Consider the following 41435-nt stretch of genomic DNA (forward strand, 5'->3'; position numbering starts at 1 on the left):
AACTGCAGCGCGGTCGCCGTACCGAGTGCCGAGGCGCTGCCGCCGCCCTGGTGCTGGGTCAGGTCCAGTACCAGCCAGTCCTGGGCGGTGCGCTGCAGCCAGGTGCCGGTGTTGGAGACGATGCCACCGGCTGCGAACATGCGGTAGTTACGAACCTTGAGTGACCGGAACATCCCGGTCTTAGGTTCTTCAGGCTCTATATCTTGCTGAGTTTCTCCAGGATCGGCGCCGCCTGCCTGAGGACCGACCTCTCCTCCGGCGTGAGTTCCTTCAACCGCTGTGTCAGCCACGCCTCCTTGCGGAGCCGCTCCTCCTTCAGCAGCTTCAGGGCGGCCTCGGTCACGGTCACGGTCACCTGCCGCCGGTCGGTCGGGTGCGGCGTACGGGCGACCAGGCCGCGCTCCTCTAGCCCGGCGATCACGCGCGTCATCGAAGGCGGTTGCACCTTCTCGAGTTCGGCCAGTTCGCCGGGGGTTATTCCGGAGTGCCGTTCCACCGCGGCGAGCGTCGCGAACTGCGTGGGAGTCAGCGAGTGAGCCGCCGCCTGTCGTCGTAGGCGCCTGGTCAGCCTTGCCATCGACACGCGCAGGGCTGAAGCCAGGCCTGCGTCGCTGCGCAGGTCCATCTTGGGCTGGGTTTTGGTTAGCATGAGTCATTACCTTTGCTAACTATAGGCGAAGGCAAGATATTTCCCCACATCGGCCGTGTCTCACATTGGTACCCGAAGCCGCCCCCCGGACGCGGACGGCCCCGGACGGACGGCTCAGACTCCCAGGATGGCCCGGATCGGCCCCATCGCGAAGTAGATCAGGAACAGAATCGTGACGCCCCACAGCAGCGGGTGGATCTCCCGCACCTTGCCCCGGATGATCTTGATCAGGACGTAGCTGACGAAGCCGGCGCCGATGCCGTTCGAGACCGAGTACGTGAACGGCATGACCACGATGGTGAGGAACGCCGGGATGGCGACCTCGTAGTCGTTCCAGTCTATGTCGCGGATCTGGGTCATCATCAGGAAACCGACGACGACCAGGGCGGGCGCCGCGGCCTCGTACGGGACGACCGTGACGAGCGGCGCGAAGAAGATCGCGATCAGGAACAGCACGCCGGTCACCACGCTGGCCAGGCCGGTGCGCGCGCCCTCGCCGACACCGGCGGCCGACTCGATGTAGGTGGTGTTCGAGGAGACGGAACCCGCGCCGCCGGCCGCCGCGCCGATCGAGTCGACGAGCAGGATCTCCCTGGTACGCGGCAGCATCCCGTCCTCGCCCACCAGATTCGCCTGGCGGCCGACGCCCACCATGGTGCCCATCGTGTCGAAGAAGTCCGTGATCAGCAGCGTGAAGATCAGCAGAATGACCAGCAGCACCGAGACCCGGCTGAAGGCGCCGAACGGGTCGAACTCCGTGAACAGGACCAGCGGGTTGTGGAAGTCGATGGTCAGGTCGCGCAGGGTGGGCACGTTCAGCTGCCAGCCGTCGGGGTTCTGGGCCGAGAACGGGCCGGCCTTGGCGATCAGCTCCACGATGACCGCCAGCACGGTGGTGCCGACGATGCCGATCAGGATCGCGCCCTTGACCTTCCGCGCCACCAGCGCCGCCGTGACGAGCAGGCCCACCACGAACACGAAGATCGGCCAGGAGGTCAGGTTGCCCCCGATGCCCATCTCCAGCGGCGGGCCGGCGGGCACGCGGCGCACGAAGCCGGCGTCCACGAAGCCGATCAACGCGATGAACAGCCCGATCCCCACGCTGATGGCGGTCTTGAGCTGGGCCGGGATGGCCCGGAACACCGCCACCCTGAGCCCGGTCAGCACCAGGATGCCGATGATGACGCCTTCGAGGAAGACCAGGCCCATGGCCTCCTCCCAGCTCATCACGCTGGCGATGTTGAAGGTGACGAAGGCGTTCAGGCCGAGGCCGGCGGCCATCGCGAAGGGCACCCGGCCGATGACGCCCATGAGGATCGTCAGCACGCCGGCCACGAAAGCCGTGCCGGCCGCGACGAGCGCCACGTGCGGCGTGGTGCCGTCCCCGATGACCTGATGCTCCACGTCCGTGCCGTTGGCGATGATGATCGGGTTCAGCACCACGATGTAGGCCATGGTGAAGAACGTGGCCAACCCGCCCCGGATCTCGCGGGAGAGGGTCGAACCCCTGGCGGATATCGCAAAGAAACGATCTACGGCATTTGATGCGTTATTCACGACGCGAAGATTGACAGCCGCGATGAGCTGCGAAAAGAGCCGAAATGAGATCGAGACCCGATTGCAAGCTAGGCTGGACACGTGAAGCAGCAGTGGCACCCCGACCCTGAGCCGATCAAGACCAACGACACGGCCGCCGTCGCCGTGGGGACCGCGTTGTGGGCGGTCGCCCTGGTGGTTTTGCTGATCTTTCGCCCCGCCCCGGAAAATTCATGGTGGATCTGGACCTGCCTGACGGGGGTCGGGTTCGGCCTCTTCGGCATCTGGCTCGTACGCCGCCCCAGGCGCGGCTGATCCCGCCCACCGCTCCGGGCACGTTCGACCGGCATCCGAGCTGACATTCGTCATCTCCCGGCGTTCCCCGAAGTCACCTGGAAGTAGTGTTTCCGCCCACTACATCGGCATATGCCCACCGAACCATGCTTATCCGCATGAAGAAGCCTTTGATGATCTTGCTGGTGAGTGCGGCGGCCCTCACGGCCTGCAGCGCCGGTCCCACCACCACGAACAGCGGCACCCCTGCGCCCGCCGCCAAGAGCACCGGGAACGTCGCGTGGAGCCCGTGCACGGATCTGATCGGCCCGGACGGCAAGCCGCTGACCCCCGGCCCAGGGGTCGAGTGCGGCAGGATCAAGGTCCCCCTCGACCACGCCAAGCCCGGCGGCGAGCAGATCGACCTCGCGCTGATCCGGGTCAAGGCCACCGGTGACCGGCTCGGCTCGCTGGTGTTCAACTTCGGCGGCCCCGGCGGGTCCGGCGTGGACACGATGGCGCTGGCCGCCCAGACGTTCGCAAGCTTGGGCAAACGCTATGACCTGGTCAGCTTCGACCCGCGCGGCGTCGATCGCAGCTCCGGCGTCAAGTGCGGCGGCGAGCTCGACAAACTCCTCGCCGCAGGCACCGAGGCCGACGGCGACCGGCTCTCCAAGGAGTTCGCGCAGGCGTGCGAGCGGGACTCGGGCAAGATCCTGCCGTACGTCGGCACCGTACAGGCCGCCAAGGACCTCGACCTGCTCAGGGCCGCGCTCGGGGACGAGCGGCTCAACTATTTCGGCCTCTCGTACGGCACCCATCTCGGCAGCGTGTACGCCACCCAGTTCCCCAAGAAGGTCGGCCGCTTCGTACTGGACGCGGCCCTCGACCCGACCGTCACGTTCGAGGAGCGGGCCGTGACGCAGGCGGAGGGGTTCGCCCAGGCGTTCGAGGCGTTCGCCGCGGACTGCGTGGCGAAGAGCTGCGAGCTCGGCGGTGACCCGGCCGCCGTGCGGCGGACGGTCGAGACCCTGCTGAACGGCCTGAAGACCAAGCCGATCAAGGTGGGCGACCGGGAGCTCACGTACGGGCTGGCGCAGCTGGCCGTCATCACCCCGCTCTACGCCAAGGCGACGTGGCCGGTGCTGGAGCAGGCGGCCGCGGCGGCCGTCAAGGGCGAGGGCACCGCGCTGCTCGGCCTCGCCGACCTCTACACCGGCCGCAGGCCCGACGGGACGTACTCGACGATGATGACGAGCCTGCAGGCCATCAACTGCGCCGACAACGCCGAGCGGCCCACCGTCGCGGAGACGGCCCGGTTGTCCGACCGGATCCGCAAGATCTTCCCGATCCTGGCGGTCGAGGGCTCGGGCACCGCGTGCGCCCACTGGCCCGTGCCGGGGGACGACGCCGCCAAGCGCGTCGACGCCACCGGCTCCGCGCCGATCGTGGTCATCGGCGGCAAGGGCGACCCCGCCACCCCGTACGAGTGGGCCCCTGAGCTCGTCGCCCAGCTCAAGACCGGCGTGCTGGTGACCTATGAGGGCGAGGGGCACGGGGCCTACCTCAGCGGCAACGCCTGCGTGATGAGCACGGTGGACGCCTACCTGCTGAACGGCAAGGTACCGGCCGCCGGCACCACCTGCGCCGCCTGACAGCCCTCCGACGGAGCCCGCCGTCGGCGGCCGCCGTGGGAGACCGCCGTGGGAGGCCGCCGTGGGAGGCCGCCGTGGGAGACCGCCGTGGGAGGCCGCCGTGGGAGGCCGCCGTGGGAGGCCGCCGTGGGAGGCCGCCGCTCCCGTCAGGACAGGTCGGCCTCCGCCAGCAGGAGCGGTACGGCCTCGGGGTCCCGCAGGAGAGCGGCCACCGCGAGGCGGTCGTTCCACTGACCCGTCGCCCAGGCCAGCCCGCGGGCCAGGCCGTCGACCCCGGTGCAGTGCACGGCGCCCTCGAAATAACGCCAGGCGCACTCCACCCCGTCCACCAGCAGCTTCTCGTGCGCCACATACGTCTCGGGCGCGGTGGGCAGCAGGGAGCGCACCTCGACGGGCACCTTCCGCACCTCTCCCTGCGAGGTGACCTCGCCCGAGGTGAGCTCACCGGCCAGCGGCAGGTCCAGCAGCTCCGACAGCGACTCCGCCAGGTCGTAAGAGGCCAGCACCAGGGGCCGGTCGGTGACCAGTTGCAGCAGGTCGGGGGCCTCGACCACCACCGCGTCCTCGGCCGCGGCCACCACGATGGAGCCCCGCAGCACCGCCCGCACCCTGGACGGCGGCGCCACCCGGGAGGGGTCGACGGCGGCCAGGGCGATCCACAGGGCGCGCAGCTGCGCCCGGTCCACCTGGATCGACTCGTCGGCCAGCAGGTCGAGCAGCTCTTCCGGGCCTCCGTGCGAGGCCAGCAGCTCGGTCAGGGTCGTGCGGACGCCCAGCATCGACAGGGCCGCCTCGTCCAGGCCCGCCGGAGCGTCCTCATAGAGCCCCTGGAGCAGCGGGTCGGCGCCCGGCAGCCGCAGCTCCGTCGGCTTGCGCCCGCCCAGCACCGGATGGTTGGCCAGCCACCAGGCCGTGTAGGAGGGCACCTCCGTCCCCTGCACCCGCAACGGATGCAGGGCGGCACGCAGCGGGGGCCGGGTCAGCAGCGCCAGCGCCGCGGGCCAGTCGGCCACCAGCTCCAAATCCCGCACCGCCGCGAACTCCGCCACCAGCGGCGGCACGTCGAGCTCCGGCAGCAGGTCGAGCACGTGATCGAGCCACTCCTCCTCGCCGTCGAGGTCGTGGTCGCAGTCGTCGGGGTCGAGCAGCACGTCGGACTCGTGCACCACCGCGAACCCGTCGAGCACCCCCGCCGCCGCCAGCACCCGGGAGCCGTAGGCCGCCTCCAGCTCCGAGGCGGCCACCCCGAGGTGCGTGCCGGACTCCAGCAGCCCCGCCAGCGCGCCGTCGGCCAGCATGAGCTCCCCGGCCGGGTAGAGCTCGCCATCGGTGCCGCGCAGCGCCAGGTCGGCCAGCCACGGCGCCTCGCCGGGCGCCAGCCCGGCCGCCCCCACCAGCGACAGCACGGCTCTCGCCACCGGCTCGGGGTCGGGGCTGTCGAGCGACTGCGCGACGGCGGCCTTGGTCAGCGGATCTTCGAGGATCGTACGGGGCGTGGCCTCGGCGGCGCCCAGCCGCAGCAGCGCGGGATGGGCCGCCTCCGGGTGCACGATGCGCAGCCCCAGGGGCGTGAGGTCCAGGTCGGCGCCGCCATCGGTCAGGATGAGCGTGCCGCGTGGCCCCCGCACCAGCCGGCCATCGGTCAGCGGCACCGGCAGGGCGCCCAGGGCCTCGGGGTCGTCGGCGGGCAGCACCTCGTAGAGCGAGCGCCACCACGACGGCTCGCGCGCCTCCACGGCCTCGCCGGACAGCAGGTCGACCACGTCGGACAGCTCGACCCTGCGCACCCCCAGGGCGGCCATGGCCGGGTGCCGTGGCGGCCACCCGGCCGGCAGCAGCCCGGGCACGAAGTCGGCGACGGCCGCGAGCAGCTCCGCCGAACCGGCGGACACCACGGCGGCCTCCCGGCCCGCGACCACCCAGCCGTCGCCCTCGGGCTCGCGGGCGGGGTGCTCGACCTGCCACTCCGCGTCGGGTTCGTAGACCTCGGAGTCGGCGAACGACGGCGTCTGCACGGCCGGCGCGGGCGCGGACAGCGCCGGCAGCAGCGGCGTGCCGGGCAGCCGGGCCAGCACGGCGCGGCGGATCCGGGCGTCGAGCTCGCCCTTGCCCATGAGGGAGGGCACGAGGTCCAGCAGCTTGGGCGTGCGCGGCAGCTCCCGCAGCAGCCGGACGTAGGCGTCGGCCGCCCGCTCCACCAGGAAGTCGGTCAGCGGCCCCGTGGCCACATGGCGCCGGTCGGTGGCCATCGGGAACGACGCGATCAGCAGCGCGGGCAGGTCGAGCGGCTCGTCGCTGGGCGTGGGCGCGTGCACGACGGACGGCACGGTGCGGGGCAACGCCACCGGCTCCCCGACCCCGGTGACGCCCGCGGTGGATCCGGACACGGGGACGCCCGCGGCGGGTCCGGAGACGGGGACGGCCCAGCGCACGGACCAGTAGGGGCGGGCGCGCTCCTCGGTGGGCCGGTCGGCGAAGAGACCGCCCACCTCCTCGGCGGTGAACTCGCCGGAATCCGACACCACGTGCCAGCCATCGGCCACCACGGTGCGGGTCACGCCATCGAGCTCGATCTCGATGGCCTCCAGCGCGGGCATGCCGAGCAGCAGCGCGGGGCTGGTGTCGGCCAGCATCCGCCGGACCGCGTCGAGGGCGGCGCCGTCACGCAGCGGGAGGCGTACGAGTGTGTCGAATCCCTCGGGGACGTCGAGCGGCGGCCCGTCGAACGGCAGGCGCAGCAGCGGCACGTGCCCGGCGCGGCCGGCGAGCTCGCCCGCCAGCTCCGGGACCCCGGCCACCGCGGCCGTGGTCTCGGCGCGCGACCACCGGACCGAGCCGCTGCCGCGAGAGCCGATGGCAGGCTCGTCACAGACCGAGACCACCGCCGCGAACCCGACACCGAACCGGCCCGCCGCGCCGGCCTCGTCACGCTTGCCGGAGACACGCAACGTCGACAGGCCCTCCACGCCGGTGGCGTCCAGGGGAGCACCCGTGTTGGCGGCCGTCAGCACGTCGCCCCGTAGGGTCAACCGCAACACGCCCGGCACGCCCGCGCGCAGCGCCGCGTCGGCGGCGTTTTGCGCGAGCTCGACGATCAACCGGTCGCGGTAGCCGCCGAGCGCGAAGTCCTCCTCGGCGTTGGCGTCCTCGCGGAACCTGGCGGGGGAAGCCGTCCACGCTGCGAGCACGGCGGCTCGCATCCGGTCACAGCCAAAGGTTGCGGTCATCGATCACGATCCTGGTCGAGGGTTGGGGGGCCACCGTAGGTTAGCGGCCTGCACCGACACTCGGGCTCAGGAATGGCCAAGCTCCTCGGTGGCGGATTCGTCGACCGAGCCCGCCTCCTCCTCGATCAGGTCGTAACCGAGATCGTCGAGGATCGGTATGGCCTGCTCACCGGGTGGCGGCAGGGCCGCGGCCTCCGAATGGGCGCCGCAGCCGTGGTCGGCGGCGACGACCTTGCCGTCGTCGGGCGCGTATTCGTTGGCGCAGACCCCGAAGGACAGTCGCAGCTCACCTGACAGCAACCAGTAGAAGCCGCAGGTGGAGCACTGCGCGGGCGCGGCGTGTGCGATCGGCGTGTGCGGCCCGTGCTCGCCCGAGTGCCAGCGCCTGGCAGCCCGGTCCCTGCCGGTGGCCGAGAGCACACGGGCTCGACCCAGGCCGTACTCGAAAACCATCTGGTGGTCTGCGTCGTCGTCGATCTCGGTGAAACCGGGCGCGAGCCTGTCGTCGTCCTCCGCGGCCGGAAGCAGATCGCCCACGCCCAGGTCACCGGGGCGCAGCCGCTCGCTCCACGGCAGCCAGTCGGGCGCCAGCAGCGCTCCCGCGCCGGGCAGCAGGACGGCCTCGCTCACCGTCACCTTCTTGGCGCGCGAGGCGCGCGTCACGGTGACGGCCCAGCGCCAGCCCCGGTAGGCCCGGTCCAGGCAGGCGAAGTAGTGGGTGACGATCCGGTCGCCCTCGCTCTCGTAGCCGAGGTGCTCGCCGGGCTCGCCCGGGGACGCGAGCTCCTCGGCCGCGGCCCGCGCCAGATCGACCGCGGCGACACAGGCCTGATCGGGAGCGGCGACACGGGCCCTGGTGCGGCTCATCGGGGCGGCTCCGCCGAAAGGTGCTGTTCGCTCACACTTCATTCTCCCCCATGAGGGGACGTGGACGGGCCCACAACCGGGGATCCACATCTGAGATCGCGGACTAATTGGGTAAGACTGGTGGACGTGGGGGGAGGCTGGGGCCGAGCACGTGATGTCACGCGGCGCGTAGGGCGCGGGGTCGCCGACGCGGGCCGTGCGACCGCGCGTGCCGGGAGGGCCACGGCGAGCGGCACCGTACGGGCGAGCAGGGCCACCGCCAGAGGTGCGCAAAAAGTCGGTAAAGCGACGCGCCGGCTCACCTACGCCAACGGCGCGGACCGCACCGGGCTCGGCCGCCTGATCGAGCTGTCGGCGGGCAACAGCGCGAGCGACGCCCTGGTCACGGTGGCGCTGGCGAGCACGGTGTTCTTCGGGGTGCCCGTCGGCGAGGCCCGCGGGTCGGTGGCCCTCTACCTGGTCATCACGATGTTGCCGTTCGCGCTGCTGGCGCCGTTCGTGGGGCCGATACTCGACCGGTTCAGGTCGGGGCGGCGTTACGTGATGGCGGGCACGCTGTTCGGGCGGGGGCTGCTGTGCTTCGCGATGGCCGCCGCCGTGGGGCCCGGTGACCTGCCGACCTTGTTCATCGGGGCCCTGGGCGTGCTGGTGCTGTCGAAGGCGTACAACGTGTCGCGGGCGGCGATCATGCCGAGCGTGCTGCCCGCCGACATCGGGCTGGTGTCCGCCAACGCGCGGGTGGCGCTGTTCACGCTGGTCTCGGCCGGGATCGCGGTGCCGGTCGGCGCGGGATTGACCGCGTGGCTGGGCAGCGCGGTGGCGCTGCGCGTCGCGATGGTGGCCTTCCTGCTGCTCGGCGTCGCCGCGGTACGCCTGCCACGGCACGTCGACTCCCCCGACCTGGAGGAGGAGGGCGCGGCCCCGCGCTGGCGCACCTTGTTCAAGGTGGGGCCCGCGGTCGCCGAGGCCGTCTGGGCCAACGTGGCCGTCCGGGTCTTCTCCGGGTTCCTGCTGTTCTTCCTGCTGTTCCTGGTGCAGGACCAGGCGGTGCCGTGGCTGGCGGCGCGGGACCCGTTCTTCGACGTTCCCAAGACGATCGCACTGCTCGCGGGGGCGGCCGGGCTGGGCGGCCTGGCGGGCGCCGTCGTCGCCAACTGGACCCGTAACCACGCGCCGCAGCTCATCGTGCTGCTCACGCTGGCCATGGCCGCTGTGACCACCATCGTGACCGCGATCTTCTTCGGCGTGTGGGCCGCGCTGGCGATCTCGCTGATCACGGCCTTCGCGCAGGAGCTGGGCAAGCTGGCGCTGGACGCGATCGTGCAGCGGGAGATCGGTGAGGAGGTGCGCTCGTCCACGTTCGGCGTGGTCGAGGCGATGCTCCAGCTCGCCTGGGTGTTCGGCGGCCTGGTGGGGCTGGTGCTCTCGCTGACGCGGAGCGGCACGGCCGGGCTGGTCACGCTGGCGGTGCTGCTGACCGTCGCGCTCGTCTGGCTGCTGTTCACCAGGAGAAAGCGCATACGCGCGGCCGACGCCAGGTTGCGTGGGCACCGGGCCGAGCACGCCGACCAGCACCAGCGGCCGGACACGCTCGACCCCACCAAACCCCTGACCAACCCCAACGGCTGAGCTCCCACCGGGCGGGCCTGAAGCCGTGACCCGCTCCGCGGTGAAGCGGCCGGTTGGTCACTTGACCTGGGCACGCACGGGGGCGGGGCGCCGCAGGGCGCCCCGCCATCCGCTCGTGGATCCGGACGTGCTCTAGACGTCGAGGTCGTCGGCGACGGCCCTCAGCACCTGCGCGATCTTCTTGGCGTGCGCCGCGTCCGGGTGCTTGCCCCGCTGGTAGGAGGTCGAGACGTCGTCGAGCAGCTTGATCAGGTCTTCGACGATGACCACCATCTCGTCGGGCTTCTTCCGCTTGGCCTTGGGCTTCGGCTTGGCCAGGGTGGGCGGCTGCTCCAGGATCCGGACCGAGAGCGCCTGCTGGCCCCTGCGCCCCTCCGCCACGCCGAACTCGACCTTCTGGCCGGGTTTGAGCGGGCCTGCGCCTGTGGGCAGCGCGGAGGAATGCACGAAGACCTCACCGCCGTCGTCGCGGGTGAGGAAGCCGAATCCCTTGTCGGCGTCGTACCACTTGACCTTGCCACTCGGCACAGGAGGACCTCGTTCGAACTGTCGAAATAAGGACGGATGGATGTAGGTTATGCCCCGCGAAGCGCCAGGGCGACCAGGTAAATTCCGGGCATTTACCGAAGTTCATCATGCTTGCGCCAACCGGCGAACCAGTCCGCGAATTCGGTCAGGTCGCCCAACGCCACATCTGCTCCGTGATCACGCAGCTCTCTCACCGTGTAGGGGCCCGTTGCGACGGTCACGCTCACGGCGCCGCCCGCACGTGCCGCCTCGATGTCCGCGACATGGTCACCAACATAAGCTGCCGCGCCGAAGCGCGCGAGTGCCGATCCCTTGGCGGAGCCGAAAACGGAACCGACGACCTCGTCCACGGCGAGCCCGAGCGCCTCGACGGTGCCGGCGGCGTCGCGTGCGTTCTTGCCCGTGACCACGATGACACGGCCATCACGGGCGCGTACGGCCTCGATCGCATCGTGGGCGCCCGCCATGGCGGTGTGAACCGGAACGCCCATTTCCGGATATATCTCCCTATACAGATCAGCGGCTGCGGCGACCTCCTCGGCGGGAAGCCAGTTGGCCAGCTCGACCTCCAGCGGCGGCCCGAGCCGGCTGACGATCTTGGCGCTGTCCATGGCCACTCCCAAACGCAGGGACAGCTCCTCGTAAACAGCCGCGATACCGAGTCTCGTGTCCGCCAATGTCATGTCGAGGTCGAATCCCACGTTGTTTGCCACACATAGAGGATGCCAAACCCTGCCCTACCCCGCGTAACGGCCCTTGTTCCGCGGCCATAGTAATGGGAAGAAAGGAATTACTTATCGGAGAGGAGCGAGCGTGAGCGAGACCCCCAAACCTCCGCAGACCGGAGATCGGCTCGTCGCGTCCTCCGCCCCGCCCCGCCCCCACCGTCCCGCCCGGCCGGGCGGGACGGTGGTGACGCCCTGGCACCGGCTCGTGGGCGGCGTGGCCTACGTGGTGCGGGTCGCCGCCAGGGTGGCCGCGCTGTCGATGCTGCTGTACGCGGTCTTCACGGTGTTCAGGGCCAACCCGGCGAACGTCTGGTACCAGTTCGTCGAGTCGCTGGCCTCCTCGCTGTCCCTGGGCCTGGCCAACCTGTTCCAGCTCGCCGATCCCAGGTGGACGACGCTGGTCAACTACGGCCTGGCCGCGATCGTCTGGCTCGTCATCGGCTCCGCGCTGTCGGGCCTCATCCGCCGCGCCGCGCCCTGAGCGGGCCGCGTACAAGGAGCCCGCCGCGTGCGACGCGACGTACCACCAGGTGCGGATCCGGGTCACAGCACCGACTACGCTCCTTACGGAGGTATCAGGATAGACATGACCAGATCGACCCGTGAGCGGATCATCGATGAGGCCCTGCGGCTGTTCGCCGAACGGGGCTACTCCGCCACCTCCGTGGCCGAGATCGAGGCCGCCTCAGGGCTCTCTCCCGGCGCGGGCGGACTCTACCGGCACTTCAAGTCCAAGTACGAGGTGCTCGCCGCGGCGATCAACGAGCACGCCAGCCGGACGCGGACCCAGGTGGCCGAGTGCCTGGCCGGGCTCAACGGCATGGAGTCCGCGGTGGACCTGGAGGACCGCCTGACCCACCTGTGCCTTGCCGGGCTGGCCAAGATGGGCGAGGAGTCCGAGCTGACCCGGGTGTTCTTCCGCGACCTGAGCCAGTTCCCCGAGCTGGTCGCCGTGGTACGCGAGGGCCTGCTGCAGCCCATGTTCGACGCGATCGTCACCTGGTTCCAGGTCCAGCCCGAATACCGCGATGCCAAGATCGACTGGACGGGCGTCTCCGCGGTGCTCGGGGGCGCGGTGGTGCACTACCGGCTCTTCCAGGAGACCGTGGGCGACGTGCCGGGGCACGTGGCGAAGGAGCAGTTCGTGGCCGGTTGGGTGCGCCTGGCGGTCGGCCTCCTCTCCGGCCCGGCCCCCGTCGGCCGGGCGGCCGGATCCCCGTCCTACCCGGTCCAGACGCCCGTCAGCTGACCGGCCCGTCCGCGTCGAGCAGCCGGTAGGCCAGCCACACGACGCCCAGCCCCGTCCCGATCATGAACATCGTGCCGCTGACGGCGTAGAACTGGGTCAGGAACGCCTCCAACCCCGGCTGCGCCCCCATCCGCAGGCCACCGATGAGCACCCCGCCCACCGTGTAGCCGAGCAGCGGCGCGCCGGCTCCGACGGCCTTGTCCCGCACGTTCCACGTCTCGCTGAGCAGCACGATCGCGGCGCCCGCCGCCCACACCACCAGCGGGACCGGGAAGATCGCCAGCAGCGGCAGGTCGAACGGCACCAGCAGCGCCGCGACCACCAGCATCACCATCGCGGAGGTGTCGCGCGGGTGCTCCTTGACCACGGTCCTGGCATCCCTGCCACCGGTGGCCATCGGGTTGGCGCTGGACATGGCCGCCCGGCGCAACCCCACGAACGGCAGCCCCCGGCCGGCCCCGCGGTCGAGCCGCTCCTGCGCGATCTTGCGGTACGCCCGCACGCCCGGCGGCCCGTCCCGGTCGTCGACGATCGCCGGGAACCGCAGCGTGGAGGCCCCGCCACCCGTGGACCCGCTCGCCCGCCCACCCGCCGAGGGGTCGCTTCCCGTGCTGGCTCCGGTGTCTGCCAGCCGCCGCACCTCGCGCTCCACCAGCGCCACCGGATCGCCGAACCTGGCCAGCACCTTCGACACATCCCGGGCGTTCTGGCTGCCCCGGCGCTCGGCCTCGATCCTGGCCCGCAGCCGCTTGACGAAGTCGAGCCGCTGGTCGGCCCGGAGCACGCCGTGGGCCGCGTCGGCCGCCTTGGAGACGTAGTTCAGCACGAGCTGGTCCGCGCGCTCTATCACGTCTAGCAATGCTGCCTCAATGAGGTGGGACATACCATGGCATCGATGGAGTTCACGGAGTGGATCAGGGGGCGCACCGACGAACAGCTACGGGCGCTCGTCTCCGCGCGGCCCGAGCTGATCACTCCGGTGCCCGCGCATCTGGAAGGCCTGGCGTCACGGGCGGGCAGCCCGTCGGCGATCGGCAGGGTGCTCGACCGGCTCGACCGTTTCACCCTCGCCGTGGTCGAGACGCTGGCCGTCCGGGCGGGGCCGACGCCGAAGGAGGAGCTGCGCGACCTCATCGCCGCCGCGATGCGGGACGACGACCGCCCCCGCCTCCCGGCCGCCGCCAACGGCAACGCCGCCTCAAACCGCAACACCGACAACGGCACCGCCTCAAACCGCCAAGCCAAGAACGGCGCCGCCTCGTCTCGTCGCGACGCCGACCACGATGCCGCCCGCTCCCGCCCCGGCGATCCCGAGCCCGCGCTGTCGGCGGCGCTCGACCGGTTGCGCGAGCTGGCGCTGGTCTACGGGCCCGACGAGGGGCTCGACCTCGGCCCGGGCGTGCGCAAGGTGATCGAGGACCCGGCCGGGCTCGGGCCCAGGGCCGTGGACGTGTTCCGGCACCATCCGCCCGAGCAGCTCGACGAGATGGCCGACGACATCACCCCCGGCACCGAGGGGTCGGGCAAGGAGCGGCTGGCGGCGGTGCTGGCCGCGCCCGCCGCGCTCGTCGAGTCCGTCTCGCCGGAGGCCAGGGGCGCGCTCGACCAGCTCGCCTGGGGCCCGCCCACCGGCCGCGTGCCGAACGCCAGGCGCGAAGTACGCATGGCCTCGGCTCGTTCCCCCATCGAGGAACTGCTCGCCCGCGGCCTGCTGGCGGCCACCGGCGAGGAGAGCGTGACGTTGCCCCGCGAGGTCGGCCTCTACCTGCGCGGCGGCCGGGTCCACCGCAACCTGCCTGCCGTGCCGCCGCCGCTCTCGGGGTCCACCCGGGATCGCGAGCTGGCCGATCGTACGGCGGCCGGGCAGGCGTTCTCGTTCGTCAGGTCGGTCGAGGAGCTGTGCGAGCGGTGGAGCATCGAGCCGCCGGGCGTGCTGCGTACCGGCGGGCTGGGCGTGCGCGACCTCAAACGCACGGCGGGCGAGCTGGACCTGCCCGAGTGGGTGGCGGCGCTGGTCGTCGAGGTGGCGCACGCGGCCGGGCTGATCGCGGCGGGCGGCGGCGTGGACGGCGAGTGGCTGCCGACCTCCGGCTACGACCTGTGGCGGGTCAGGGGCACCGCCGACCGGTGGGTGACGCTGGCGGCCACGTGGCTGCAGATGGACCGGGTGCCGGGGCTGGTCGGCGAGCGGGACGAACGGGACAGGCCGCTCAACGCCCTGCACACCGATCTGCGCCGGGCCTCCGCGGCCGGCGTGCGCGCGGCCACGCTGGGCGTGCTGGCCGCCGCGCCGGGCATGGCGCCGACCCGCGACTCCGTGCTCGAACGGCTGGCATGGGAGCAGCCGCGCCGCCGGGGGCCGCTGCGCGACCAGCTCACCGAGTTCGCGCTGCGCGAGGCCGAGCAGGTCGGCGTGACCGGGCTGGGCGCGCTGTCCGGGCACGGGCGGGCGCTGCTCGACGGGGCCGACCCCGCCGAGGCGCTGGCGCCGCTGCTGCCGGAGCCGGTCGATCACGTGTTGCTCCAGGCCGACCTCACCGCCGTCGCGCCGGGGCCGCTCACGAGCGAACTCAACCGCTGGATGACACTCACCGCCGACGTCGAGTCCAAGGGCGGGGCCACGGTCTACCGGTTCAGCGAAAACTCGATCCGGCGCGCGCTCGACGCGGGGCACGGTGGCGAGGAGCTGGTGTCGATGCTGGGCCGGCACTCGGCCACGCCGGTGCCGCAGGCGCTGTCCTACCTGGTGACCGACGTGGCCCGGCGGCACGGCCGCATCCGGGTGGGCACCGCGAGCGCGTACGTCCGCTGCGACGACCCCGCCCTGCTCGACCAGATCACCGCCGACCGCCGCTCCGCCGCGCTGCGGCTGCGCCGGCTCGCCCCGACCGTGATCGCCTCCCGTACGTCGCGGGCGGTGCTGGTCGACTCGCTGCGGGCCATGGGCTACTCCCCGGTCGCCGAGTCGCTCGACGGCGACGTGATCATCTCCCAGCTGGAGAGCCGCCGCACCGAGGGGGTGTCGCCGGTCCGCACCGTGGCCTCGGCCAACGGGCTCGACCCGGAGGTGGCGGCGGCGGCCGTACGCGCGTTGCGGGCCGGTGACGCGGCGCACCTGGCGCGGCGCGAGCCCGTCGACGCGCCTGACGGCCAGGTGCCGCGTTCGCCCGCGACGGCGACGATCTCGGCGCTGCAGGAGGCGATCAAACAGGGCGTACGCGTGTGGATCGGCTATCTCGACTCGCAGGGCAACGCGACCTCGCGCATCCTGGAGCCGGCCCGCATGGAGGGCGGCTACCTGACCGCCTACGACGAGACACGGGCCGCCGTCCATCGCTTCGCCCTGCACCGCATCACCGGCGTGGCCGGACTCTGACGCCCGGCATCACCGTTGCGGCAGGGCCGTGATCACCTGCGCCGCCGGGCGGTCCGCCGGCAGGGTCAGCCCCTGCCTGGCCACCGCCGCCGCGGGCCCTTCGCCGGCCGCCAGCCGCCGCAGGTGGCGGCTGGTGTCGGCGGGGTAGCGGACGGACAGTCCGCCGCCCAGCGCCACGGCCGCCGTCGTGGCCGTGGCGGGATCCGCCGCCCAGGCCAGCGCCAGGCGGAGCGCCTCGGGCGCCAGGGTGTCGTCGGCGCACATGTACGACAGCACGTGCGCCGCCGCCATCCGTTCCTCGTCCGTGCCGCGCGCCCACACGTCCAGGAACTCCTGCCGGGCCTCCTTGAACGAGTGCGCCGCCAGCGACGCCACCCCCTGCGCGGCCCGTACCACCGTCTCCGGCCCCTGCCCCGCCAGCCACCTGACCCAGTCCCGCAGCGGCTGCCACAGCCAGAACCCGTACCGGCCGACCAGCTCCTCCAACACCTGATCGCGATAGTGCGGCGCCAGGAAGCCCGTCCCCGAGGCGTTGGCCAGCGGTCCGCGCGGTGGCCGCAACCCGGTCTCGGGACAGAGCCGTTCTAGCTCGGCGAGCCGGGCCTCGAACCCGGCCCCCGGCGCGAACGCCAGCGCCGCCACCGCCAGCACGTCCCGCATCGACGGCTTGGTGTCGAACCAGGCCGCCACCTCGTCCCGCGCCGGCGCCTCCTGGCCGGCCAGGCGCACCACCTCGGCGGGCGTCCGCAACGTCAGTGCCAGGTCCCTGGCCCGGGTGATCTCGTCCGGACTCCGCCCCGCCCGCAGGTCGAACGTGCTCACGCACAGGTCGAACAGCTCCCCCGGGTCGGGCGCGGTCCAGGGCTGCTCCACTTCGACCGCCTGCGAGAGCGCCCCGCTCCTGGTGATGACCAGATACGACCCCAGCTCCGCCAGCTTGCGGGCCAGGCCGACCAGCTCGGTCCTGTCAGTGCTCGCGGCGATCCAGTCGTGCAGCAGGTAGGCCCGGCCGGGGCCGTAGTCGGTCCCGGACAGCTCGCGGGCGGTGCCGGCCGGGGACAGGACCGTGATCCTGCTCTCCGCCAGCGACATGCGCGACAGCAGCGCGATGCCGCCCAGTCGCCTGCCCGTCTCCCCCTCGCTCACGAGCACCAGCAGGTGGCGCCTGGCCAGCCGGTCCACCGCGTCGGGGAAGCAGGCGGGCTCCAGATAGGAGCGCAGGAGGGTGTCGGCCTCCCGCCTGTCGAGGTCCCGGGGGACGGGAGTGGTCACCGCTCGCAGGTGGTCGTTGACTGTCATGAGGCTCTGACTGAGCGTTGTTTTTTCGAGGTCGAGCCCGCCCGGTTCAGGCGTGTGGGTCACGAAGTCACCTCGGACTTGACGAAGAAGGTTTCCTACCGAAAATGCCCTTGCCCAACGAATTTCTTCGATTCAACACCGCGAAATCACACAGCGTCACCATGCCCTTCTGACCAGGACTTTCGCGGGATAGCCGGTACGACGCCCACCGATGCGGACACGTCGATCATGCCCTCCGCTGGTCTGGTCGGGCCGCAGGGCGGCTAGATCTCCTTACCTTTACACGATCTAGGGCGACAAGAAAACAGGAATGGCCGTAGCGGCGGATTTCTTCTGCATTTACCGCCGGTAATGGCACCGTCCACAATTACGGGTCAAGGCGGGCCGGGGTTGACGCGGCGTCCGCGGGCGCATCACGTTGGGCAGGTGACCGAGCAGACGCTGGGCCGGTTGGCCGAGGAGTCCTGGAGCCGCTTCGACGACCACGACTCGGTGTACTACGAAGGGCGCTGGCACCGCAGCCACGCGCTCGCCGAGCGGGCGCGCCGGATGTGCGGCGGGTTCGTCGCGGCGGGGATCAGGCCGGGCGATCGGGTGATCGTCATGATGGCGAACGCCCCCGAGGTGTCGCTGACCTACCAGGCGCTGTGGGCCGCGGGCGCGGTCGTGACCCCGGTGGTGTTCCTGGTGGGGCCGGAGGAGCTGCGGCACATCCTGACGGACAGTGGCGCGGCCGCGGTCGTCACGTCGCCCGAGTCGGCGGACACCGTCCGCGCCTCCGCAGTCGAGCTGCCGACGTTCGTGGGCACGGCCGAGCTGGAGCGGTCCCCCGAGCACGGGCCCGTCGCCAGGGAGCCCGGGGACCTGGCCGCCCTCATGTACACCGGCGGCACCACGGGCAGGGCCAAGGGCGTCATGCTGAGCCACCGCGGCCTCTGGCAGGTGGGCAGGGCCGCCTACGAGCTCTCCCACCAGGAGGGGAAGAACCGGGGGCTGGTGCCCGTACCGCTGTCTCATGCGTACGGGCTGATCATCTCGGTCGCGGGGATGCACGCGACCGAGCCGCAGCAGGCGGTGCTCATGCGCTGGTTCGAGCCGGGATCGTTCCTGGAGCTGGCCGCCGCGCAGCACGTCCAGTACGGCACCGTCGTGCCCACCATGCTCCAGCTCCTCCTCGCCGAGCCGCTCGAAGAGCACCCGCTGCCCGACCTCGCCCACCTCATCTGCGGCGCGGCGCCGCTCGGGCGGGAGACGCTGGAGGAGTTCGAGCGCAGGATGCCCGGTGTGCAGATCCTGGAGGGTTATGGGCTGACCGAGACCAGCGCCGTCACGACGTTCAACCCGCCGGGCAGGCGCCGGGCCGGCAGTGTCGGCCTGCCGCTGCCCGGCTACACGATCACCGTCAGGGACAACGAGGGCGAGCCCGTGGAGGCCGGGGACGTGGGCGAGATCTGCGTGTCGGGCGACTCGCTGATGCTGGGTTACTGGGGCGAGCACAAGCCCGATCCGGACGGCACCGCGCTGGTCGGCAAGGAGCTGCGTACCGGGGACATCGGGTGCGTGGACGACGACGGCTACCTCTACGTCGTGGACCGGAAGAAGGACCTGATCATCCGCGGCGGCTTCAACGTCTTCCCGCGTGACGTCGAGGACGCGCTCAACGAGCATCCCGACGTGGTGATGAGCGGCGTCGTGGGCCGACCCGACCCGCGGCTGGGCGAGGAGGTCGTGGCGTTCGTACAGCTCGGGGAGGGCGCGACGGCCACCGCCGAGGAGCTGATCGGCTGGGCCCGCGACCGGGTGGGGCGGGTGAAGTATCCGCGCGAGGTGCGGTTCGTGGACTCGGTGCCGGTGACGAGCGTGCTCAAGCTCGACAGGAAGGCGCTGCGGGCCAGGCTCGGCTGACGAGGCCGGCGGATCTATGGTGAGATCGCGCTCACGGTCAAGCGCGTGCCGATTCCGTGATAATTGTTGACCTGTCTGGAGGTGAACGTGAGCCAGGAAGATCCGTCGGACTACCCGTACCAGCCCTATGGCGCTCCCTACGGACAGCAGCCGCCCCCGCAATACGGCTACGGTTACGGATATCCGCCGCCCCGGCGCGACGAAGGACCGACCGCCAACGCCATCGTCTCGCTCGTGCTCAACTGCCTCGCGCTCGTGTCCTGCTGCAACGTGCTGGGGCTGCCGGGGGCGATCCTCGCGGGCCTCGCACTCGGCAGGGCCCGTACACAGCCGCAGGCCGCCCGTTCGATGCTGCTCTGGAGCTGGGTCCTGTTCGGGCTCGGCTTCGCGTTGACGATCGGCGGCTTCCTCTTCCTGGGCCTCAACGGCTACCTGGACGACTAGGCGCGGCCAGGCCCAGCGTCTCGGTGAACCGGCCGGGGTTCAGCAGCGCCGTGCGCCCGATCCCTGCCGCCGCCAGGTCGATCGCGCGTAGCCTGGTCTGGGTGCCCGCTGTGGCCAGTAGCCGGTCCAGCAGGTGCCAGCCGGCGTACGCGGTGGACCGCTCGGTCAGGTCGTCGTCCACGTCGACGCCGCTGTCGAGATAGCCGCGCCAGAACTCCGCGATCAGGGGACGCACCCGCGCGATCTCCGCGCTGCCCCGCTCCACGATGAGCTCGTGTGACAGCGTCGTGCCAGGGCCGTAGACCTTGTCCACGTCGGAGTTGACCTTGCGGATCGCGTGGTGCAGCCATTCGCCGGCGAACGCCCCGACGTCGCGGGCCGGGTCGGCCATCCTGAACTCCTCCCAGTCCAGGACGTGGAGCCCGCTGGAATCCAGGAGGAACTGATCCAGGCGCAGGTCGCTGTGGGAGGGCCGGTGCTCGACCAGGGATTCGCGCTCGCGCAACGCCTCCAGCGCCGCCACCAGCGGCCGGTCCCTCTGCAGCAGCCCCCAGTAACGCAACTCCGCGATGCGCGCCGCGCTGAACATCGTCAGCGGGATCGCCTGTAGCGCCCACACCGGGGGCAGCGGGTGCGGCGTCGTGTCGGCCGCCGCGGGCAGCCGGTGCAGCGCGCCGATGGCGCGGCCACACAGGTAGGCCAGGTCCGGCTCGAACTCGCCGTCCGTGGCCATGACGTTGCCCGCGCGGGCGTCGTCCAGCCAGGCGAAGACCAGCAGCCTGCCCTCCTCGTCGGCGCCCAGCAGCGGCGGGCAGCGCAGATCGTCGGAGGGATGGGCGAGCAACGCCGCTTGGAAATCGAGCGCCCGGCCGAAACGGACCAGCGACTCCTCGCGATCGCCGTCGAGCCGCTTGACGAACACGGCCGCGCCGGTGCTCGTACGGCCCGCCCAGTTGTTGTTGCGGCCGGCGAAGGCGCTGATCCCGTCACCGTCCAGGGTGCCGAGGCCCAGTCGCCGGAGCAGCGCGTTCACCTCGGGCGCGGCCTCCAGGGGGGACGCCTCGAGCTTCTCTTTTCTCAGCATGCTCCCCCACGTTAGAAACCGCTCCCCCGTTTCATCAATGGTGCTGGCACCATCCGGCACCGAGTGACGCCAACCTGCCATTCCCTTGCCACGCGCCGCCGCCGCGGGGCATTCTCGAATTGTCCAGAACGGACACCGAAAAGAAAACACGACTTCCGCAGAGGGAGAAATTATTATGGCTGAGAAGGACCTGGTCGACGGTTACGAGGCCTACACCGACGCCGAGGAGCTCGCCTTCGACGAGGCCGGCGACGAGGAGTCCCCCAGCACCCCGTGGTGCATCGCGAGCATCGTGATCACCGCGTCGGCCGGCTGCTGACCTGACGAAAGACCGGCGCGTCGGCCGGACCGTCCCCCCGGTCCGGCCGACCGCCCCCGGCGGTACCTTCACCCCCACGCGCCAGGCGTGTTCACATATTTGTACGGCCCTTTCGGTGAGGTTCGATCCCCGGTGGATCGAGATTCGCCGAAGGGGCCGTTTTCGCGTCTTCACGCAGGTCGGTGGGTTCGCGGGGGCAACCGTGCCGGCACGCGTACGCACCACGGCCCCCGTCCGCCCAGGAGTGGGCGCCTGTCCAGACACGCCTGTGCGCACGCACACCCGGCCGGGTGTGCGTGCGCACGGAGATTCGGCGTAGCCGCGTCAGCAGCCGGCCGACGCGGTGATCACGATGCTCGCGATGCACCACGGGGTGCTGGGGGACTCCTCGTCGCCGGCCTCGTCGAAGGCGAGCTCCTCGGCGTCGGTGTAGGCCTCGTAACCGTCGACCAGGTCCTTCTCAGCCATAATAATTTCTCCCTCTGCGGAAGTCGTGTTTTCTTTTCGGTGTCCGTTCTGGACAATTCGAGAATGCCCCGCGAACGAGCCGGCCCGCAAGGGAATGGCATCCTGCGGACAATCGACGGCCGCTGGGTGCCAGAAATCTGGTCGCCGGATAGCGGTGCGCCTAATCTGCGTAACGTGCTGACAACTGATGAAACGACATTGGACGCCGGATTGGCGTCAGTGGTCCAGGCGGTCGACATGGCCGCCGACGGGCGCAGCGCACGGGTGGTCGAGCGGGACGTGACGGCCGAAGGCCCGCGTGCGCTCCTGCCCGCGCTGAGCGCCGCCCTGTACGAGCTCTTCCACAGCGGCCACGCGCACGATCCGGCCGCGCGGCCGGGAGAGCGTGACCTCCCGCTGGAATCGGCTCTCACCGCCGCGGTGCCCCACCGGCACACGGCCGCCCTCGTTCCCGTGTACGAGAAGGGCGAGCGCGAGTGGATCGTCGACCTGCTCGACGTCCGGGTACGCGTCCCCGCCCAGCGTGTCGCCGAAGCCCGGGACGACGGCCTGGCGGTGATCCAGGCGGACGCCGTCCGGCCCGCTTTGTCCCCCGGGTTCTTCCTGTGCGACGGCTCGGCGGGGTCGGTGCTGGGTGGCGGCCCCATCCTGCGGCTCTACGTTCACCTGGCCGGTCCCGCCTTCACCCCGGACGCGTGGCGGATCGCGCTGGGCGTGCTGGAGGGGCGGCGGGTGCCTTACCGGGCCAAGGCGTTCTCGCGGTCGTCCGGGTACCCACGCCGCGATGCCATGGTGATCTACCTGGAGGAGGCGGGCTGGCCGGTGCTGCGGGAGCTGATCGCGGCGCTCTCCGTGCTCCCCGGGCTGGTCGACGACGTGTCCGCCTACGCCAGGCGGGTCGGCCCCGGCCTTGCGGTGGCCTGGGACCCGATGGACGACAGGACCGGCATGCGCCTGCTGAGCTTCGGCGAGCACCGTTCGCGGGTGCTCGCAGAAGGACTGGTGTTGAGCGCCACGGAGGGCGTGCCGGTGACCGCCGCGGTCCTGGCCTGCCTGGCGCGCGGCGGGATCGATCCGGCGGCACCGTACCGGAACCTCTCCTCGCCCGACCTGCCCCTGGAGTCGTGATGGGCGTCGCATCGGTGATCTTCGCGAGCCAGCCGGGGGCCGCATCCGACGCGGAACCATACGCGGACCTGGTCAAACGCGGCGTCGCCGCGCGTCTGTGGCTGGGGCAGTCGTTGCGCGCGGAGACCCATCAGGTGGTCGCGCACCTGGCGGGGGGAGGCCACCAGGTGCCCACGGGCACCTCCGTGACGTTGATGCCGCTGCGACATCCGCTGCAGGCGGCCCTGGAGGCCCGTTCCCTGGCGTCGATGACCGGCCATCCCGTGGTGGCCGGTTTCGGCGCGTCTGCACCCGAGTTCGTGAGCGTGCTCAACGGGACGCCCTACCGGCGGCCGGCCGCCATGGCCCGCGAGTACCTGTCCACCGTGCGCGCCTTGCTCGACGGTCGCGGGTTACGCGGCTTCACGCTGCCGCCGCTGCGCCATCCACCGGTCGAGCTGGGCGCGGGCGTGCTGCGGCCGGGCATGGCCAGGGTGGCGGGTGAGTGCGCCGACGTGGCGATCACCTGGATGACGCCGCCGTCGTACGTCAGGGACGTGCTGCTTCCCGCGCTGAGCGAGGGCGCGGGTGACGTGCGCGCGGTGCCGCGCGTGGCGACCGTGGTGCACGTCGCGCTGTCGCGCCCAGGGCGCGACGCCACCCGGCTGGCCGAGCTGGCGGCCGGCCACCATCTGCGGGCCGCCCACTACGCCGACATGCTGCGCAGGGCGGGCCTTGAGGCGAGCCCGCGCGCGATGGTGGACGGCGGCCTGTTCGTCACCGGTACGGCCCGGCGGGTCGCCGACCAGCTCCACGAGTATTTCCTGGCGGGTGTCGACGAGATCATCCTCAACACCACCGGAGTGCTCCTGGCCGAAGGCGGCCCGGCGGCGATCGGCGAGGCCGAAGAGATCCTGACCGCGCTGGGAGAGTCCCCATGACTGACCGGATATATCCACCTTTTTCTGGAGAACGCCTATTACTCGTCGTCACCGGCGCCCTGTCGGCGGCCTTCATCCCGGGCTGGCTCATCTGGCTGCGTACCGGCTACCCGGACCTGGTCATCAAGCCCGTCGCGACGCGCAGCGCGCAGCGTTTCGTCACGCTCGACGCGCTCAGCACGATCTGCGGGCACCAGGCCGTGTCCGATGAGTGGCCGCAGCACGTCGGCCACTCCGCGCCGCACGTCGAGTGGAGCAACTGGCCCGACTCGATCCTCGTCTACCCCGCCTGCCTGAACTTCCTGGCGCGGCTGGCCCTCGGCGTCGGCGACAGCCCGGCGATCCTCGCGCTGCAGTGCACGCCGGCCCCGATCGGCCTGGCCCCCTCGCTGCCGCCGCACGGGCTGAACAGCCCCGCCTACCTGAGCCACAAGGAAGCACTCGAACGCCGGCCCAACGTGGTGATCGGGCCGCCCAAGCCCGGGCTGAGCATCTCGACCGGCAAACTCGACGCATCCGTCGCGGCGCCCATGTCCCTCATGCTGAGCCTCCTGGAAAGCCGGAGGAACCATGAAATCAGTCAATGAGTTCGCCACCGCGCACGTGCGTACCCGGGTCTACCGCGAGGGTCCGGGGTTCAGGTGGGTCCGCGAGCCAGGGCCCGCCTACGACCTCTCGCCGCCCGGCGTCCGCCTCGACGGCGTGCATCCCGTGCTGCGGTTTCCCGGAGAGCCGCACACGTACCGGGCGGGCGGGGCGCTGCCGGCGGCGTCCTGGCTCGCCTTCGGACCGGCCAAGGCGGGGCCCGTGCTGCGGGACGCTCTCCGCCGGACAGGCGAGGCCCTGGCCGCACTGCACGCCCAGCCACCGCCCGAGCAGGTCACCGCACCACATCCGGGTCTCACCCGGCTCGCCGCCTGGCTCGACGACCCCCAGGGCCAGGTCGCGGCCGCGCGACTGCGCGAGTACGCGCGGGAGCGGATCGGGGCGGCCCGGCTGGCAGCCGTCGGCGAGTTGTGCCGGGAGTTCACCGGCACCGGGCCGCCCGTCCTCATGCACGGGGCCGCCAGCCTGGCGCTGATCGTGCCGGGCCCCGAGCCGGTGCTCCTCACCGGCGAGGCGCTCAGCCGCGGGCCCTGGTGGCTTGACCTCGGCTGGCTCCTCGCCGAGTTGGTCGAGCTGGAGCACGCGGTCGCGGCGGGCATCGCGCCCGCGCTCGCCTTCGACTACGACTCCCTGCGCGAAGCCCTCCTCGACGGGTACGGCCGCACGCCGCCTCCCGGGACCCACCACGCCCTCGGGGCGCTACGCGTGCTCACCCACGCCAGGGACTTCGCCACCTACGTCGGATGGGACGACCAGCTCCTGACATATGTGGACATCGCCGCCAGCATGCTCAAGAAAGCGGAGAAACGCATGTACCCGCCCGCTCCCCGGCTCGACCTCGTCGAAAACCTCCACGGGACCCCCGTGGCCGATCCCTACCGGCCCCTGGAGGACCCCGGCGACCCGGCCACCAAGCAGTGGCTCGTCGCGCAGGACGACCTGTTCCTGGAGCACGCCAGGGACCTGCACCACCGCGACCGCTTCCGCGACCGGCTGGCCCGCCTCCAGAGCGCGGGGTTCGCCGGGCCGCCGAGCTGGCACGGCGATCGCGCCTTCTTCGTCCGGCGCGAGGCCGGTCAGGAGCATCTGGTGCTGCACACCCTGGACCCGGACGGCACCGAACGTGTACTGCTCGAACCCGAGGGCACCACGGTGATCGACGCCTGGCAGCCGTCGCCCGACGGCGGGTTGCTGGCGTACCAGCTCTCCAGCGGCGGCCGCGAGGAGTCGCTGCTGTCGGTCATGGACGTCGCCACGGGCGACGTGGTCGACGGCCCCATCGACCGGTGCCGCTCCACGCTGGTGGCCTGGCTGCCGGACGGCCGGTCGTTCCTGTACGTCCGCCGTCTCCCGCCCGACCGCGTGCCGAAGGGCGAGGAACGTTACCACCGCCGCGTCTACCTGCACCGCGTCGGCACGGACCCGGCCGAGGACGAGCTGGTCTTCGGCGAGGGCAGGGACAAGGCCACCCACTATCGGGTGAACGTGACGAACGGCTGGCTCACCGTCTCCGCCTCCCTGGGGACCTCGCCGCGCAACGACCTGTGGCTCGCGGACGTGTCGTCCGGCCGGCCCGGGGCGTTCCGGGTGGTCCAGGAGGGTGTGGACGCCCATACGGCGCTGCGCGTGGGGCGGGACGGGCGGGCGTACCTCATGACCGACCGGGACGCGCCGCGCGGCCGGGTGGCCGTCACCGACCCCGCCGACCCGCTGTACGAGACCTGGCGCGACCTGATCCCCGAGGACCCCGAGGCCGTACTCGCCGACTACGCGCTCCTCGACGACCTGGCTGAGCCGCTGCTGGTGCTGAGCCGGACCCGGGACGCCGTCACCGAACTCACCGTGCACGACGCCCGCACCGGCGCGCTCACCGGAGCGGTGCCGACGCCGGGCCCGGGGACCGCTGCCGCGCTGTCCACGCGCGGGGGACCCGAGGTGTGGTTCGCCTACACCGACGTCACCTCGCCCGTCTCGGTCCTGCGCCACGACGTCAGGACCGGCGAGACCACGCTGTGGGCCGCCCCGCCGGGCTCCGCCGAGCCGCCGCCGGTGGAAAGCCGCGTGGTGGAGTACCGCTCGAAGGACGGGACGCCCGTGCGCATGCTGGTCATGTCGGCGCCGGACGCGGCGGGGCCGCGCCCGTGCCTGCTGACCGGGTACGGCGGCTTCGGCATCTCCATGGCGCCCGCGTTCAGTCCGCAGGCGCTGGCCTGGGTGGAGGCCGGCGGCGTGTACGCGGTCGCCCAGCTCCGCGGCGGCGGCGAGCGGGGCGAGCAGTGGCACCGGGCGGGGATGCGCGGCGCGAAGCAGAACGTGTTCGACGACTTCCACGCCGCCGCCGAGAAGCTCACCGCCGACGGCCTGACCACCCCCGACCGTCTGGCCATCATGGGCGGCTCCAACGGCGGCCTCCTGGTCGGAGCCGCCCTCACCCAGCGCCCCGAGCTCTACGCCGCCGCCGTCAGCTCGGCCCCGCTGCTCGACATGGTCCGCTACGAGCGGTCCGGCCTCGGCGCGGCGTGGAGCACCGAGTACGGCTCCGCCGCCGACCCCGAGGAGTTCGCCTGGCTGTACGCCTACTCCCCCTACCACCACGTACGCGACGGCGTGGACTACCCGGCGGTCCTGTTCACCGTGGCCGAGGGCGACACCAGGGTCGATCCCTTCCACGCCAGGAAGATGTGCGCGGCCCTCCAGACGGTCTCGAAGGAGGGCGGCCACGCCGCGCCGGTGCTGCTACGCACGGAGACGGACGCGGGCCACGGCGCCCGCGCCGTGAGCAGCACGATCGCGCTGGAGGCCGACGTGCTGGCGTTCTGCGCCGCCCACACCGGGCTGCGCTGAAGCCACGCGGCCCGGCCACCGGGCACCGGCCACGCCGAAGCGGCGCGAGGGAGCGACGGCCCCGCGACGGATCATGTCGCGGGGCCGTCGTTGTTCACTTCGTGCCACTTGACATCTCCTCCCTCCTCCGTGACGTGACCCGCCCCTATCTTTTGAAGTGCGAAAGACCTTGGGCCGCCGGCCACAAAAACGGAGGGAACATCATGAAGAAATGCCTCGGCATCGTCGTCACCGCTCTCGCCGCCGTTATCGCGCTCGGCTTCTCCGCCTCTCCCGCGAACGCCGACACCCCGGGCATCATCATCTGTGTCGAGCCTGTCCAGGACCTCTGCATCGTGATCGACGACCCGGAGGACAGGGACGACGACCCCTGGCACTGATCAGTCGATCCAACCCCGCTTGGCCGCCGCCACGCCAGCAGCGAACCGCGTCTCCACCGAAAGATCCTCCATGATGGAGGCGATGTGCCTGCGCACTGTACGCAGGCTCATTCCGGTCCGGTTGGCGATGGACTCGTCTTTCAGCCCCAGAGCCATCATTCTGAGCAACTGCAGGTGCAACTCGCTCGGCGAGCCCCCACCGGGGGACGGGCTCGCCGACGGGGTCTCCGGTGTCCCCACGGACGTCGCCCGGTTCCACAGCAGCTCGAAATACTGCCGTAACGCCTTGACGACGACGGGGGCCCTGATGAGCATGATGCCAGAGGCGCCGCTCGGGGTGAGCGGGACCATCGCGGCGTCCTCGTCCACCAGCTTCATTTTCATCGGCAGGTTCCGGTAAATGCGGACGTCGAATCCGTCGTTCACCGCGTTCTGGATGAAGTGGTAGCCCACCTCGTTGTCGAAATACTCGGTGGAGTAAATCGAGCGGCGGCGTACCTTGCGGTCCACCACGCTCGCCGGGGCCGAAATGACCTCCTCCTTGCGCAGCGGCACGGTGAAGCGCCAGGTATGGAGCCCCAGATAGTCGGACTGTGCGCTGTTGATGAAGGAAATCGACAGGGACTGGATTTCGTCTCCGTCCGTCAGCACCCTGACGGCTTCCTCCGGCTCGTGCTCGAACATGCGCCGCGAGAAGACCCGCTGGATGTCGTTGATGCGTTGGTGGGCGTCGATGAGCCGGCTGCTCGACTCGGCCAGCCGCTCCTGCAGGCCGTGCAGGACGCCCCGGAAGGCGAGCGTCGGATCCGTGGGACGGATCACCGTCCGGCCGCACTCGGTACGTAACGCCCGATGGGCGAGCCCCCGCTCCATCAGTACGTCGAGTAGGTTCTGCGACCCGACCAGCCGGGCCGCCTCTTTCTCCTCACAGTCGCCCTGATCGATCAGTTGCGCGTAACCATGGACGATCTCGTCAGGCAGTAGATCCGCGAGGAGTTCGGCCAGTCTGGTCGCCGACGCCTCGCCACCCCCGTGTGCCAATTCCATCAACCCCAGATCGGCTAATCGACTGCACGGATGACAAAGCTATATCCATCGGATAGGGCTGTTCAATCACCGTCGCGTCACGCAACGATACCGATCCGTACGGTAATCGCTCGGCAGTCGATGCCATTCGGCAGTTTTTTCCTGTCCAACCAGCCGCGTCCAGCGCTAGGAATAACGCCATGAAAACTGCACTCGACCACCCCGTCACGATTATAGGAACGGGCTTTCTTCGGGCCGCGATTCTGCGCCGGATCGCCACCGCCCGCCCCGGCGCCACCGTACGGGTGCTGAGCACCGTCCCGCCCGCCCCCGTGGCCGACCTGAGCATCGAGCACGTCAACGGCCCCCTCACCGACCTGCAGGCCGTCTACGCCGCGATCAGCGGCGCCGACTCGATCATCCACCTCGGCACCGGCGACGCCGAGGTGTACGGCCCCAACGCCAGCGGGACCGCCACCATCACCTCGGCCGCGATCAGCCAGAACTGCCGGCACGTGCTGTTCTGTTCGCTGCCCGACGTCTACGGCGACGGGGCGGGCCGGTTACTCGACGAGAACGACCCCCTGATCCCCCAGACGCGCCTGGCCCGCGCCAAGGTCATCGGGGAGCGGCTGGTCGAGCAGTTCAGCATGATCCCCGGGCGCTCGTCCACCGTCATCAGACCCTTCGGCCTCTACGGCCCGGGTCAGCCGGCCGAGTCCACCATGGGCCGCGTGCTCACCGCCGCCGCCACCGGCCACCCCGTCATCCTGCCCGGTGGCGGCACCCAGCTGCGCAACTTCACCTACTGCGACGACGTGGCGGCCGGCATCGTGGCCGCGCTGTGCCGGGACAACACCGACACCGCGCCGCACGCCTGCTACAATATCGCCTCCTGCGAGACCTACAGCCTCAGGGACGCCGCCAAGCTGGCCATCAAGCTGATCGGGAGCACCAGCACCATCGCCGCGCCCTCTCCCGCCCGGCGCAGGAGCGGCCGCGTTCGTCCCGTCACCGTCCAGATCCCGTCGGTCGAGCGGGCCGCGCGCGAGCTCGGCTTCCACGCCACGACCCTGCTCGCCGAGGGCATCTCCCGGTGCGTCCTGCACGACCACGCCGCCGCGGTGATGCCTGACCTGGTCACTGCCTGACAGGTGGCATCTTCTCCCTCCCCGCCTAATCCGCTGTTGGTTACTTTCAAGACGAAGGAGGTGTATTTGATGAGTCTCTCCGTTGCCGAGCTCACGTCGGAGCTGGTCAGGTGCCACCCCACGCACCGCAGCGAGGGTGTGTCCGCCGCGATCGACCTCGCCGCGCACACCCTGAGGACGCTGGGTCTCGACTGCGAGATCCGCCCATACGAGGGAGGCCCACAGATCGCCGCCACCCACGCCTTCGCCGACGACGGCCCCCATGTGATCGTCCACGGGCACATCGACATCGAAGACGTGGCCGACGAGACCGGCTGGTCCTCGCCCGGTCTCTGGCGGGCCGGCGAGATCCGCGCCGGACGCGTCTACGGCGCCGGGACCAGCGACATGCTGGGCGGGATCGCCACCCTCATCACCGCTGTCCGCCGGCTGGCCGAGCAGGGCGGCCTGACCGGGCGCGTCACCGTCCAGATCGCCGTGGATAGGCACCTCGGCGGTGGCGGCACCAGGGCGCTGCTGTCCGCCGACCTGCCCCGCGCCGAACTCGCCGTACTCGCTGAGCCCACCAACCGGCATGTGTGCACCACCGCGTACGGTTTCGCCCGCTACCACCTCACCGCGCACGCCTGCGGTGGCCCGATGGCGTACGCGACCGACGAGAGCAACGCCGCCACGCACGCCTCGACCGCCCTCCTGGCGCTGGAGAGCGCCAACCGGGTGCTCCAGGAGCTCTACCCCACCCGGGAGGGCATCCGCTATGTGCTGCCGACCTCCATCCACGCCGGCGACCAGGTCTCGGCGCCGGCCACGGTCGCGGCGGTGGACTTCGCCGTGGCGCTCCCCCCGCTGCTCCCGGAGGAGACCGCACTCACCGTCATCACCGACACCCTGATCCACAAGTTCGCCTCGGCCGGCCTGCCCGTGCCCTCGTGGGAACGGGGCGAGCCGCACTTCACCGCCACCAGTCTGGGCCACCAGGTCTTCGCCGACCTGCTCAGGGAGGTCAATCCCGGCCTCCAGTGGTGCCAGTATCCCTGCCCCAGCGACGCCAGGGTCTTCCAGGAGCTCGGCGTGCCCGTCGTCCTGCACGGCCCCGGCGACCTCGCCAGGACCAGGCGGTCCGACGAGTACGTCGAGATCGCCGAACTGGACGAGTGCGTCGACACCCTCAGCACCGCGTTGACGAGGTGGTTGTCATGACCGCCAAGGCGACCAGGGAGGTCGACGCCGCACAGGTCTACACGTTGCTGCAGACCAGTCCGAAACTCGGCGTCGAGGAGATCGCGCGGCGGCTCGACGGCGACCCGGCGAGCGTGCACGCGTGCATGCGACTGCTGCACCGGTTGTCCCTGCTCCGACAGGAAGAGCCGGGAGTGTTCACGGTGGTCCGTCCAGAAACGGGCATGACCATCCTGCTGTCCCGAGCAGAGGCCCAGGCGGCCGGATCAGAACCCGGCGCAGCGGAGCGCCGCGAACGTGCGGACGGGCACTCGCTCTCGGGCAGCCCGCTCTCCCCGCGAGAGTGGCAGGTACTGCAGTTGCTCGCCCAAGGCTGTACCGATGAAGCCGTCGCCCGCAACTTAGGCGTCTCATTGCGCACCGTCCGGCGTATTACCGCCGATCTCATGGAACGGCTCGACGCTCGGAGCCGTTTCCAGGCGGGTTTGAAGGCCGCCCGAATATTCGCCGCTCGAAATATGCATTCACGTCACACCCATTCACGTCCAGCTGTCAGGTCCCATCCTCTTCCCGCGGCCCTGCGGTGAAGAGACACCTGTGGCAGTTCTAATTTCGCCAGGGACCGCGAACTCCGTCAACGGCGATGACACCTACCTGCCTTGAGGAAGATTCACCATGCCCACGCGCCCCATCACCTTGCCTGAGATCGGCAGGAGCACGTTGCCCAACGGGCTGCGGCTCGTCCTGGCGCCGGACCCATGCGCCCCCACGGTGGGGATCAGCCTGCACTACGGCGTCGGATTCCGGTCCGAACCCGAGGGCAGGACGGGGTTCGCCCACCTTTTCGAGCACCTGATGTTCGAGGGAAGCCGGAACGTCGCGCCAGGACTGCACGGCCGCCTCGTCCAGGCCGCCGGCGGCACCTTCAACGGCTCGACCGGACCGGACGCGACCAACTTCTACCAGACCGTCCCCAGCTCGGCGCTGGAACGGGTGCTCTTCCTGGAGGCCGACCGCCTGCGCGGCCCACGCCTCACCGAGGGCGCGCTGGCCAAGCAGCTCGCGGTGGTCAAGGATGAGATCAGGCGGAACGTGCTCAGCAAGCCGTACGGCCGTTTCCCCTGGCCGCTGGTCTCCCAGACGCTGTACGAGGGCTTCGCCGACACCCACGACGGCTATGGCGACTTCCACGACCTGGACCAGGCCACCACGGCCGACTGCGCCGACTTCTTCGAGACCTACTACCACCCGGCCAACTGCGTACTGGCGATCAGCGGCGCCATCGACCCTCACCTGACGACCGACCTGGTGGCGCGGCACTTCGCCACCATCGAGCCCCGCCACACCACCGCGCCGGGTCCTGCCTCCGCGCGCGCGGAGGTCGGTGCGGGGACCGCAGCGGAGTTCCGCGCGACCCACCTCGACCCCCACGCCCCCGGACCCGCGCTCGCGATCGGCCACCGGCTGCCCGACCCGGACGCGGACCTCGACGGCTACCTGGCCCACATGGTGCTGTCCGCGCTGCTCACCGACGGCGTCACCAGCAGGCTGCAGCGTGCCCTGGCCGCCGCGGACCTGGGCGCGGTGACGGTGAGGTCGAACTGCGGCCTCATGGGCGGCCCGCTGCGCGCCCGCGACCCGGACACGTTCACGATCACGGCCTTCCACCCGCAGCGCGGCGACGCCGACCGCGTCGTCGCCACGATCGACGCCGAGCTGGCCAGGCTGGCCTCTCCCGGCATCCCGCACGAGGAACTGAGCGGCGCTGCCGCCCGCGCCGCCGCCGCGTGGAGCCGGGCACACGCCCAGCCGGGCGACCGGGCCCGCGCCTACGGCCGCCTGGAGATCCTCTTCGCCGCCGCCAACCTGGCCGACGACCTCCCCGGCCTGCTGCGGCAGGTCACGCACGAGCAGATCTCCGCCGCCGCCCGCCGCTGCCAGGAGCAACCCCGCGCCCTGGTCCACGTGCTCCCCGCTCCCCCCGCGACACGAGCGACCCCGTCCCGAACGCGCACCGCGGCGCACACCCCCGCCCGGACGCGAAAAGCGGCGCACCCCTCCGCTTCGACACCCATGGGAACGACCACCCCCGTTCCGGTGCCGCCCGCGGCGCCCACCCCCGCCGCGGCCCCCGGCACGCCGGCTCCCCCGGGGCTCCCCGCCCTCGGCAAGCTGCCCCCGGTGCGCACCCCCGCCCTGGCCGACCTTCTGCTCGGCAGCGGCCTGCGGGTGGTCGCCGTCCGGTCCCCCGCCGTGCCACTGGTCTCGGTGCGCCTGCGCATCGGCCTCCCCCCGACGGCCGACCCCGGCGCGGCCGCCGTCCTGGGCGCGATGCTGCTGCGGGAGAGCCGCTGCCGGGAGGCCGCCCTGCTGGAGCGCACCGGCTGGACGATCGTCCCGCTCGCGGACACCGGCCAGCTCACGCTCACCGGCAACGGGCCGGCGCAGGGCCTCGGTCTGGTCCTGCGCACGCTGGCCGGTGCGCTGGCCACGGCCGACGGCTACGACGCCGCCGACGTACGCACCACGCGCACCCTGATCGCCCACCAGATCGGAGCCCTGTCCGCGCACCCGGCGGGCGTCGCCCGCAACGCCCTGCGCCGCCTGCGCGGCCTGGGCCCCGAGTACGCCTCCGCCGCGGCCGTGTCCCAGGTGAGCCCGCTCGGCCTGGAGGCGTTCCACGCCACGGCCCTCTCACCGGCCGCCGCCTCGCTGGTCATGGTCGGCGACCTCGTACCGGAGGCCGCCGCGCAGGCCGCGGAGGCGCTCGGCGACTGGGGACCCGTCACAGCCGCACCCGCCCATCCCATGACGCCGGGCGAACCCGCGGGCCCGGCCTGGGAGCTGATCGACCATCCGGGCGGCAGCCAGGTCCAGGTGCGCTTCCACGCCCCCTGCCCCGACCCCGGCGACCCCACGTTCCCGGCGGCCGAGATCGCCAACATGGCGTTCGGGGGCTACTCCTCCTCGCGCCTGTCCACGGCGCTACGCGACATCCACCGCTACACCTACTCGGCCAGGAGCGTCATCGAGCCCGAGCGCACCGGCGCCGGCCTCTCGGTGAGCTTCGACGTCAGGAGGGAGGCAGCCGACGAGGCGGTCGAGGAGTTCCATCGCGTCGTCCACGGCGTGACCGCCGACCCGTACGGACCGGACGAGATCGACGCCGCCAGGCAGTACCTGATCGGGCGGAGGCTCGCCGGAACGGGCGGCCAGGACGACCTGGCCGCCGCCATCACCGGCAGGATCGAGCTCGGCCTGCCCATCGAGGAAATCTTCGGCTACGGCCGCAGGCTCTCCGCCGTGCCCGACGACGACGTCCTGGCCGTGTGCCGGACGGTCATCGTCCCCCGCGCCTTCGCCGGCGTCGCCGTCGGCGACTTCAGCAAGCAAGGCAAACAACTCGTCAGCACATGATCGCCGCCCGACAATGAGGACTGGAAATGATCTCTCAGACTCTCCTGGAACGCAGGGAAACCGTGCACAGACCAGACACCGCATCCGTCATCGAGGTCCGTGACCTCCGCCAGAAGTACGGTGACTTCGAGGCCGTCAAGGGGATCTCCTTCGAGGTCCGGCCCGGCGAGCTGTTCGCCCTGCTGGGCACCAACGGAGCCGGCAAGACCACCACGATCGAGATCCTGGAGGGCTTCCGGCCGCCGACCGAGGGCTCCGTGCGCGTGCTCGGCCACGATCCTGTCACCGAGCGGGCCAAGGTACGCCCGCACACCGGTCTCATGCTGCAGGAAGGTGGTTTCTTCACCGACCTCACCGTGGTCGAGACCGTGCGGTTCTGGCGTGACGTGTCGCCGAACAAGCCGTACACGGTCGCCGAGGTCCTCGACCGGGTCGAGCTGGCAGAGAAGGGCGACGTACAGGTGCGCCAGCTCTCCGGCGGGCAGAAGCGCCGCCTGGACCTGGCGCTGGCCACCCTCGCCCAGCCCAAGGTGCTCTTCCTGGACGAGCCCACCACCGGCATGGACCCCGAGGCCCGCCGCAACACCTGGACCATCATCCAGGACCTGGTCTCCTCCGGCACCACCGTCCTGCTCACCACGCACTACCTGGAGGAGGCCGAACGCCTGGCCGACCGGCTGGCCATCATGCACGAGGGCCGCATCCAGCTGGCGGGCACCGCCGCGGAGGTCGTCTCCCAGCAGGGCAACCGCATCCGCTTCCGCGTGCCCGACCAGCTGCCCGTCGAACGGCTCCCCCTGCTCGACGGCGTCGCGGCGGCCACTGAGCTGCGCAAGGGCCAGCTCATCGCCGAATACCGGCTGGGCGCCGACCCCGACGGCACCCAGCAGTCCCTCGCCCACCTGATCTCGTGGGCGTCCCAGAACCGTCTCGTCCTCGACCGGCTCGAAGTACGCAGCGCCTCCCTCGAGGACGTCTTCCTGGAGGTGGCACATGCTGCTTAACCACACCCTGCGGCTGGCCAGGCTGGACCTGGCGCTGCTGACCCGCAACCGGATGGCCTTCTTCACCACGATCGCCTTCCCGCTCCTGCTCGGCTGCGTGGCGCTCCTCCTCAAGGACGGCTTCGTGTCCGGCGTCTCCTCGGGCCTCTACATCCTCACCGGGATGCTCGCCCTGATCGGCTTCTTCGTCACGTTCATGCACCTCACCACGGTCTTCACGGTACGGCGCGAGGAACTGGTGCTGAAGCGCATGCGCGGAAGCGTCCTGTCCGAGGCCGCCATCTTCGGCGGCAGCGGGCTGGCCTGCACGGTCATCTACGTCCTGCAGGTGGCGGCGATCATCACGCTGGGCATGGTGGCGCTCGGCGGGCACATGCCGCGCAACATCCCCCTGCTGTTCCTCGGCGTGGTGCTGGGCTCGGTGATGTTCGTGCCGATGGCGGCGGCGCTGTCGGGATTCACGAAGAGCGGGGAGTCCGCCCAGATCACCGTGCTGCCCGCGATGCTGGTGCTGGCCACGACCTCGCAGGCCAGCTTCCCCCTGGCCGGCATGCCGGACATCGTGCAGCGCGTCGCGGGCGCCCTGCCCCTTTCGCCGGTCGTCGACGTGATCCGCATCGGCTACTTCGGCCAGGACTTCACGCAGGCCGCGCCGCACCCGGCGGTGTCGTTCGCGGAGTCGTGGGTGGCGGCCGGGCCGCGGCTGCTGCTGATCGCGGCGTGGATCGTCGTGGGCGTGCTGATCGCGCGCAAGCACTTCCGCTGGGAGCCGCGCAGTTCCTGATTCGTGGGGAAACGACCGGGGCCCCGGATGGCCGTTGGACTAATCCGGGCGCCCCGGTTGTTGCAGTCTCGGAGCGGTGAAGCCGGGATCACGAGACGATGGTCCTGTTGCGCCCAAGCCCCGAACCCATGGAGACATGCCTGTGAGCGACGGACCCCTGATCGTTCAGTCGGACAAGACGTTGCTGCTCGAAGTGGACCACGAGCAGGCCGACGCGTGCCGCAAGGCGATCGCGCCGTTCGCCGAGCTCGAACGTGCGCCCGAGCACGTGCACACCTACCGCGTCACCCCCCTGGCGCTGTGGAACGCCCGCGCCGCGGGACACGACGCCGAGCAGGTCATCGACGCGCTGATCGGCTTCAGCCGCTACCCGGTGCCGCACGCGCTGCTGGTGGACGTCGCCGAGACCATGGCGCGCTACGGCCGGCTGCGGCTGGAGAAGGACCCGGTCAACGGCCTGGTGCTGACCTCCACCGACCGTGCGGTGCTGGAAGAGGTGCTGCGCTCCAAGAAGATCCAGCCGATGCTGGGCGAGCGGATCGGCCCCGACTCGGTCGTCGTGCACCCGAGCGACCGTGGCAACGTCAAGCAGGCCCTGCTCAAGCTCGGCTGGCCGGCCGAGGACCTGGCCGGCTACGTGGACGGCGAGCACCACCCCATCAAGCTGCTGCAGGAGGGCTGGGCGCTGCGCCCCTACCAGCAGGAGGCGGCCGACGCGTTCTGGAACGGCGGCTCGGGCGTCGTCGTGCTGCCCTGCGGCGCGGGCAAGACCATCGTCGGCGCGGCCGCCATGGCGCACGCGCAGGCCACCACGCTGATCATGGTCACGAACACCGTCTCCGCCCACCAGTGGCGGACCGAGTTGCTCAAGCGCACGTCGCTGACCGAGGACGAGATCGGCGAATACTCCGGCTCGAAGAAGGAGATCCGCCCGGTCACCATCGCCACCTACCAGGTGATGACCACCCGGCGCAAAGGCGTCTACAGCCATCTGGAGCTGTTCGACGCCCGCGACTGGGGCCTGATCGTCTACGACGAGGTGCACCTGCTGCCCGCGCCGATCTTCCGGATGACGGCCGACCTGCAGGCCCGCAGGCGCGTCGGCCTGACCGCGACGCTGGTGCGCGAGGACGGGCGCGAGGGTGACGTGTTCTCGCTGATCGGCCCCAAGCGCTACGACGCGCCGTGGAAGGAGATGGAGAACCAGGGCTGGATCGCGCCCGCCGACTGCGTCGAGGTGCGCGTGACGCTGACGGACGAGGAGCGGCTGGCGTACGCGATGGCCGAGGCCGAGGAGCGCTACCGGTTCTGCGCCACCACGCCGTCGAAGACCCGGGTGACCGAGGCGCTGGTGCGCCGGCACCTGGGCGAGCAGGTGCTGGTCATCGGCCAGTACATCGACCAGCTCGACGAGCTAGGCGAGCACCTCAACGCGCCGATCATCAAGGGCGAGACCAGGATCAAGGAGCGCGAGCGGCTCTTCCAGGCCTTCCGCGACAAGGAGATCCAGGTGCTGGTGGTGTCGAAGGTAGCCAACTTCTCCATCGACCTGCCGGAGGCGGCCGTCGCGATCCAGGTGTCGGGCACGTTCGGCTCGCGTCAGGAGGAGGCGCAGCGGCTCGGGCGGGTGCTGCGGCCCAAGTCCGACGGGGGCGGCGCCCGGTTCTACACGGTGGTCAGCAGGGACACGGTCGACCAGGAGTTCGCGGCGCACCGGCAGCGGTTTCTCGCCGAGCAGGGGTACGCGTACCAGATCATCGACGCCGACGACGTGCTGGGCGGGGTGTAATGCCCAGCCGCTCGGATGAGCGGCCAGGCATCAGCGTGGCATCACGTCCACGAGACTCCGCGGGCCGAAGACATCGAACCACCCCCCTCACCTGCGTACTATCACGCCGCCTGCGACATACCCCCATGATCCGGCAAACCCACCTGATATGCCCGATTTTTTCGGTATTCCCACATTGATCAGCCGGCCGTCATGCCTCCCACGAACAGCACGCCCTCGGCCACGATCCAGGCGGCCACTCCGGCGCCCATGAGAGGGGTGAACACCCGCGGGTCGCGCCTCGACCGCGGGAGGAGCCAGGCGGCCGCCGTGCAGCAGGCGGCCAGCGCGGCGAAGATCCCCGACATCGTGGAGACCCGGCCGAGCCGCTGAGTGCACCTCGAAGCGGACTCACCACCCGCACAGAACGCCTCCAGCCCCCACCCGGCGAACACCGACAACCCCCACAGCGCCGCGAGCAGGAAGCTCGCGATCGTGGGAAGGATCGGTGAGACACGCAGCCGAACCCGCGCCATCACCTATGCGTACCCACGTAAATGCTTTGGTAGGCCACGGGGGCCGCTATTAAACTGGTCGATTCGCTGCCTTGACCACCTCTGTCACCGACCCCGGAGGCGTTTCCGCATGCCCGCACACCAACTCGCTCCCGACATACCCTCCGACGTGCTCGCCGCCGAGCAGGCCCACCTGGCCAGGTCCAGGGCCGCGCTCAAAGCCATGCGGGCCCACGCCCAGTCGTTGTCCGCCGACGCGGCGGGCGACTGGGTCTCGCAGCAGATCCTGCAGTCCCTGCTCGACCAGCGGGTGGCCGCGCTGGCCGACCACCCGGACACGCCGCTGTTCTTCGGCCGCCTCGACCGGGCCGCGGCCGGGCGGAAGGGCGCGCCGCAGGAGGACGACGAGGAGCCGGGCGAGCAGGCCGAGTTGCCCGCCACCATCTACGTCGGCCGCCGCCACGTGCACGACGGCAGCAGCCGGCCGCTGGTCATCGACTGGCGTGCGCCGGTGTCCCGCGCGTTCTACCAGGCCAGCCCGTCCGACCCGATGGGGTTGGCGCTGCGGCGCCGCTTCGGCTACCACGGCGGCGCGCTCACCGCGTTCGAGGACGAGCCGCTCGGCGAGGGCGGCGAGATCGGCCCGTCGCGGATCCTCACCGAGGAGATCGAGCGCCCCCGCACCGGGCCGATGCGCGACATCGTCGCCACCATCCAGCCGGACCAGGACGAGATCGTCCGGTCGACGCTGGCCCAGACCGTGTGCGTGCAGGGCGCCCCGGGCACCGGGAAGACGGCCGTCGGCCTGCACCGGGCCGCCTATCTGCTGTTCACCCATCGCGAGCGGCTGGCCAGGGCCGGCGTCATGATCGTGGGCCCCAACCGGGCGTTCCTCTCCTACATCTCCTCGGTCCTGCCCGCGCTCGGCGAGGTCAAGGTCGACCAGACCACGGTGGCGGGGCTGCTCGGCGACCACTCCACCGCCGAGGACCCGATGGTCGCGGCGGTTAAGGGTGACGCCAGGATGGCGGCGGTGCTCGAACGCGCGCTCTGGCTGCACATCGTGAAGCCGGAGGAGGGGGTGGTCTACACCCAGGGCGCCTACCGCTACCGGGTGGCCGACTACGAGGTACGCGAGATCGTGGCCTCGTTGCGCGGCACCACGCGGTACAACCCCGGACGGGCGGCGCTGGCGCAGCGCCTGGCCCACCTGGTGCTGGTACGCATGGAAGAGCGCGGCGGCTCGCCTGACGACCGGGTCCAGGACGCCGTGGCCCGGTCGAAGCCGGTACGGCAGCTGGTCGACACCGTCTGGCCGAAGCTGACCCCGGAGCAGGTCCTGCATCGCCTGCTCTCCAACCCGGAATTTCTCGCCAAAGCCGCTAAATCCGATTTGTCGCCTGACGAGCAGGAAATGCTGATCTGGCGGAAGCCGTACCGGAGCTGGAAGTCCGCCAGGTGGAGCCCCGCGGACGCCGCGCTGCTCGACGAGCTCCGCGACCTCATGGACCGCACCCCCTCCCTGGGCCACCTGGTGGTGGACGAGGCCCAGGACCTCTCCGAGATGCAGCTGCGGGCCCTCGGCCGCCGCTGCCGCAACGGCTCGGCCACCGTGCTGGGCGACCTCGCCCAGGGCACCACGCCGTGGTCGACCACCTCGTGGGAGTCGGTGCTGGTCCACCTCGGCCAGTCCGACGGCGAGGTGACGGAGCTGACGCTCGGCTTCCGCGTACCGCGGGAGGTCCTCGACTACGCGGCCCGCCTGCTCCCCTCGGTCGCCCCCGACCTCGCCGCCCCCCGATCCCTCCGCCCCGGACTCGGCTCCCTCTCGATCCGCCCCGGCGTCCCGGTCGCCGAGGCCGCCAAGGAGGCCCTGGACAAGGAGGGCTCGATCGGCATCATCGCCCCCGACGCGATGGTGACCACGATCTCCGACGCCCTGGCCGGCCTCCCGCACGCGATCCTGGACCCCGACGCCGTGGAGGAGCACCGCCTGCTCGTCGTCCCCGCCACCCTGGCCAAGGGCCTGGAATATGACCACGTGATCGTGGTGGAGCCCGCCGACATCGTCGCGGCCGAGCCCAGGGGCCTGGCCAGACTGTACGTGGTGCTGACCCGAGCGGTGACCTCCCTGACCGTCCTCCACGACAAGCCCCTGCCCCCCGAGCTGGCCACGGTGTGAGGCCCTGATCCACGTTGGGCACGGCCACTCCTAGGATGGCCAGCAGAATGCTCTCAACCAGGAGGATGCCGTGCCTGCACCGTTGCCACACGAACACCTGCCGTCCGTCCCAGCGCTCACGGTCGAGAGCGACGACGTCCAGCACGAGGAGCGGCTCAGCGAGCGCCACGTCTTCAACGACTGGGGCATGCAGGGGGAGAATCTCTCCCCCCACCTCCGCTGGTCGGGCGCCCCGGCCGAGACTCGCAGTTACGCCGTCACCTGCTACGACCCCGACGCCCCCACGGGCAGCGGCTTCTGGCACTGGGTCCTGTTCGACCTGCCCGCCTCGGTGACCGAGCTGCCCACGGCCGCCGGCACGGCCCCTGACTTCAAGGGCCTGCCGGAGGGCGCGGTCCACGCCCGCAACGACTACGGCATCAAGGCCTACGGCGGCTCGGCCCCGCCCCCCGGCGACCCGCACCGCTATGTCTTCACGGTGCACGCCCTGGGCGTGGACAAGCTGGGCGTGGACAGTGACGCGAGCCCGGCGGTGGTGGGCTTCAACATCACCGCCAACACCCTGGCCCGCGGCCACGTCATCGCCTACTACGGCGTCTGAAGTCCACCCGGACCGCAGGCCGTGCGAAGGCGCCCCGGGGCGCCCGCACGCCTGCGCCGGGCGAGGCGCCAGAGCCTCCGGGCGCCCGCACGCCTGCGCCGGGCGAGGCGGCGCCAGAGCCTCCGATCATCGAAAAGGCGCCCCACCGGCCTCGGCAGGGCGCCCGGAATCCGGCGTGGCACGCGCGGTCAGCTGACCGCCGCGCCGGCGCACGACATGAGGTCCGGCATCAGCGAGTCCAGCACCGGCAGCCCCAGCTGGGGACTGGGCAGGCAGAACGGCACCTGCAGCTCCTTCAGGAGTTTGAAGTCGCCGCCGAAGGGGTTGACGCCGTGCGACCGCGCGACCTCGGTGCCCGCTTGGGTGGGGGCGGCCATGACGGTGGCGGCGGCCAGGGCGAGGGCGGCGACGCCGAGAACGCGCTTGGTGCGGGAGAACATCCACTACTCCTTCTGCTGTGCGGTGTGCGGCACTCAGCATCGCTCACTGTGAGTAGCGGATCAATCATTAAAGGTAATACCTGGGAAACGAAACAAGGGCGACCCGGAAAACCCGGGCCACCCTTGTCGGGAACAGCGAGAAAAGACCTAGAAGTCCATGTCGCCGCCGCCACCCGGCATGGCCGGAGCGGCAGGGGTCTTCTCGGGCTTCTCGGCGATGACCGCCTCGGTGGTGAGGAACAGCGCCGCGATGG

37 protein-coding genes (1 of these 37 only partly in view) are annotated in these 41435 nt (G+C 71.2%); 23 read left to right on the forward strand and 14 right to left on the reverse strand.

What is annotated here, in order from left to right:
• The 3 genes from BLS95_RS32860 to BLS95_RS32870 form a co-directional block, all read right to left on the reverse strand.
• A protein-coding gene (locus tag BLS95_RS32860; protein WP_090940340.1) for an MFS transporter crosses the window boundary here: on the reverse strand, positions 1-173 show its start. The gene continues 1063 nt to the left of window position 1, outside the view; 173 of the gene's 1236 nt are visible here — the first part of the coding sequence; its start codon is at positions 171-173; the stop codon falls past the left edge of the window.
• A gap of 23 nt (positions 174-196) precedes the next feature.
• Complete coding sequence (locus BLS95_RS32865) at positions 197-625, reverse strand: MarR family winged helix-turn-helix transcriptional regulator (protein WP_245765422.1); 429 nt, start codon at positions 623-625, stop codon at positions 197-199.
• Positions 626-763: 138 nt separating this feature from the next.
• Positions 764-2206 (reverse strand): NCS2 family permease, encoded by a 1443-nt coding sequence (locus BLS95_RS32870; protein WP_342742796.1) that lies wholly within the window; start codon positions 2204-2206, stop codon positions 764-766.
• Positions 2207-2287: 81 nt separating this feature from the next.
• Between BLS95_RS32870 and BLS95_RS32875 the strand changes: the two genes are divergently transcribed.
• Positions 2288-2500, forward strand: a complete 213-nt coding sequence (locus BLS95_RS32875) for a DUF2530 domain-containing protein (RefSeq protein WP_090940344.1) — start codon at positions 2288-2290, stop codon at positions 2498-2500.
• A 137-nt stretch (positions 2501-2637) separates the two neighbouring features.
• Complete coding sequence (locus tag BLS95_RS32880; protein ID WP_245765423.1) at positions 2638-4113, forward strand: alpha/beta hydrolase; 1476 nt, start codon at positions 2638-2640, stop codon at positions 4111-4113.
• 146 nt (positions 4114-4259) lie between these two features.
• Here BLS95_RS32880 and BLS95_RS32885 read toward each other — a convergent pair whose 3' ends face one another.
• Together BLS95_RS32885 and BLS95_RS32890 are read right to left on the reverse strand one after the other, a co-directional pair.
• Positions 4260-7340, reverse strand: coding sequence for a sacsin N-terminal ATP-binding-like domain-containing protein (locus BLS95_RS32885; RefSeq protein WP_090940347.1), 3081 nt, complete (start codon positions 7338-7340; stop codon positions 4260-4262).
• 66 nt (positions 7341-7406) lie between these two features.
• Positions 7407-8207, reverse strand: coding sequence for a DUF3027 domain-containing protein (locus BLS95_RS32890; RefSeq protein ID WP_090940349.1), 801 nt, complete (start codon positions 8205-8207; stop codon positions 7407-7409).
• Between the two features lie 120 nt (positions 8208-8327).
• Here BLS95_RS32890 and BLS95_RS32895 point away from each other — a divergent pair, with 120 nt between their 5' ends.
• Positions 8328-9836 (forward strand): MFS transporter, encoded by a 1509-nt coding sequence (locus tag BLS95_RS32895; RefSeq protein ID WP_245765424.1) that lies wholly within the window; start codon positions 8328-8330, stop codon positions 9834-9836.
• A gap of 132 nt (positions 9837-9968) precedes the next feature.
• Here BLS95_RS32895 and BLS95_RS32900 read toward each other — a convergent pair whose 3' ends face one another.
• Complete coding sequence (locus BLS95_RS32900; RefSeq protein ID WP_090940351.1) at positions 9969-10364, reverse strand: cold-shock protein; 396 nt, start codon at positions 10362-10364, stop codon at positions 9969-9971.
• Between the two features lie 92 nt (positions 10365-10456).
• Positions 10457-11077 (reverse strand): HAD family hydrolase, encoded by a 621-nt coding sequence (locus tag BLS95_RS32905; protein WP_245765425.1) that lies wholly within the window; start codon positions 11075-11077, stop codon positions 10457-10459.
• Between the two features lie 100 nt (positions 11078-11177).
• On the opposite strand from BLS95_RS32905, the gene BLS95_RS32910 reads away from it, so the two are divergent.
• Positions 11178-11573 (forward strand): hypothetical protein, encoded by a 396-nt coding sequence (locus BLS95_RS32910; RefSeq protein ID WP_143043953.1) that lies wholly within the window; start codon positions 11178-11180, stop codon positions 11571-11573.
• A 105-nt stretch (positions 11574-11678) separates the two neighbouring features.
• Positions 11679-12341 (forward strand): TetR/AcrR family transcriptional regulator, encoded by a 663-nt coding sequence (locus tag BLS95_RS32915; RefSeq protein WP_090940354.1) that lies wholly within the window; start codon positions 11679-11681, stop codon positions 12339-12341.
• On the opposite strand, the gene BLS95_RS32920 is transcribed toward BLS95_RS32915, so the two are convergent.
• Positions 12334-13191 (reverse strand): hypothetical protein, encoded by an 858-nt coding sequence (locus tag BLS95_RS32920; protein WP_090940356.1) that lies wholly within the window; start codon positions 13189-13191, stop codon positions 12334-12336. The genes BLS95_RS32915 and BLS95_RS32920 overlap by 8 nt on opposite strands.
• Before the next feature lie 45 nt (positions 13192-13236).
• Between BLS95_RS32920 and BLS95_RS32925 the strand changes: the two genes are divergently transcribed.
• Positions 13237-15717 (forward strand): helicase C-terminal domain-containing protein, encoded by a 2481-nt coding sequence (locus BLS95_RS32925; protein ID WP_245765426.1) that lies wholly within the window; start codon positions 13237-13239, stop codon positions 15715-15717.
• Positions 15718-15726: 9 nt separating this feature from the next.
• Here the strand turns inward: BLS95_RS32925 and BLS95_RS32930 are convergent, their stop codons facing one another.
• Complete coding sequence (locus BLS95_RS32930; protein WP_090940359.1) at positions 15727-17016, reverse strand: hypothetical protein; 1290 nt, start codon at positions 17014-17016, stop codon at positions 15727-15729.
• A 426-nt stretch (positions 17017-17442) separates the two neighbouring features.
• Between BLS95_RS32930 and BLS95_RS32935 the strand changes: the two genes are divergently transcribed.
• Complete coding sequence (locus BLS95_RS32935; RefSeq protein ID WP_245765427.1) at positions 17443-18921, forward strand: class I adenylate-forming enzyme family protein; 1479 nt, start codon at positions 17443-17445, stop codon at positions 18919-18921.
• Positions 18922-19008: 87 nt separating this feature from the next.
• Positions 19009-19365, forward strand: coding sequence for a DUF4190 domain-containing protein (locus BLS95_RS32940; RefSeq protein WP_143043954.1), 357 nt, complete (start codon positions 19009-19011; stop codon positions 19363-19365).
• Here the strand turns inward: BLS95_RS32940 and lxmK are convergent.
• A complete protein-coding gene (lxmK, locus tag BLS95_RS32945) occupies positions 19343-20449 on the reverse strand; it encodes a class V lanthionine synthetase subunit LxmK (protein ID WP_176993505.1) in 1107 nt (368 codons plus the stop codon). The two genes, BLS95_RS32940 and lxmK, sit on opposite strands and share 23 nt — an antisense overlap.
• Before the next feature lie 175 nt (positions 20450-20624).
• Here lxmK and BLS95_RS56000 point away from each other — a divergent pair, with 175 nt between their 5' ends.
• Positions 20625-20768: an LxmA leader domain family RiPP gene (locus tag BLS95_RS56000; protein WP_176993506.1), complete on the forward strand. Its 144-nt coding sequence runs from the start codon at positions 20625-20627 to the stop codon at positions 20766-20768.
• A 324-nt stretch (positions 20769-21092) separates the two neighbouring features.
• On the opposite strand, the gene BLS95_RS56005 is transcribed toward BLS95_RS56000, so the two are convergent.
• The gene (locus BLS95_RS56005) at positions 21093-21236 is read right to left on the reverse strand and encodes an LxmA leader domain family RiPP (protein ID WP_176993506.1); all 144 of its coding nucleotides are present in this window, start codon (positions 21234-21236) and stop codon (positions 21093-21095) included.
• A gap of 219 nt (positions 21237-21455) precedes the next feature.
• Between BLS95_RS56005 and BLS95_RS32950 the strand changes: the two genes are divergently transcribed.
• From BLS95_RS32950 to BLS95_RS56010, 5 genes are all read left to right on the forward strand, one after another.
• The gene (locus tag BLS95_RS32950) at positions 21456-22364 is read left to right on the forward strand and encodes a T3SS effector HopA1 family protein (RefSeq protein WP_090940367.1); all 909 of its coding nucleotides are present in this window, start codon (positions 21456-21458) and stop codon (positions 22362-22364) included.
• Positions 22364-23284, forward strand: a complete 921-nt coding sequence (locus BLS95_RS32955) for an LLM class flavin-dependent oxidoreductase (RefSeq protein ID WP_090940369.1) — start codon at positions 22364-22366, stop codon at positions 23282-23284. The genes BLS95_RS32950 and BLS95_RS32955 overlap by 1 nt, the downstream gene beginning before the upstream one ends.
• A complete protein-coding gene (locus tag BLS95_RS32960) occupies positions 23281-23871 on the forward strand; it encodes a flavoprotein (protein WP_090940372.1) in 591 nt (196 codons plus the stop codon). Before BLS95_RS32955 ends, BLS95_RS32960 begins: the two co-directional genes overlap by 4 nt.
• 805 nt (positions 23872-24676) lie before the next feature.
• Complete coding sequence (locus tag BLS95_RS32965; RefSeq protein ID WP_090940490.1) at positions 24677-26734, forward strand: prolyl oligopeptidase family serine peptidase; 2058 nt, start codon at positions 24677-24679, stop codon at positions 26732-26734.
• 203 nt (positions 26735-26937) lie between these two features.
• Positions 26938-27114: a hypothetical protein gene (locus BLS95_RS56010; protein WP_176993507.1), complete on the forward strand. Its 177-nt coding sequence runs from the start codon at positions 26938-26940 to the stop codon at positions 27112-27114.
• Here the strand turns inward: BLS95_RS56010 and BLS95_RS32970 are convergent, their stop codons facing one another.
• Positions 27115-28161, reverse strand: a complete 1047-nt coding sequence (locus BLS95_RS32970; RefSeq protein ID WP_090940375.1) for a helix-turn-helix transcriptional regulator — start codon at positions 28159-28161, stop codon at positions 27115-27117. It abuts the gene before it with no gap.
• A gap of 179 nt (positions 28162-28340) precedes the next feature.
• Here BLS95_RS32970 and BLS95_RS32975 point away from each other — a divergent pair, with 179 nt between their 5' ends.
• From BLS95_RS32975 to BLS95_RS33005, 7 genes are all read left to right on the forward strand, one after another.
• A complete protein-coding gene (locus tag BLS95_RS32975; protein ID WP_090940378.1) occupies positions 28341-29291 on the forward strand; it encodes an NAD-dependent epimerase/dehydratase family protein in 951 nt (316 codons plus the stop codon).
• 69 nt (positions 29292-29360) lie between these two features.
• Positions 29361-30491, forward strand: coding sequence for a M20 family metallopeptidase (locus BLS95_RS32980; protein WP_090940381.1), 1131 nt, complete (start codon positions 29361-29363; stop codon positions 30489-30491).
• On the forward strand, positions 30488-31057 hold the full coding sequence (locus BLS95_RS32985; RefSeq protein ID WP_090940383.1) for a helix-turn-helix domain-containing protein: 570 nt from the start codon (positions 30488-30490) through the stop codon (positions 31055-31057). The genes BLS95_RS32980 and BLS95_RS32985 overlap by 4 nt, the downstream gene beginning before the upstream one ends.
• A gap of 88 nt (positions 31058-31145) precedes the next feature.
• Positions 31146-33887, forward strand: a complete 2742-nt coding sequence (locus BLS95_RS32990) for a M16 family metallopeptidase (RefSeq protein WP_090940386.1) — start codon at positions 31146-31148, stop codon at positions 33885-33887.
• 26 nt (positions 33888-33913) lie between these two features.
• A complete protein-coding gene (locus BLS95_RS32995) occupies positions 33914-34891 on the forward strand; it encodes an ABC transporter ATP-binding protein (protein WP_090940389.1) in 978 nt (325 codons plus the stop codon).
• Positions 34881-35675 carry an ABC transporter permease gene (locus tag BLS95_RS33000; protein ID WP_090940392.1) on the forward strand — a complete coding sequence of 265 codons (795 nt, stop codon included), beginning with the start codon at positions 34881-34883 and terminating at the stop codon, positions 35673-35675. The genes BLS95_RS32995 and BLS95_RS33000 overlap by 11 nt, the downstream gene beginning before the upstream one ends.
• Positions 35676-35811: 136 nt before the next feature.
• Positions 35812-37464 carry a DNA repair helicase XPB gene (locus BLS95_RS33005; protein ID WP_090940395.1) on the forward strand — a complete coding sequence of 551 codons (1653 nt, stop codon included), beginning with the start codon at positions 35812-35814 and terminating at the stop codon, positions 37462-37464.
• Positions 37465-37643: 179 nt separating this feature from the next.
• Here BLS95_RS33005 and BLS95_RS33010 read toward each other — a convergent pair whose 3' ends face one another.
• A complete protein-coding gene (locus BLS95_RS33010; RefSeq protein ID WP_090940398.1) occupies positions 37644-37979 on the reverse strand; it encodes a hypothetical protein in 336 nt (111 codons plus the stop codon).
• Between the two features lie 109 nt (positions 37980-38088).
• Between BLS95_RS33010 and BLS95_RS33015 the strand changes: the two genes are divergently transcribed.
• Both BLS95_RS33015 and BLS95_RS33020 read left to right on the forward strand, forming a co-directional pair.
• Positions 38089-40140, forward strand: coding sequence for a HelD family protein (locus BLS95_RS33015; RefSeq protein ID WP_090940401.1), 2052 nt, complete (start codon positions 38089-38091; stop codon positions 40138-40140).
• Positions 40141-40210: 70 nt separating this feature from the next.
• The gene (locus tag BLS95_RS33020) at positions 40211-40741 is read left to right on the forward strand and encodes a YbhB/YbcL family Raf kinase inhibitor-like protein (protein ID WP_090940404.1); all 531 of its coding nucleotides are present in this window, start codon (positions 40211-40213) and stop codon (positions 40739-40741) included.
• 188 nt (positions 40742-40929) lie between these two features.
• Here BLS95_RS33020 and BLS95_RS33025 read toward each other — a convergent pair whose 3' ends face one another.
• On the reverse strand, positions 40930-41181 hold the full coding sequence (locus tag BLS95_RS33025; RefSeq protein WP_090940407.1) for a hypothetical protein: 252 nt from the start codon (positions 41179-41181) through the stop codon (positions 40930-40932).
• Positions 41182-41435 lie beyond the last annotated feature (254 nt).

The sequence above is a fragment of the Nonomuraea jiangxiensis genome, assembly GCF_900099965.1.
Taxonomy (GTDB): Bacteria; Actinomycetota; Actinomycetes; order Streptosporangiales; family Streptosporangiaceae; genus Nonomuraea; species Nonomuraea jiangxiensis.

Excerpts from the sequence above, each read along its gene's own strand:
- BLS95_RS32865 (WP_245765422.1), bottom strand. The coding sequence starts at position 625 with ATGGACCTGCGCAGCGACGCAGGCCTGGCTTCAGCCCTGCGCGTGTCG.
- BLS95_RS32880 (WP_245765423.1), top strand. The coding sequence starts at position 2,638 with ATGAAGAAGCCTTTGATGATCTTGCTGGTGAGTGCGGCGGCCCTCACG.
- BLS95_RS32885 (WP_090940347.1), bottom strand. The coding sequence starts at position 7,340 with ATGACCGCAACCTTTGGCTGTGACCGGATGCGAGCCGCCGTGCTCGCA.
- BLS95_RS32890 (WP_090940349.1), bottom strand. The coding sequence starts at position 8,207 with ATGAGCCGCACCAGGGCCCGTGTCGCCGCTCCCGATCAGGCCTGTGTC.
- BLS95_RS32915 (WP_090940354.1), top strand. The coding sequence starts at position 11,679 with ATGACCAGATCGACCCGTGAGCGGATCATCGATGAGGCCCTGCGGCTG.
- BLS95_RS32925 (WP_245765426.1), top strand. The coding sequence starts at position 13,237 with ATGGAGTTCACGGAGTGGATCAGGGGGCGCACCGACGAACAGCTACGG.
- BLS95_RS32930 (WP_090940359.1), bottom strand. The coding sequence starts at position 17,016 with ATGACAGTCAACGACCACCTGCGAGCGGTGACCACTCCCGTCCCCCGG.
- lxmK (WP_176993505.1), bottom strand. The coding sequence starts at position 20,449 with ATGCTGAGAAAAGAGAAGCTCGAGGCGTCCCCCCTGGAGGCCGCGCCC.
- BLS95_RS56000 (WP_176993506.1), top strand. The coding sequence starts at position 20,625 with ATGGCTGAGAAGGACCTGGTCGACGGTTACGAGGCCTACACCGACGCC.
- BLS95_RS56005 (WP_176993506.1), bottom strand. The coding sequence starts at position 21,236 with ATGGCTGAGAAGGACCTGGTCGACGGTTACGAGGCCTACACCGACGCC.
- BLS95_RS32955 (WP_090940369.1), top strand. The coding sequence starts at position 22,364 with ATGGGCGTCGCATCGGTGATCTTCGCGAGCCAGCCGGGGGCCGCATCC.
- BLS95_RS32960 (WP_090940372.1), top strand. The coding sequence starts at position 23,281 with ATGACTGACCGGATATATCCACCTTTTTCTGGAGAACGCCTATTACTC.
- BLS95_RS32965 (WP_090940490.1), top strand. The coding sequence starts at position 24,677 with ATGCTCAAGAAAGCGGAGAAACGCATGTACCCGCCCGCTCCCCGGCTC.
- BLS95_RS56010 (WP_176993507.1), top strand. The coding sequence starts at position 26,938 with ATGAAGAAATGCCTCGGCATCGTCGTCACCGCTCTCGCCGCCGTTATC.
- BLS95_RS32970 (WP_090940375.1), bottom strand. The coding sequence starts at position 28,161 with ATGGAATTGGCACACGGGGGTGGCGAGGCGTCGGCGACCAGACTGGCC.
- BLS95_RS32975 (WP_090940378.1), top strand. The coding sequence starts at position 28,341 with ATGAAAACTGCACTCGACCACCCCGTCACGATTATAGGAACGGGCTTT.
- BLS95_RS32980 (WP_090940381.1), top strand. The coding sequence starts at position 29,361 with ATGAGTCTCTCCGTTGCCGAGCTCACGTCGGAGCTGGTCAGGTGCCAC.
- BLS95_RS32985 (WP_090940383.1), top strand. The coding sequence starts at position 30,488 with ATGACCGCCAAGGCGACCAGGGAGGTCGACGCCGCACAGGTCTACACG.
- BLS95_RS32990 (WP_090940386.1), top strand. The coding sequence starts at position 31,146 with ATGCCCACGCGCCCCATCACCTTGCCTGAGATCGGCAGGAGCACGTTG.
- BLS95_RS32995 (WP_090940389.1), top strand. The coding sequence starts at position 33,914 with ATGATCTCTCAGACTCTCCTGGAACGCAGGGAAACCGTGCACAGACCA.
- BLS95_RS33000 (WP_090940392.1), top strand. The coding sequence starts at position 34,881 with ATGCTGCTTAACCACACCCTGCGGCTGGCCAGGCTGGACCTGGCGCTG.
- BLS95_RS33005 (WP_090940395.1), top strand. The coding sequence starts at position 35,812 with ATGCCTGTGAGCGACGGACCCCTGATCGTTCAGTCGGACAAGACGTTG.
- BLS95_RS33010 (WP_090940398.1), bottom strand. The coding sequence starts at position 37,979 with ATGGCGCGGGTTCGGCTGCGTGTCTCACCGATCCTTCCCACGATCGCG.
- BLS95_RS33015 (WP_090940401.1), top strand. The coding sequence starts at position 38,089 with ATGCCCGCACACCAACTCGCTCCCGACATACCCTCCGACGTGCTCGCC.
- BLS95_RS33025 (WP_090940407.1), bottom strand. The coding sequence starts at position 41,181 with ATGTTCTCCCGCACCAAGCGCGTTCTCGGCGTCGCCGCCCTCGCCCTG.